Genomic DNA, 45,064 nt, shown 5'->3' with positions numbered 1-45,064 from the left:
AAAATCATCCCATTGAGCTCGGGCCAAAACCTTGCTGATCTGCTGCTGGATCACGAGGCCACTGAAACGGAAGCCGCTATCATTAATGATGCATTCCGAGATGTTTTCGGCTTTACGGAAATCGAGGATGGTCAACGGCTGCGGATCGCGTATGCACCGGATCCGGAAAACCTGGAGCGGATGCGTCCGGAACGGATCAGTCTTTACACCGATACCGAACACCAGGCGACTGTGGCCCGCTCCGACAGCGGATCCTACATCGAAGCCAAAGAACCCGACACGTTTTTGGCGAATGCGTTTGAAGAAGCTGACCGTATTTCCTACGGCGGTCCGACTCCCGCAATTTACGACAGCCTTTACCAGACGGCCCTTGAGCAGGACATGCCGGAAGCAATCATCGACGATCTCATCCGGATGTTCTCCTTTGATGTCGATTTCAATGCCCGCGTCCAGCCTGGTGACGCACTTGAGCTGTTCTTTACCGAAAGCGAAGCCGGCGGTCCTCCGAAAATCCTTTATGCGTCTTTGAAAACCGGAAATACCAGCCGCGAGTTTTACCGCTACCGGACGCCGGATGACAATGTCATCGACTTTTATGACGACTCTGGCCAGAGCGCGAAGAAGTTCCTGATCCGGAAACCGTTGAACGGCGGCAAATTCAGGTCTGGCTTCGGCATGCGCCGCCACCCAATTCACAGATATACCAAGATGCACCGTGGTGTGGACTGGGCAGCGCCACGTGGCACCCCGATTTTTGCGGCTGGCAATGGGACAATCAAGAAAGCCGGTTGGAGTTCCGGATACGGGCGGCGTATCGAGCTGCAGCATACGAACGGCTATGTAACCACCTACAGTCACTTGACCGGGTTCGCCAAAGGGATCCGAGAGGGTGCCAGGGTCAACCAAGGCACCGTTATCGGTTATGTCGGCTCCACCGGCCTGTCGACTGGTCCGCATCTGCACTACGAAGTACTCGTCAACGGCCGCTTTATGGACCCAATGCGGATCAAATTGCCTAAGGGGCGAACCTTGGACGGCGAACTGCGCACAGCCTTTGAGACAGAGCGCTACCGGATCGACACCTTGCTCGACAGAGCCCGTAAGCCTTCCCGGATCGCATCATTGAATTAAGCCGACCTGCATAAAGAGCAGAGGTCGGAGAAAGTGAAAAGCCCGCGGAGCAACTGCTCCGCGGGCTTTATCTTACCTTAAGCTACGCTTCGGTTATGCGGCCTGACTGTCAGCGCCTGCCACCTGAAACAGCAGGCGGTCCGCGCCGGCGGACACATTTACTGTTTGCCCATCCAGGACATCACCGGCGAGCAGTTTCTCCGCCAACGGATCCTGGACATCTTTTTGGATCACCCGCTTCAGCGGGCGCGCACCATAAGCGGGATCGTACCCTTTTTGAGCCAACCAGCCGAGGGCCCCATCGTCCAGATTGAGCGTAATCTTCCTGTCAGTCAAAAGACCGCGCAAGCGCTCAAGCTGAATTTTGACGATCGCCGACATCTGAGACCGCTGCAGGCGATGGAAGAGAACAATCTCATCAAGCCGGTTCAGGAACTCCGGACGGAAATGCCCGCGGACCACAGACATCACCTCAGTGCGTACCGCGTCACTGTCTTCGCCTTCAGGCTGGTTGACCAGGAACTCTGATCCGAGGTTCGAGGTCATGATGATCAGCGTGTTCCTGAAGTCCACAGTCCGGCCCTGACCATCCGTCAAGCGGCCATCGTCGAGCACCTGCAGCAGCACGTTAAAGACATCGGAGTGCGCTTTTTCGATTTCATCAAAGAGCACGACCTGATACGGACGCCGACGAACCGCTTCGGTGAGAGCACCACCTTCCTCGTATCCGACGTAGCCGGGAGGGGCGCCGATCAACCGGGCAACAGAGTGTTTCTCCATGTATTCCGACATATCGATGCGCACCATTGCGCTGTCATCGTCGAACAGAAAGCTGGCCAAAGCCTTGGTGAGTTCGGTTTTACCAACCCCCGTAGGTCCAAGGAACATGAACGACCCGATCGGCCGGTTCGGATCCTGAAGCCCGGCGCGCGCCCGCCGCACGGCGGTCGACACCGCATGGATCGCTTCGCTCTGACCAATCACTCGGCCAGCCAGAACATCTTCCATCCGGAGCAGCTTTTCACGCTCGCCTTCCAGCATTTTATCGACCGGGATGCCCGTCCATTTGGATACGACCTGGGCGATATGCGACGGAGTGACCGCCTCATCGACCATTGCATCACTGTCCTCGGACGCTTCTGCATCAGCCAGTTTGCGTTCAAGATCGGGAACAACCCCGTACGCCAGCTCCCCAGCCTTCGCCAAATCGCCTTGACGCTGTGCGATCTCCAGATCAATCCTGGCTTGCTCCAACTGCTCCTTGATCTTTTGCTCAAGGTTCAGTTTTTCCTTTTCGCCAAGCCAGCGGCTGGTCAACGTTTGGGATTGCTCTTCCAGATCCGTCAGTTCTCTTTCGAGTTTCCCTAGACGGTCTTGGGCCGCTTCGTCGCTTTCTGTTTTGAGGGCTTCCCGTTCGATCTTGAGCTGGATAATCCGACGGTCCAATTCGTCGAGTTCCTCCGGTTTTGAATCCACCTGCATGCGCAAGCGGCTTGCCGCCTCATCGACAAGATCAATTGCTTTATCCGGCAAGAACCGATCCGTGATGTAACGGTTTGACAGAGATGCCGCCGAAACAATTGCCGAGTCGGTGATGCGTACACCGTGGTGCAATTCATACTTCTCCTTGATCCCGCGCAGGATCGAAACCGTGTCCTCCACTGTCGGTTCGGTTACGAAAACCGGCTGGAAACGGCGAGCAAGCGCTGCATCCTTTTCAACGTGTTTGCGGTACTCATCGAGCGTCGTGGCCCCGACACAGTGCAGTTCTCCGCGTGCGAGCGCAGGTTTCAGAAGGTTCGATGCATCCATAGCACCATCCGCCTTCCCGGCACCCACAAGCGTGTGCATTTCGTCGATGAAGAGAACAATCCCACCCGCTGCGGCCTCAACCTCAGACAAGACGGACTTCAAACGCTCCTCAAACTCGCCGCGGTACTTCGCACCGGCGATCAGGGCCCCCATGTCGAGTGCCAGCAACTGTTTGTCCTTCAAGGACTCAGGAACATCGCCGTTGACAATCCGGAGCGCCAAACCTTCCGCAATCGCGGTTTTGCCTACGCCCGGCTCACCGATCAAAACGGGGTTGTTTTTCGTCCGCCGTGACAAGACCTGGATCGTGCGGCGGATTTCCTCGTCGCGGCCAATTACCGGATCAAGTTTTCCGTCCCGTGCCACCTCGGTCAGGTCCCGGGCATATTTTTTCAAAGCTTCATACTGGTTTTCAGCCGTCGCACTGTCAGCCGTGCGGCCTTGGCGCAACTGATTGACAGCTTCATTCAAGGCATTCGGCGTGATGGCGTGACGCTTGAACAACTTGCCAGCTTCGCTATCTGCATCCATGGCCAGAGCCAGCAACAGACGCTCAACAGTCACGAAACTGTCGCCGGCCTTATCAGCTATCTTTTCTGCCTGATCAAACAGCCGCGCGGTTGCCTGGTGCATGTAAAGCTGACCAGAGCCACCGGAGACTTTCGGCATTTTGTCGAGAATGCCTTCAAGATCACCCTTAAGCGCTTTTGCATCTCCGCCAGCCCGGCTGATCAAGCCGCTCGCCATACCTTCCGGATCATCCAGAAGGACCTTCAGAACATGTTCCGGAGTAAACTGCTGGTGGCCACGGCCCAATGCAAATGTCTGGGCAGATTGAACGAACCCACGGGCCCGTTCGGTATATTTTTCAAAGTTCATGTGCAATCCCCTTACCGTCCGCACCACCCGAAGCGTGGGGAACGTTTTTGAGTTTCAGACCCCTTGGCGGGCATCTGCGCAGCCTTGTAAAGCACTGCCTACCCAATATAGTGTTGCATTTTCACCACAAAAGGCCCCTGCACCAAATTACCGCCCGATTGTCGGCCAAAATAAAAACGGCGTCCATATGGACGCCGTTTTCTTATCATTCAGAGCTTGTTTGACGCTGGCGTCATTCACCAGCCGCAGCCGTTTCGGAAGGAGTATCTTCCGTTGCTTTGGTACGGCGTGTCCGGGTTGTCCGGCGCCGCGGTTTTGGTTGCTCTTCGCCTTCATCCGCAGCTTCAGGAGCGCCGGCACCAGCTTGCGCTTCATTTTCGGACCCAGCCTCTGATGCAGCTTTGCGCGGGGTACGGGTCCGTGGCGTCCGAGTCCGGCGGCGCGGCTTCTCTTCAGCTTCGCCGGCTTCATCAGACGCCTGAGCTGCCCCGTTCACCTGACCTTCTTGGTCAATCACCGGCATGTTGTCGATAAACGGCTGTGGAGCATCTCCATCAACAACGGTATTGTCTGCGGATGGCTTGGACGACTGGTCACTGCCTTGGGATCCGCCAGAGCCGTTTACGGCTGCCTGATCCTGGTTGTCGTCCGCCTCATGACGCGCAGTGTGCTGCGTGTTCTGCTGCGGCGGCTGTGCAGCCGCTACAATACGGAGATAGTGCTCAGCATGCTGATTGTAATTCTCGGACATCACCCGGTCGCCCGATGCCTGTGCATCGCGGGCAAGCTGCTGATACTTCTCCGCAATATGCATCGCTGTGCCGCGGATTTTCACATCAGGACCGTTGGATTCATAAGTCCGGGTTAGCGGATTAGGTCCCTTGCGGCCCCGTCCGCGCATACGCTTATTGCTTTGATTTCCTGGTCTCATCCTGCCGTTTTCTCTTAAGGAACGGCGGTCAGCCCATGGCCGACCAAACATCGGAATATCTTTAAACCGATACGAAATACGCGCCGAAACCAACCCGTGATGGCCTGCAGCTGCCAATGAAAAGTCAGACGCTGGAAGCCCGGCTGAAAGCCAGTGCCCATGTCTTTTTCTCCGACAGTCCAAAAACCGGTTAGCCCGATTGACAACTACATTCACTGCGCAAGTCAGCACATTTTGTGAAGTTGCCGGATGCGTATGCCCCGCTTAAACGCTTATCACATCTCCGGTCTCGGCAAGCCGAACGTACCCCGTTCCGCTACGATTTCCAAGTGCTTTTTCGCAGCAAGATTAAATCATGATCATTAAACCCGGCGAGCTGTTGCAACCCGGTCACGCCCACCAAGATCCTGAATGATATCAATTGCCTCAAAGCCATGATGACGCAGCTGGTTTTTTAACTCTTCGCCCTGGTCATAGCCGATTTCCAAAGCTATTCGCCCACCCGGCACCAAAATGGAAGCCGCCTGCGAAACGATCTGCCGATAGGCTTGCAGACCGTCTGCGCCGCCATCCAAGGCAAGAATCGGATCGTGCTGCAGCACGTCCTTGGAAAGTTCACTCAAGATCGGCGTACGGATATAGGGGGGATTGCTGATTACCCAGTCAAATCCATGCTGCAGCGCGGCTGCATAGTCACCACGAACGGGAAGAAAGCGGTCACCAACCTCATGATTATCGGCATTACTCACTGCACAGCCCAGCGCATCTTCTGAGATGTCGACCGCAACCATGATCGCTTCCTGCAACTCGGCAAGCAAGGTCACGGCGATGGCCCCGCTTCCCGTCCCAATGTCACACATTGTCAGAGGCCGGACCGGATCACAGTCCTTCAGGACAGTTTCAATCAGGGTTTCCGTGTCCGGACGCGGCTCAAGGGTCGCATGATTTAGCCGAAAGGTCCGGCCGTAGAACTCACGTTCTCCAAGTATCCGGCCAACCGGTTTTCCGTCTATCCGCTGCGTTGCGTATTCCAACGCGATACCAGCTGCTGCATCCGGGACTTCCTCGCTTTCGCTGAGCATCAATTCTGAGACAGAAACCCGCAAAGCGGCGCTGACCAAGAGTTTCGCATCCAGTTCCGGTGTTTCCAGTTTGCCGCCACGGAACTGATCGCGGATCTGGCGATAAAGCGCCCCGGTTTTCATGAGCTGCCTTCTTGAATCAGGCTTCTTCCGACGCCAAAAGGTTTGCCTGGTAGTCCAGGATCAAGGCTTCGATCACCTCATCAAGGCTTTCTCCGGCGATGATCTGATCAAGCTTGTAGAGCGTCAATCCGATCCGGTGATCGGTGACCCGGCCTTGCGGGAAGTTGTAGGTGCGGATGCGCTCTGACCGATCCCCGGACCCAACTTGCAAACGGCGTGCCTCGGTGCGCTCGCTCGCAGCCCGCTCACGCTCTTCGTCATAGATCCGGGCACGCAGAAGCTGCATCGCCCGCGCCTTGTTTTTGTGCTGCGAACGTTCGTCCTGAACCGCGACAACGATCCCGGTCGGGATGTGCGTTATCCGGACTGCAGAGTCGGTCGTGTTGACGTGCTGGCCGCCCGCACCGGAGGCGCGGAAGGTATCGATCCTTAAATCGCTATCCTGAACGTCGATGTCAACGTTTTCCGCTTGAGGAAGAACCGCAACCGTCGCAGCGGAGGTGTGGATCCGCCCACCGGATTCGGTCGCAGGCACCCGTTGAACGCGGTGAACTCCAGATTCGAATTTCAGCCGGGCAAATACATTCTCGCCGGAAACGGAAGCAATGACTTCCTTGAAGCCACCGACTTCGCCTTCGCTGGCGGAGAGAATTTCGACTTTCCATCCGCGCAATTCGGCGTAGCGCTGATACATCCGGAACAGATCACCGGCAAAAAGCGCGGCCTCATCACCACCGGTACCGGCACGGACTTCCAAAATCGCATCGTTGGTGTCGGCTTCATCCTTGGGAAGCAAACCGATGCGCACATCCTGTGTCAAACGCTCAAGGTTCTCTGAGAGTTCGTCGCGCTCAAGTTCCGCCAGCTCCCGCATCTCAGGGTCGGTGGCCGGATCTTCAATCAAATCCTCAGCGCCCTTTAGGTCTTCCTCTGCCTTGACCAAAGCCCGGATTTTTAAGACCAACGGCTCAAGCCCGGCATATTCACGGGACAGTTTCACATAAGATGCCGGGTCCGGATTGGCGGACATCATGTGTTCAAGTTCGGCAAACCGATCGAGCAGGTTATCGAGTTTATGACGCGCCAGCATACGCGCTGTGTCTCCTGAAATCCCAAAATGGGGTGGCTAGGTTTGGCAAGCTGCTAAAGCGCAACATCCATTTCTTCGGCAAAGCGGGTCAAAAATGCCCGTATATCGCTATCGCGATGCCCAGGCTCCATTCTTGACAGCAGCCGCGCGCTCAATCTGCCGGCATCCAGGGTCCGAAGCATGGCTTTGACAGGCCCCAGGGATGCGGGCGACATCGACAAGTTTCGATATCCGAGCCCGATCAGTGCCATGGCCGCCAACGGATTACCAGCCATTTCGCCGCACAGTGTCACCGGTACGTGTGCTTTATCTGCCGCATCCACAATTTGTTTCAAGGCCCTCAGGAATGGAGGGCTCAAGGGATCAAAACGGTCTGCAACGCGAGTGTTGCCCCGGTCTACCGCGCAAAAGAACTGGAACAGATCGTTGGAGCCGACAGATATGAAGTCCACATGGCCCAGCAATTCTTCAAGCTGGAACAGAAGGGATGGCACTTCTACCATTACGCCAAGACGGATGGTTTCCGGCACCGGGTGTCCGTGGCGGCGCAGGTGCTTCAGTTCTTTCTCGACCAAACCGCGGGCCTGAAGGAATTCATCGACTTCCACGACCATTGGAAACATCAGTTTCAGATCACGCCCAGCCGCCGCGTGCAGCAGGGCCCGGATCTGCGTGCGCAGCAGGCCAGGCCGGTCGAGGCCGAGCCGCAGGGCGCGCCAGCCCATGGCCGGGTTTTCCTCCAAGATGGACCGGAGATACGGGAGAACCTTGTCGCCGCCAATATCGAGCGATCGGAACGTGACCGGTTTGCCGCCGGATGCATCCAGAATTTGCGTATATTGAGCTTGCTGATCCCGCATCCTGGGAAACGACGAGGCCACCATGAACTGGAGTTCTGTTCGGAACAGCCCAATCCCGGCAGCACCGGCCTCTTCCAGATGCGGCAGATCCACTAGGAGGCCCGCATTCATTTGAAGGGCGACTTCAACGCCGTCTTTGGTGACCGAGGGTTTGTTGCGCAGCCGCCGGTATTGAGCCTGACGCCGCGCGCGGAAGCGGACTTTTTCTGCATACGCATTTTCAAGATCCGCAGCCGGGCGCAGATGAACCTCGCCCGTGTCCCCATCAACGATAATTGCATCACCGCCATCGGCGAGGCTGACAATATCTTCGACCAAACCGACAGCTGGGATGCCGAGCGCTCTTGCGACAATTGTCACGTGGCTGGTTGGACCACCCTCTTCAAGAACGAGTCCCCGAATCCGGTCGCGGCCATAATCCAATAGCTCGGCAGCGCCCATATTCCGGCCGATGATGATGGCATCCTGCGGCAGCTCGTCAATCCCGGGGCCATGCTCACGGCCCATCAATTCACGGATCAGCCGATGCGCAAGATCATCTAGATCATGTAGACGCTCGCGCAGGTACGGGTCTGTCTGCCGCAACATCCGGGCGCGCGTGTCGCTCTGCACCTTTTCAACGGCGGCTTCCGCCGTCAGACCGTTTTTGATCGCTTCTTCAATCTTCCGGATCCAGCCGCGGTCGTAGGCAAACATGCGATAGGCTTCCAGCACTTCGCGATGCTCGCCGGTCGCAGCGATTTCACCGCTGGCCAAAAGGTCGTCAATCGATAGCCTCAGACGATTGATTGCACCGTCAAGCCGTTGCTTTTCCTTGTCTGCATCTTCTGAGATAAGATTGGTGACAACGACTCTCGGCTCATGAAGAACCACGTGCCCCAACCCGACACCTTCGGCCAAACCAACGCCTGACGAGGCGATCGGCCGGGACATATCCAACCCGGTTGCCTTCTGTGAAATCGCCTCAAGCTCTCCGGCCGCAACCATCTCCGCGATGACCATGGCTGTGGTCTGAAGGGCTTCGACCTCGTCTTCGAGATAGGTGCGGTGAGACTGGTTCTGGACAACGAGAACCCCAAGCGTCCGCCCTGCCCGCAAGATCGGCACGCCGAGGAAGGAATTGTAAGCTTCTTCCCCAGTTTCCGGCAAATAGGCGAAGCCGGGATGCGCACTTGCATTTGGGAGATTGAGGGGACGGGCCTCTGCCGCAATCAGACCAACCAGGCCTTCCCCAACGCGCAATGAAGCATTGTGAACAGCTTCGCGCTTCAGGCCCTCGGTGGCGTAAAGTTCAAGAACCCCATCGGCACGCAGAATATAAACGGAACACACTTCGGCAACGACGTTCGACGCGATCAAAACAACGATCTTGTCGAGACGCTCCTGCGCCTTGATGGGCTCCGCCATGACTTCCCGGAGCCGGCGGAGCAATAGGCGCGGTCCTGCTAGGTTGCTGCGCATTCCGCCCCCGAGTAATCCCGCTAAGCAAAAACCCGGTCTCGACTACGCCGAAACCAGACTCACGGATTCTTATCCGTCCAAACCGTATAGCGAATGGAGAGTCCGGACTGCAAGTTCCGCATAGGCAGAATCGATAAGAACGGAAATCTTGATTTCCGAGGTCGTGATCGCGCGGATGTTGATGCCCTTGCTCGCCAAACCGCTAAAGCACTGGGCTGCGACGCCGGCATGAGACCGCATTCCAATGCCGATTACGGACACTTTAACCACATCAGCTGCGCCCTCGAGGTTTTGGAAGCCGATCTCATCGCGATTGTCTTCCAGAACTTTTTTCGCCCGGGCGAAATCCGCTTCAGGAACCGTGAACGTGATGTCAGTCGTCTTGCCATCGGGAGAGATGTTCTGAACGATCATGTCCACATTGATGCTGGCATCCGCCAATGGGCCGAAAACGGATTGAGCGACCCCCGGCTTGTCCGCCACGTCACGGATAGAGATCTGAGCTTCGTCCTTGGCATATGCAATGCCGGTGACAACCTGCTGTTCCACGAGTTCATCCTCGTCGCAAATAAGAGTACCTACCGGAAGGCCGTCCTGGCCAGTCTGCGGTGCATCCGGGTCATCAAAGCTTGACCGCACAAATGTGCGAACGCCGTGCACCATGGCCATTTCAACCGACCGCACCTGAAGAACCTTCGCGCCAAGAGACGCCATTTCGAGCATTTCTTCAAACGAGACGCGGTCAAGGCGTTGTGCCTGCGGGACGATCCGCGGGTCGGTCGTGTAGACCCCGTCAACATCTGTGTAGATATCACACCGGTCAGCCTTGATGGCCGCTGCGATCGCAACCGCACTGGTGTCAGAGCCGCCCCGGCCAAGCGTCGAAATCCGGTTGTCCGGCGAAATGCCCTGAAAGCCAGCGAGAACAGCCACCTGTCCTTGCTCAAGCCGCTCGGTCAAAAACGCACCATCGATCTCACGGATGCGCGCGGCACCGTGATTTTCGTCCGTCTTGATCGGAACCTGCCACCCCTGCCAAGAGCGTGCATTGACGCCCATGTCCTGCAGGACAATGGCCAGGAGGCCAGAAGTCACCTGTTCGCCTGAAGCAACGACCGCGTCATACTCGCGGGCATCATGCAGCGGTGAAGCGTCACGGCAGAACTGAACCAGCTTGTTGGTCTGCCCGGACATTGCTGAAACAACAACAGCGACCTGGTGACCTGCGTCCACTTCCCGTTTGACGTGGCGTGCGACATTGCGGATGCGATCGAGGTCAGCAACCGATGTCCCGCCAAATTTTAAAACCAGTCGGGCCATACCACTCGTATTCTAGTTATGACTTCCCGGGGCGCCGGTCGCGCCTGTTGGATCGGCGGACATGCATACAGGGTGCGTCGCGATGCTGCAACAGGTTGGCTTGACAAATAGGCTGCGACCTTGGAACGACAGAGAACACTTTTGAAATATACGGAGTGGCGCTCCCCGCCACTCCGATGAAGGGTCTTCAGATGACAAGTACGGCACAAAAAACCAACGGAACGATCGACAGTGATGAAGTTGCCCGGTTTTCAGCGTTGGCCGATCAATGGTGGGATCCGACCGGCAAGTTCAAACCACTGCACAAATTCAACCCGGTACGGCTGTCCTACATCAAACAGGAGGTCTGCCGTCAATTCGACCGAGATCCAAACTCTCCGGACGCGTTTAAGGGCCTAAGGTTTCTGGACATCGGATGTGGCGGAGGCCTCTTGAGCGAACCGATGGCCCGGCTCGGAGCCGATGTCGTCGGCGCAGATGCCTCTGAAACCAACATTGAGGTTGCCAAACTCCACATGCAATCCTCGGGCTTGGACATCGATTACCGCGCTGAAACAGCGGAAGCGTTGGCCAAGGCCGGCGAGACATTCGACGTCGTTCTGAACATGGAAGTCGTTGAACACGTCGCCGATGTCCCGCTTTTCCTCAATGCGACGAGCCAGATGGTCCGCCCAGGTGGCCTCATGTTCGTTGCGACAATCAACCGGACTTTAAAGGCTTATGCTTTGGCAATTGTGGGTGCGGAGTACGTTTTACGTTGGTTGCCGAAGGGCACGCACTCCTACGAAAAATTGGTCAAACCGTCCGAAATCGAATCTCCCCTCAACGCAGCAGGCCTGACCATCATCGACCGGTCCGGTGTGAGTTTTAACCCCATCACCGACACCTGGGCCCGTTCGCGCGACATGGACGTCAACTACATGCTGCTCGCAGAACGGCCCAAGGCTTCCTGATGAGCGATCCGATTCTGTTTGTCCCGGGTCTTCTGTGCACCGAAGCCCTGTACGCACCACAAATTGTTGCGTTTGCTGACCGTCCGATCATGATTGCCAATCACCGCGAGTATGACAGGATTGAAGCGATCGCGGCCGACATCTTGAGACAAGCGCCAGAGCGGTTCTCTCTGATTGGCCTGTCCATGGGCGGTTATATCGCCATGGAAATCATGCGCGAGGCACCGGAGCGGGTTAGCAAGCTCGCGCTACTGGATACGAATGCGCGTGCTGACACTCCGGAACAAACAGAGCGGCGCGAGTTCCTGATCAGACTGGCCAGGGAACGGAGCTTTGAAAAGGTTCCTGAACTGCTCTTTCCCGGATTTGTCCACGAGAGACGGCAAGACGACCAAGATCTCAAACAAATCGTTGTCGAGATGGCATCGGACACTGGTCCAGAAGCCTTTATTCGCCAACAGACAGCGCTGATCCATCGACCCGATGCACGGCCACGGCTTCATGAGATAGCCTGCCCTTCGCTCGTTCTGGTCGGAGATGGCGATACCCTGACGCCTCCTGAGCTAGCGCAAGAGATACACTCGCTCATTCCGAATAGCGGTCTGGCCATTATCGAAGGTAGCGGACATCTTTCCACGTTGGAAAAACCGGATGAAGTGACCGGCACACTGCGCAACTTCTTGAACGATGCCTGAGAAGCGGTTCTAGCCTTTGCTTAGGCCGTGTGGACGAATTGGAGATGCATTTCGCCGGGATTTGCATCGTTCAAGATCAAGGAAATCCGGTGAAGGTGATGCTTGCGCATCATCAAGACGGAGTTCCGCTGGAATTGAGCAATGCAAACACGGCCCAGAGGGTGAGACAAGTGCCGGCGATCTGGCACCGCCGGTCCCTTGACCGTATATCGATACGCTCTGCAGGGCCGTCGCCGCCATATCGTGGCACTTGTCTCACGAAATACGCCTCCAATTCGTCCACACGGCCTAGTGTTCAAAATGCCGCAGTGAAAAATTGACCTGCATCAAAGTTAGGCCGCATATCTGCCGTAAGGTCATAAAATGTTTTGGCGCTGCTCAGATTGCAGTGTCCACGAACCGGAACTGACGCCGGCTTAAAAATTCCCCCCGCCGGCGTTCGCGGAACAGCCATTTTCAAGCGGAGGGTCCAATGCAAACTAAACGTAATACGACAAGTTTCGATCTCACCGGCATGATGCCGGAATGGCCAATGCCCGCGTTTTCCAACTGGGCGTTTGCCGATCGCGAAGACCGTATGGAAGCTAAGGCCGTCGCCAGTTTCCAGAAAATGGGAGAAACCATGTGGACACATGCCGGAAAGGCATTCGAAGACCATATGGATTTTGTAAACCACCGGTTTCACGAAGATTTTGAGTGTGCGAAATCACTCAGCCAGTGCACGGCACCAGAGGAAACCTTTGCCACACTGCAGGCTTTCTATTCGAAAATGACCAGCGAGTATCAGGCGCACTTTGAGAAGCAAGCCGCTTTGATGCGCGAGAGCTTCACCGAGAACGCTGCAGCCGCAGAAGAATTGAACGAAACAGCGATGGAGACCGTGAGCGAACTCAGCAAAGCGGTCGAAGAAAGCATGCAGGAAGTCGAGAAACCGAAAGCACGCCGGAAGACAGCTGCAACGTCATAAACAGAATTCGGAGAGGTTCAGCGCGACAGCTGCCTCTCCACCTTTGACGGCCACAGTGTTTTGCGACCGGCAGCTTTGTCAATTCTTGTCGTCAGGCAACTCAGGCAGAGGAAGAACGGAAATTCCTTCGTCGATAAGGTCCATCGCTTCTTTCGGTGAGGTTTCACCGTAGATATTTCGTTCTTCCGCTTCGCCGTAGTGGATCTTGCGGGCCTCAGAGGCAAAAGAAGATCCAACATTTTCAGAATTTTCTGTCATTTTGGCACGCACCAGCCGCAATGCCTCTACAATCTCTTTCTGACGCACATCATTGGGCATGAGCGCAGAAGCTTGCGGTTTGACGTCACCGGCAGAAGCTGGAACCTGTGGGCTGGATGCTGGCGCGGCGGTAGGAGGAGGCGGCGCAGTTTCAGTGATATCAGGAACCACCATGGCGTCCTTCTTCCGCGACGTCGATACTGCAGGCGCCATCAAACCCTTCTTGACATTTGTGCTGTTGCAGACCGGGCATGTCACAAGGCCGCGGCCGCATTGCATTTCAAAGTCTTCCGAATTGCGGAACCAGCCTTCAAACCTGTGCGGTGCATCGCAAACAAGCGTGTATTTAATCACGCAGGTATCTCCTTCAGACCATGGGCAATACGAGACGCGAATGCCCGCTCGTTTGCGATGGCGGGAATGCGCGCCCTTGCCTTGGCAACATTCTCAGTCTCAACAGCCGCGGCGATGAAATCCGGCTCATCATGTTCCAGCTCGGCAATGACCTCTCCCCAGGGGTCGACCATCAGGCTGTGGCCGTAGGTCTCACGGCCGTCTTCATGGACACCGCCTTGGGCCGCGGAGATCATGTAGGCGCCGTTTTCGATTGCGCGGGCGCGCTGTAGCACATGCCAGTGCGCTTCACCAGTCTGCCGAGTGAAAGCTGCCGGTGCGGTAAGGATCTCCGCACCGCGCCGTGCTTGTTCACGAAAGACGGCTGGGAAACGAACATCGTAACACACAGCCATGCCAACGCGCCCAAAGGGCGCATCCGTCAATATCGTTTCCTGACCCGGGTCATAAGTTGCCGACTCGCGCCAGCTCTCGCCATTTGGCAGATCGACATCGAACATGTGTATCTTGTCATAGGACGCTTGAATTGCGCCATCTGTGCCAATGAAAAAAGCCCGGTTGGCGACTTTGCCGCTGTCTTTCATGACAGCCAACGAACCGAGATGAAGCGACACATTGAGCTCTGAGGCTACCCGTTGCGCCATCTTCAAGAATGGATCGGCAGTGCCAGACCCGATCCGTTCCATCAGCTCTTCGCGGCTGCGGACCAGAACATTCGACATCTCCGGTGTCTGGATATAGATCGCTCCAGCCTCGGCCGCTTGCCGGATCAACTGTTCCGCAACACTTGCATTTTGCTCAATGGATTTACCGCTGCGCAGTTGAATACATGCCGCTTTGAAGGTGGCCATTTCTTCATCCTCAAAAGGAAATCGTTTTGAGCTCCCTTAGAATTACGAAGCGAGCAACTGATCCAGTTTGCCTGCACGGTCAAGGTCATGCAAATCATCGCACCCACCAACGTGTTTTGATCCGATGAAAATCTGCGGGAATGTGGACCGGCCATTGGCCTTTTGCACCATCTCTTGGCGCAGTTTTGGGTCAAAGGTCGCGTCATGCTCGGTGAACGAAACACCCTTCTTTTCCAGAAGGCGCTTTGCAGCCGTACAAAACCCGCAGAGTTGCCGTGTGTAGATCGTGACGTCAGACATTCCTGATTTCCTTTTCTCGCACAGTAGATCGTCTCCATAGTGCGCAATGGAAGTTGCTTGCAGCGGTATATGCGTTTGATAGCCCGAAAACTCAAGAATTTCGGGCGCCTTGCTTAATCAGGACGGTCAACGTCTTCGTGATTGGCAGGGTCTGCCAAGGCAAAAGTCAGGACGTCAACGGTGCCAGCACCAGCAGATTTCAGCACTTTGGTGCACGCGCTCACTGTGGACCCTGTCGTATAAACATCGTCGACAAGAACCAAGCGACGCCCAGCGAGCTTTTGCAGTTGATTGTCCGGCACTTGAAAGGCCCGCCGCACGTTGCGCTTGCGCGCCTTTGCAGGCAGCCCGACTTGTTGCTGCGTCCGTCTCGTACGCTTTAATATGAACGGGGCATAGTCTGCGTCTGAGACGTTCGCAACAACACGTGCAAGATCCGCGGCCTGATTGAACCGGCGCTGCCAAAGACGCGTCCAATGGAGCGGCACAGGGATGACCAGGCTATCACCCAGAAATTCAGCACCTGAACGCGCCATCCATGTGCCCATGGCCTCTGCCAATTCTCTGCGCCGTGCAAACTTTAGCGCCAAAACCAAATCCTTTGCCGGCCCTGTGTAGAAGGCGACAGCTCTCAAACGATCAAATTCAGGCGGGTCGGCGATGGCTCGCGGGCTCAGTGCATTTTCGCCGACATCGTGGGTGAACGGTGTTCCCATTCTCTGACACCAAGGCCGTTCTAAAAATCGGACTTGTTGCCAGCAGCTGCCACACAAGCCGAGACCGCTGGCAACACCGCACTCACAACAGGGGCAGCGCCTCGGCAATAAGGCATCAAGAAGGTAACCCACGGCTGTCATCGCTGGCAAAGTCACAAAGGATTTGAACGTCATACGCACCTCGCACACCCAAAGAGTGTGCACAAGGCCCACAGCAACACAAGATGCAATCAGACTACTGAGACTGGCAGATGGTTTTGACGCATCTTTGCAATTGACTTATGTCGACCGCAAGAAAGTACAGGAAGGCAAAATCCGTGACCGCGCAACCCGAATTGTTTGACCGTGAATTGCTGCGGATCAGGCGCAGAACCGCTCTGGTGAATGCAAAACCCGGTTCCGACTTTTTGTTGAAGGCAGTCGCAGAAGATCTCGAAGAGCGGCTATCTACGATCACCAGGACTTTCGATAAGGCGATTGATCTGGGCGGCCACTGCGGGAATGTCGAGTCATTGCTTAGAGCGACTGGCAAAGTCGGAACTCTTTACAGAGCGGATCTATGGCAACCAGACCCGCACCTGACCGCTCCGGCCTTTGTCGCAGATGATGCGGTGCTGCCTCTAAAAGATCAGTCCACCGATCTCATCGTGTCTGCGCTTTCGCTTCAGTTCGTCAATGATCTGCCCGGCACCCTCATTCAAATCCGAAGAGCATTGCGGCCAGATGGATTGTTTCTGGCAACGCTCGCCGGTGCGGGCACGCTGACGGAATTGCGAGATTGCCTGACCCGAGCAGAACTGGAGCTTAGGGGCGGCGCTGCAGCGCGTGTGCTGCCTTTCGCAGATACCAGAGATTTGGGCGGACTTATGCAGCGTGCCGGTTTTGCCTTGCCAGTCACTGACATGGATCCTCTAACCGTCCGCTACAATTCCATGTTTGATTTGATGGCTGACTTGAAGGCGATGGGCGCGACGAACATCCTGAGGGAACGCAGTAGAACACCTCTACCAAAGACGGTGTTTTTAAGGGCTGCTGAGTTGTATTCCCAGGACTATGCAGATCCAGATGGGCGGGTCCGCGCAACCTTCAACATGGTCACCTTGCTCGGGTGGGCACCACATTCGAGCCAGCAAAAACCGCTCAAACCAGGGTCAGCCAAAACCCGGCTGGCCGATGCTTTGGGAACAGAAGAAGTTGGATTGAAACGGGGTTGAATATCTAGAATTCACCGGTTTTAGTTTTGCGCAGCTTCGTTTGCGCCCGTCAGCATGACATTGGAGATAACTTGAAAAATATCATCCCGGACCGTTCCTCCAATGCTACCAACAGTCAAAAGGATTGCGATACTAAGGGTTGCAACAAGCAGACCATACTCAACCATGGTGGCACCGCTACGATCATGAACAAGGCGCTGAAGGCGTTGGAATAGGAACTGCTTAGTCACGGAATACATTTCGCTCATCCCAACATTAATCTGTTTTAGACCGCATCCATTATGTGCGGAATCAGTGGTTCATCCGCAGCTGGCATCGGATAATCCCGGAGCCTCAGGGTACGGACCCACTTGAGTGCCTGATTTTCCCGGCCGCGGGGAGTGCCTTCCCATCTTCGGCAAATGTAAAGTGGCATGAGAAGATGAAAGTCCTCATAAGCATGGCTCGCGAAAGTCAAAGGGGCAAGACACGCTTCGTTAACCTCGATCCCGAGTTCTTCGCCGAGCTCACGGATCAAAGTCTCCTCTGGGCGCTCACCAGTTTCGACCTTTCCGCCCGGAAACTCCCACAAACCCGCCATCGATTTACCTTCAGGACGCTGCGCAAGCAGGATACGTCCGTCAACATCGACAAGCGCACAAGCAGCAACAAGTACGATCTTGGTCATTGTTCTTTGTCCGATTTTGAAACAGTTTGCGCGGGGTATGATAAATCCGTCGCAGTTTAATTAATCGACGATCAACTTCTATAGTCGCCGTTTATTTCTACATATTGCTTCGTCAGATCACATGTCCAAACAACTGCTTCACCTGCTCCGATCCCGAGATCTACCCGGATCGGAATCGTTTCTTCTTTCATTACGGCGGAGGCAGCCTCTTCGCTGTAATCCGGATCGCGCTCCCCCTCTATAGCGACACGAACATCGCCAAACCAAATCGCCAGCCGGTCGCGATCGGCCGGTTCCCCTGCTTTGCCAACAGCCATAACTACCCGCCCCCAATTGGCGTCTTCACCAGCAACGGCGGTTTTCACGAGTGGGGAATTGGCAATCGAAAGGGCAATTCGCTTTGCCGACTGGTCGCTCTCCGCGCCTTCAACAGAAATTTGAACAAACTTGCGCGCGCCTTCACCGTCTTTGACGATTTGGTGCGCCAGATCCGTCATCACGTCTGCGAGTGCTGCCCGGATCACTTCGGTCCTGGGATCATCGATCTCGGAAACAGCCTCCACGCCACGTTTTTCCGCAGCACCGGTCGCAAAGAACAGCACGGTGTCAGAGGTCGATGTGTCACTGTCGACAGTGATGGCATTGAACGAAGTCTCGGTGTTTTGCCCGAGAATTGTCTGAAGGACACCAGGCGCTATGGGCGCATCAGTGAAAATAAATGACAGCATCGTCGCCATATCCGGTGCGATCATGCCCGCCCCCTTGGCGATGCCGTTGATCGTCACCGTCTCGCCATCGAGCTCTACGGTAGCTGTCGCAAGTTTCGGATAGGTATCCGTTGTCATTATGGCCTTGGCAGCATCCAACCAGCTTGCCTGCCCCTGCGCTGCCACCAAGTCATCCGCAACCCCTTCAAACTTCTCAGCTGGAAGCGGTTCCCCGATCACCCCGGTCGACGCCAGATATATCTCATTCTCAGGACAGGACATCGCGCTGGAAACAATCTCAGCAGATTTGGCAACCGCGGCCTTACCCTTTTTCCCGGTGAACGCATTGGCATTTCCTGAATTGACCAAAAGCGCCCGGGCGTGCCCTTCACTCAGGATCTCTTTGCACCAGTCAACGGGTGCAGACGAACATTTAGACTTTGTGAAAACGCCTGCAACTGCGGTCCCTTCAGACAGCGACGCGAGCAAAACGTCCGTCCGGCCGGAATACTTGATCCCAGCGCCGGCTGTCGCAAAAGTAACACCCTCGATGTCCGGCATATCCGGGAAGGATTTGGGCGCAAGAGGTGAAACGGTTGTCGACATTGGATCGGCTCCAGACTGCGTAAAAGAACTGTCGTTGTCCCTAGCCAGAGGCAAGCGGGTCTGCAAGCCTTTTCAAGAACACGACCTCGCAGGCAAACAAAAACCCGGCGGCCTCGTGGCCACCGGGTATTCCTCACTCACAGCGCTGTTTACTCAGCTGCGGGCTTCTCGCCCTCTGCATTGGCGAGTTGTTCATCCAAGATCTCGACAGCAAATTCGTCCTTCAGTTCAATCATACGCGCCTCGTAAAGCTCTCGCGCAAGCTGCTGACGCAGGTTTGCTTCAACGGTTTCCAAAGCAGGCTTTTCCTGCCTGCGCTTGTCCTCCACTTTGATGACGTGCCATCCAAACTGGGTTTCAACCGGCTCTTTGGTGTAAGTACCTGGCTCCAATGCAAAGGCTGCCTCCTCAAATGGCGGCACCATTTGGCCTTTTGCAAAAAAGCCAAGATCACCACCGTTCGGCCCCGAAGGTCCTGTGGATTTTTCCTTGGCGAGCTCAGCGAAGTCGGCACCGCCATCCAGTTCGGTTATCAGAGCCTCGGCTGCTGCCTTGTCCTCGACCAGAATATGACGGGCATTGATCTCTTCAGGACCTTCGAAATCCGCGAATTCCTTATCGTAAGCGGCCTTCACGTCGTCATCAGAGATAGAACCGTTAATCTTCTGGCCGAGATAAGCGTTGCGCAGGGCGCGCAGCTCAAGAAACTCAAGCTGTTTCTTGAAATCCGGATCCTGATCGAGGCCATCATTCTTCGCAGCCAGAGCCAGCAACTCCATGTCGATCATGACGTCGAGCAACAGCTGGCGCCATTGTTCTGGCGGGAAACGTTGAAGCTCTTGACCCAAGTCCTGGGCAGCAAACGCAATATCGGCTTCCGTGATGACCGCATCGCCAACCTTGGCAACGACATCTTCCGGTTCGGCCGCCGACAAAGAAGCCGATCCGAGCGTCAGCGCCATGAAGGAAACGGCAAGAGCCTTGACTGGCCTGCGCATCGAATTTCGGAGCATGAGAAAACCTTTACCTATGGGAACATATCTCTTTTATCCCTCGGAACACGAGGGCTCGGGTACATTGCCTATTCCAGCAGCGTTGACAAGCATTCACCCCCCTCTTATCTCTCGGGCGGCCCTGCTGCGAGGCTGGGATGGCATCTTTTCGGCCACATGAGTTGGCCAGCGCGCTGCGCTACGTGTGCAACGTGTACAACAAATTGAGACGATTTCATGGGCAGGTGTCAGATTGCCAGTGACACCGACCGTAAAGGAAGGACCGCCACATGGCTGGCCTCGGCGCAATAGCACGTAAGTTATTCGGATCTTCAAATGACCGGAAAGTGAAGTCATTCCGGGCGAGAGTTGAGCAAATCAACGCTCTGGAAACTGAGATCCAGGCTTTGTCGGACGAGGACCTTCGCGCCCAGACGGAGAATTTCCGCGAACAACTGAAAAACGGAGCGTCTTTGGACGACATCCTTGCTCCGGCTTTCGCAACGGTGCGCGAAGCGGCCAAACGGGCGCTCGGTCAGCGTCATTATGATGTCCAGCTGATCGGCGGCATGGTGCTGAACTCCGGTCAAATCGCGGAAATGCGAACGGGTGAAGGTAAGACCCTTGTGGCGACGGCACCTGTCTACCTGAACGCCTTGTTGGGGGAAGGTGTGCACGTCGTCACTGTGAACGACTACCTGGCCCAGCGCGACAGCGAGTGGATGGGACAGGTTTACAAGTTCCTGGGACTATCTGTTGGCTGCATCACACATGGCCTGTCGGATGAAGAGCGCCGTGCAGCCTATGCCGCTGACGTTACATACGGAACGAACAACGAATTCGGCTTCGATTATCTTCGCGACAACATGAAACATGACCGCGCCTCAATGGTGCAACGTGGACATGCCTTTGCAATCGTCGACGAGGTCGACTCAATTCTGATCGATGAAGCCCGGACACCATTGATCATCTCCGGTCCCCTGGAAGACCGCTCCGAGTTTTACAACACCGTTGACGCCTTCATTCCGAACCTCACGGAGGAGGATTACGAGCTCGATGAAAAGGCGCGGTCAGCGACATTCACCGAGGCTGGCAACGAGAAGCTCGAGGGCCTGCTCGCTGAAGCAGATCTTCTGAAGGGCGATTCGCTGTACGACGTGGAGAACGTCTCAATCGTTCACCATCTCCAACAAGCTCTGAAAGCTCACAAACTCTTCCAGCGGGACAAAGACTACATTGTCCGCAATGGCGAAGTGGTCATCATCGATGAGTTTACCGGCCGCATGATGCCGGGCCGCCGGTTTTCCGAAGGCCTCCATCAGGCCCTGGAAGCACGCGAGAAGGTTCGCATTCAACCTGAAAACCAGACACTCGCATCGATCACGTTCCAGAACTATTTCCGCATGTACGGCAAGCTTGCAGGGATGACCGGTACAGCTTCGACGGAAGCGGACGAATTTGCCGACATCTATAAACTTGAAGTCGTTGAAATTCCGACAAACGTTTCGGTTCAGCGGATCGATGACGATGATGAGGTTTACCGGACCTTCCAGGAAAAATTCAACGCGATCGTCAAGTTGATTGATGAGTGCAAGGAACGCCGGCAGCCGATCCTGGTGGGCACGACCTCCATCGAGAAGTCGGAAATCCTGGCCGAGCTTTTGAAGCAACATGGCTACAAGCAGATCGATTTGAGCGATCCGGCCGCCTTTGCCGCCGCGCAGAAGAAGGACGGCGGCAAGTCCAAGGTCTTTGCCGTTTTGAACGCGCGCTATCACGAGCAGGAAGCGTTTATTGTTGCTCAGGCTGGTTTGCCAGGCGCTGTCACGATCGCAACCAACATGGCCGGCCGTGGTACGGATATTCAGCTCGGCGGCAACGCCGATATGCAGATCGAAATGGCCCTTGGCGAGATGCCGGAAGGGGAAGAACGAGCCGCGAAGGAAGCTGCCATCCGGGCCGAAGTGGAGGAGCTCAAACAAGAAGCACTCAAAGCCGGCGGTCTTTACGTGATCGGCACCGAACGGCATGAAAGCCGCCGTATCGATAACCAGCTGCGTGGTCGTTCCGGCCGTCAGGGCGATCCGGGCCACTCCAAGTTCTTCCTATCACTTGACGATGATCTGATGAGGATTTTCGGCTCCGAGCGCATGGACTCAATGCTGCAGAAGCTGGGCCTGGAAGAAGGCGAAGCAATAATCCATCCGTGGATCAACAAAGCTCTTGAGAAGGCGCAGCAGAAGGTCGAGGCGCGAAACTTCGATATCCGTAAAAACCTCTTGAAGTTCGACGACGTGATGAACGACCAGCGTAAGGTCGTCTTCGATCAACGTATCGACCTGATGGACAGCGACGCGATCCAGGATGCTGTGACGGATATGCGGCACGACGTGATCGATGATCTGGTCGCAAGTCACATTCCAGAGCGCGCTTATCCAGAACAATGGGATACCGAAGGACTTCAGGAAGAAGTCCGCAAGTACCTAAACCTTGACTTGCCGATCAAGGATTGGGCGGCTGAAGAAGGTATCGCGGATGAAGAGGTCAAGGAACGGCTGACACGGACGGCTGACGAGGCCATGGCCCAAAAAGTCGCCAAGTACACGCCCGAAGTCATGCGCCGGGTCGAAAAGGCAATTCTGCTTCAAACGCTTGATAATCTGTGGCGGGAGCACCTGGCCAACCTTGACCATCTGCGCTCCGTGGTCGGGTTCCGCGGATACGGTCAACGCGATCCTTTGCAGGAATACAAGACCGAATCCTTCACCCTGTTTGAATCGATGCTGGCACAACTGCGCCAAATCACGACAGCTCAGCTGCTTCGCGTTGAGCTGGTAACCGAACAGCCACCGGAAATGCCGCAGATGCCGGAGATGCATGAGCATCACATCAACCCGATGACCGGTGAAGACGAAATGGCGCAGCCGAACGTTCAACCGCAAGCAACCCGGGAGCGCGATCCAAACAATCCTGCGACTTGGGGAAAAGTTGGCCGTAACGAAGCTTGCCCGTGCGGGTCCGGCAAAAAATACAAGCACTGTCACGGAGCGCTCGTCTAACCGCACGCAGTTCTAACGAATAGCAAAAGCCGGCGCTCAAAATGAGCGCCGGCTTTTTTTGCTCTGAACCACCAAAGCAAATGCTAAAGCACTATTTTGCTTCCGTAGTTTTCTAAAGGCTGGCGTTTCACGGTCTTTTCCGGCAGGTTGCCGCGAAGATCCAAACAGCCACCGTATCAATGCAGCAAAAACAAGCCCCAAAAATCTACGTATCCCGCCGGAAAGAACTCCGAACGGAAAGTCCTATGATCAGCGTCATAGTGCCGGTCTACAACGAAGAAGACGTTATCGGTCACTTTCTGGAGGAGACCAAACGCGTTCTTGAGGAAACAGGGCTGCAATACGAATACGTTTTCATCGATGATGGTAGCAGCGATGCAACGGCTGACATACTGACGGATAGGCTTGCCAACGGCTTACCCGGACGGCTGCTCGGCCTCTCTCGGAACTTCGGCAAGGAGGCGGCCCTTTCTGCCGGTTTGGAGGCCGCCAAAGGCGACATCGGCGTCATCATTGATGCAGATCTTCAAGACCCACCCGAATTGATCCACCAAATGATTGATGGCTGGCGGGCCGGCTATGATGTGGTTTATGGCCTGCGGGTGGATCGAACATCAGACACACTGATGAAGCGATCGACTGCAGGCATGTTCTACAAGGTCTTCAATAAGCTTTCGAACATTGACATGCCTCCGAACGCCGGTGATTTCCGCCTGATCGACAGGGCGGTAATTGATGCGCTGCTTCAGTTGCCGGAACGAAACCGATTTATGAAAGGTCTGTTTGCCTGGGTGGGTTTTCCCGCCATGGCTGTTCCTTATGAACGCCCCCCGCGAAAGGCAGGCGACGGCAAGTTCAACTACTGGAAACTCTGGAACTTCGCGCTCGACGGCATCACGGGCTTTACAACGATGCCCCTGAGGATGTGGTTTTACGGCGGCGCTCTGGTGTCAATCCTAGCCTTCGCCTATGCCATCTATCTCACGATCAGGGGAATCATTTTCGGCATCGACGTTCCGGGTTACACCTCCATCATGGTTGCAGTGCTGCTCTTCTCAGGAATCCAGCTGCTCTCAATCGGAATGATCGGTGAGTACGTGACCCGGCTATTTAATGAATCGAAGCAACGGCCGGTTTACCTACTGCAGGATGTCATTGAGAGCACCCCTCAGCAAACCCATCAGCAAGATGAACATGATCACTGACCGCAAACGTCAAACACTGAAAACGGAAGCCAATGCTGCCGGAAAATTTGCGGTGGTCGGCGTTGTTGCAACGCTCATCCATGCCACTGTGGCCGGCTTTCTCCTGGAAAGCGGACTGCTTCCGCCAATGCTGGCAAATTTCGCCGGCTTTCTGGTTGCGTTTGGCGTTTCCTTTTCAGGCCACTTTTACTGGAGTTTCTCGCACCTCCGCCAAGAAAAGACCGCATTGAAGGCAATGCTGAGATTCTTATTGATCGCGGCATCAGGCTTCACGCTCAACTCAAGCGTATTGGCTCTTTGGCTGAACCTTACGCCCTGGCCGGATCTGCTCGGTTTGATGGTTTCGATCGCAATTGTTCCATCCCTTACGTTTATTGCCACCCGCTTCTGGGCTTTTTCGCACCCCGAAGTTGATCCGTGATTGGACTGGAGTAATTGATGAACGCCAGCCGTGCTGCGCTTCTGTATGGAGGGCTTCTATGCCTTCTCTATGCACTGGTTCCGACCTTGAGCTTCCCCAATCCGCCACTGGATGTCGTTGAAGGATTTGCGTGGGGCAGAGATATTCAACTCGGCTATACCAAACACCCGCCTATGCAGGCTTGGCTCCTTGAACTGAGCTATCACCTGACTGGTGGACACGCCTATGGAGCCTATTGGCTAAGCGCAATAAGCATTGGCATCGGATACTGGTTCGTCTGGTTGATAGGAAAAGAGCTTGGCTTCTCAGGACAACAACGGTTCTGGGCAATCGTGCTTACCAGCGTAACGTTTTATTTCACCCTCCCCGTACCCGAGTTCAACCCGAATATCCTCCAGATCCCGGTCTGGGCAGGAATGGTTTTTTTCTTCTTGCGCGCGCTGAACTCAGGCGCAGTCCGATACTGGGTCCTGTTGGGGGCACTCGCCGCAATTGGCTTCTACACCAAATACTTTGTCTTCCTGTTGATCGGCACAATTGGACTGTACGCCCTTGTTTACGCTGACGGTCGCAGGTATCTCGCAACCTCCGGGCCATGGATTTGCTCAATTTCGTTCCTTCTTCTGGTAGGCCCCCATTTATATTGGCTTTATGAAACTGACTTTCTGACCTTCCGTTATGCCATCGGCCGAAGCAATGCAGCAGGTTCATTGTTCGACCACGTCTATAATCCGATAAACTTCCTTTTGGCACAGCTGGCCAATCACGCCGGATTGTTTCTGGTCGCTCTCTTGGGGGTCAGCTGGCAAACACTTAAGTCGGCAAAAGCATCGTGGTCCGCGAGCAAAAACGCTGATCTGACTGCACAAGCCGACAGATTTCTTGTCTGGTTCGCTTTTGTGCCGCTTGCCGTAGTTTTACTGGCATCTGCTATAACAGGCAGTGAATTCAAACATATGTGGGGCACGCCACTCTTTGTCCTGTCCGGGTTGGTGGCAGTTCGATATTTTCATCTTCCGGCTTTTTGGTCTGCGCCCAAACGCGCATTTACAGGCGCTCTCGTCATCCAGGCCATTTTTCTGGGCGTCCTCTTTGGGCAAGCTGTTCTGGAGCCTCTCTGGAAGACCAAACAATCCCGCATTCATTATCCAGGCAAGGCAGCCGCGGAGTTTCTCTCTGATGTCTGGGAAAAGGAAACAGGTACGGAACTGGCGTATGTCGCCGGAGATGAGTGGACGACAGCCAATGTAACCCTTCACGCCGCATCGAGACCTTCAATGTTCTTGGAGCACAACACAACATTGAGCCCGTGGATCGACTTAGATGATGTCCAGAAAAAGGGCGTGATGATCCTTTGGCGCGGCGAGAACTCAGGACCTGCTGGCCGGATTATGGAACTCTATCCAAACGCCAGCCGCCGGGGCCAACACACGCTGCCGTTCCATTCTTATGGCACTTTTCCGGACCTCACGATCAATTGGATCATTGTACCGCCGGGAAGCGTCGCCACATCTGTAGACGATGAACGCACCGATTAGAAAGCCTGATGGTACAATCAAGAAAAGGGTCTAACCTCCCCGCATGATCGACATGATGGAAATCGATGGCATCGAGGACTGGCTGATCGGCGAGGCCCTCGGCGACCCCGAGATGACGCCTCTTTTTGCCGAGTTATGCGAGCGCCTGCGCCAATGCCACGTTCCAGTCGATCGCGCAATTCTTGTCTGGTCGACGCTTCACCCCATGATTGAAGCGGAAATCGCCTTTTGGGAAAACGGCGGCGAGGTCTACCATGAAAAGATCGAGCACTCCGAAGAAGATACGGAAGACTGGCTGCAAAGCCCCATTCGAGCCGTTTTGATCAATGAAGAGCCGATGCTTCGCCGGCGATTGACCAATGCCAATGCACAAACCGAATTTCCGCTTCTGAACCGTCTGGCCTCGGAGGGTTACACGGATTACCTGGTTATACCGACCCACATGGAGATACCTGCGATCAAAGGTGAGTATCCAAACACCGGGATCATCCTAAGCTGGGCAACTCGGGAAGAAGACGGGTTTTCTGAAGATGCCCTCAACGCGATACACTATATCCAGAAACGGCTCGCCCTCGCCGCAAGGGCCGTGCTTCAAGGCCACATCACAAAAATCATCGCCGAAACATACCTCGGCAGCATCGCAGGAACCAAAGTACTGAATGGACAAATCCGCCACGGAGATGGCGAGACCATCGACGCGGTGATCTATTACAGTGACATGCGCAATTCCACGGCTATTGCAGATGCCCTGGGTCCCGAAGATTATCTCAAATGGCTGAATACATATTTTGAAGCAACTGCTGGCGCGGTCCTTCAGCAAGGCGGCGAAGTCCTAGACTTTATTGGCGATGCGGTTCTGGGTGTCTTCCCAACACAAAAGGGATCACTCTCAGAAGCGGTCCAAAGGGCCATTGCGGCGGCGGATGAGACCCGGCGGAGGCTCCATGACATCAACAAAACCGTCTCCAGCGATCTCACAATGAACGCAGGTATCGCTCTTTCGACCGGCCGTGTCATGTTCGGTAACATCGGCGTTGCAAACCGGCTGACCTTCTCGGTTATTGGTCAAACGGTTCACGCCGCTGCGCGGATCGAACATTTGACCAAGCGGATCAAGTCCGACGTTCTCATGACTGGTGAAATCGCTGAATTTGCGGGCGATCGCGCACAAAATGCGGGAGCCTACGAACTGGACGGCTTTACCGACCGCCAACCGCTTTTTTCACTTGAACCTCTGCCCGTTCCCGGCGCACCACACTCCTAATCTCAATTTCTTGATACCAAACGGATACCCATGACAGACCTTCGCCCAAATCCCCGCACGACCCTGCCCTTTCGCGAACAAGTCTGCGAGACCGGAGATGACGGCGCGCCTGTCATCTTGCTGCACGGCTTTGGCGGAGACCGCCAAACCTGGGTGAACATTCAAACTGGTCTTGCCAGCCGCAAACGCTCTCTGGCGTTTGATCTGCCCGGTCACGGCGAAGCACTGGATTGGCCCAAGGTTGGTCACGCTGGGATTTCGGCAAAAGCTGTCACACAATCCCTTGAAGCGCTGGAATTGAAACGCGTGCATCTGGTTGGCCATTCCATGGGTGGCGCTGTTGCCGCATTGGTTGCCCTGCGTGCACCGGAGCTGGTTGCCAGTCTTACGCTTTTGGCGCCCGGTGGATTTGGGCCGGAAATCAATCATCGGCTTTTGCGGCGCTATGCGGTTGCCTCTGAGACAGCGGAAATGGAAGTTCTTCTCGAGCAGTTCTTCGGCTGGGAATTCAAGCTTCCCAAATTCCTCGCAAAAACCGCTGCAGAAAGCCGGGCCCGGCCAGGAGGAGCGGCAACTCTGTCGGCGATCGCCGACGAAATCATCGACGGCTCCGTGCAAAAGACTTTGCCGCGGGACGACATGGCAGCGCTTCCAATGCCGATCAAGGTGCTTTGGGGAACTCAGGACCGTGTTCTACCGACACGGCAGGCGCACAAGCTGCCTGGCATTGTTGCCACGCACATCTTTGAGCGCGTTGGTCACATGGTGCATCTGGAAATACCAAAAGAAACCACCCGCCTCATTCTTCAAAACGCGACTGCAGAATAAGGCGCTCGGCCAGCCGACATGCTGAGGGGTCTTGCAGGAGCGTTATCGGTTTTCAACGCTAACGCTCCTGTATTCAATAGCTGATCGTCTATGCGTCCGGGAGCAGGTCGTCCCGCCAGATCTCGCCGATCACCCGCCGCGCCATCATGTGCGAGCGCGGTGAATTGATGCTGTCGACCGCAATAAGTGCATTTTCTTTCAGATACGCAACGTAGAACTTTTTAGCGGCTGGGTCGCCGACGACGATTGTCTTGTCATACCCTTCCGACAGGCCCGCGATCTGCAGCTTGATTTCATACTGATCCGACCAGAACCACGGCAAGGGATCATAATCGACGTCCTGCCCCAGCAACGCCTGGGCCGCGATTTTGGCCTGATCAATCGCATTCTGGACGCTTTCCATCCGCACAGAGCGTGAATACCGCCCAGAATAAAACCGGGTGCAATCGCCAACGGCGTATATGTCCGGATCGCTTGTCTGAGCTGCACCATCAACAAGAACACCGTTATCTGTATCTAGCCCCGCATCTGCGGCCAGTTGATCATTTGGCTCGGCGCCAACGGCGACAAGCACAAGGTCGGCCGGGACACTGTCTCCATTGTTCAGCTTGATGGATTCGACCGCCTCTCCACCCTCAAGCGCTTCAATGCCCGTGTTCAAACGCAGTTGAACGCCATTGTCGGAATGCAGTTTCGCGAAAAATTCCGACACAGTTTCACTCACGACCCGCTTCATCGGCCGGTCCTGAGCTTCAATCACGCAAACGTCCTTACCGAGCGCGCGGGCCACTGCAGCGACCTCCAGACCGATGTAACCGGCACCGATGATGACGAGGTTCTGGCTCTTCGACAAACGGTCACGGATCGCATCAACATCGCCAATGGAGCGCAATGTGACCACGCCGTCTTTATCAGAGCCCTTGATTGGAAGGAGACGCGCTTTGGTTCCCGTCGCAAGGACCAGTTTTCCGTAAGATATGGTGTCGCCGTTTTCGAGCAAAACACGTTTTGCCGACCGATCGATTCCGACGACACTTGTGTTTGGGATGTGGTCGATGGTGTTGGTCGTGTAGAACGCCGGCGGCCGGAGCCAAAGCCCCTCGGCGCCAATTTCACCAGCCAGAAATTTTTTGGACAGTGGCGGGCGTTGATAAGGTGGATGAGCTTCGTCGCCAATAAGCCGCAACGCGCCTTCAAAACCACCTTGACGAAGCGATTGAGCGACCTGGGCACCAGCTTGACCAGCCCCGACTATGACGATCTCTTCCTGCATCCCGTTTCACCTTCTTCGTGCAATCAGACTCGTCCCTAGCACGAAGAAAAGCCGCCCGCCAGCGGGGCATTAAGTCCCGGTTGGCAAAGCGGCTTTTGAAGCTTCTCGCCTATGCGTTAGGCGCTGCGAACACCTTGCAGGAATGTCGCGATTTCCTGACGGATCAGCCCGCCCTGCTGAGACAGGGATTGCGCCAGTTTATCGACCTCAGCACCATTGGTTCGGGCGAGTTCTGCAGCGGATCCAACGCTCGTCATACGATCGGCTGCTTCATCAGACCGCTGAGACGCACTGGAAACGTTGTCGGAAATCTCTCGGACCGCCTGATCCTGATGCTGAACGGAATCTGCAACCGACGATGCCAGGTTTTCCATGTCGGAGATAATCTTACTTACATCCTCAATGGCCTGCACAGCGTGACCGGACGATCCCTGGATGGCTTCAATCTGGATCGCGATCTCTTCCGTCGCTTTCGACGTCTGATCAGCCAATTGCTTGACCTCGGCTGCAACAACCGCAAAGCCCTTACCGGCTTCACCTGCACGCGCGGCTTCGATGGTTGCGTTCAGAGCGAGCAGATTGGTTTGACTTGCAATGTCCCGGATCAGGCTCATGACTTCGCCGATCCGTTCTGCCGCGCTGGAGAGCTCCTGCATGGTCGAAACCGTTGTGGAGGCACTTAAAACGGCTTGCTGAGCAACTTCCGTAGACCGGGTTGCCTGATTTGAGATCTCGGCAATCGAGGCAGCCAATTCGTCCGCAGACTGGGCTGCCGATGTGACATTTTCCGCAGCTGTTCTCACTGCACCCGTTGCACCAGACGATTGGTCCGCCACATCGTCGGCCGCCTGTTCCATTGATTGGGAAGTCTGGCGCAATTCGTCATTGGCCCGGTCCAAACTGCCGAGCGCGTCAGTTACCGTGCCTTCAAACCGGCCGATAATGTCTTCCAGACGGGCGACACGTTCTTCACGGGCCTTGTTTTCCTGTTCCTGGGCTGCTGCAAGCTGCGATCTCTCGAGAGCATTGTCCCGGAAGACCAAAACCGTTCGGGCAATGGCAGCAAGTTCAGTTTTACCCTTTGCTTCCGGCAAGGCGATGTCTGTCTGACCACCCGCCAGAGCTTCCATGGCTTTCTGGAGATGCGCCAACGGTCCGGCTACCGATTGACCAACCAAAAATGCGATTGCAGGCAACAAGATCAGCAAACCAAGAATGGTCCCACCAATTGCATATGTTGCGATCGACCGGGCTGTCTCGAGTTGAGTGGCAGCCTGCGCCTGCAGGTCTTTTGCAGCGGCATTCAGGGCGTCGATGTGTGGTGGCACCAGTTGAAAAAGGTTTTCCAGGAGGGCGGTGCTGCTCGTCTCTTGCTCAACCGCTGCCGTATACTGGGCAAACGTCTCCTGATACGCCGTCATGTTATCGGCGAGCTCTTTCTTGATCGCATCTTGAATGTAGACCCTCTTGAGCAGTTTCTCGAACGCCGCAAACTGCTCATCGAAGACGCCGATTGCTTCGGGCGTGCTGTTGAGGGTGAATTCTTTTTCCGCGAGCTGCACAGCGAGGATAGCGCGCGCCAGCTTTTCAAAGTCCGGGCCGCCGCCAAACTTCATTTCTTCAAACAAACGATCTTTCACTGCACCAGTGAGCGAATCGAGGCGTGCCAGCTGCCCATCCTGGTTCGTATAACCGATTTGCTGCCGGACACTGTCCAGCATCTCGAACGCGCCGCTTGTGCCCTCTAGCGTATCTTTCACATCGGCAACCTGGGCGGCGTAGCTCGCCGCGGCAGGATTGTTTTCCAGCTTGGCAACCAAATTCGTCGCAACAATCATTTCGGTGGTAAATCTTTGAAACGCTTCGGCAGAGGGCGCTGCAAAGTATTGATTTTCAATGATCTGCAGCCGTGCTGCCGTCTCAGAGAGCGCTGCCACTTCTTCGGCAAGATCGGCGCTTTGGTTCATCCTGCTAAAAGCCGAATTCAGCTCGCCCTGGCTCCAGAAATAGACCCCGCCGATAATGACGAGGCCAACGACTGTCACGAGGCTGAGCGCCATAACCCGCACTTTGACCGAGAGTTTGGACAAAACTCCAAAAGTTGATTGCGCACCGATTGCCACTGGCTTATGTCCCCTGAGAGAAATAGTGTTTCCTCAGAGTTAGCTAAAATTGCCAATTTCCGGTTAATCTGAAAATCATTCTTTTTCATTTCCCCTCATCGACCACTTTGCTGGTTTGGCGAACCACCCCCGGAGATTGACTTGGCATATCTGGCCAAAATTGCCCCTGCGCTTTTTGTTCTTCTATGGTCGACCGGTTTTATCGGTTCAAAGCTGGGCGCGCCGTACATCGAACCAATGGCTTTCCTGACGGTCCGGTTCGCTGCGGTCTTGCCCATTTTGTTCCTTCTCGGTCTGTTTTGGGTGAAATCCTGGCCGAATGACAAAAAGGCAATTGGCCACTGCATCGTGACCGGCATGCTCGTCCACGGCATCTACCTGGGTGGTGTTTTCTGGGCCATCAAGCAAGGGATGCCTGCTGGAGCTTCAGCCATTATCGTCGGACTGCAGCCGGTTCTGACCGCGATTTTTGCAGTTGGTATGATCGGAGAAGTGATCAGCCGCAAACACTGGATCAGCATGGCGATTGGCCTCAGCGGCCTCGGTCTCGTTCTTGGACCCAGGTTTGATCTTGCCGGGTCTGGCATCACCCTCGTTACGATCAGTGTTGTCTTTTTTTCCGTCATCGCGATCAGTGTTGGCACGGTTTATCAAAAGCGCTTCGTGCCCAACACGGATCTTTTGGCGGCAACCTTCTGGCAATATGTCGGTGCCCTTTTGGTCACAACACCGCTGAGCCTCTTCGAGACTTGGCAAATTACCTGGTCGGGCGAGTTGATCGTAGCGCTTGCCTGGCTTGTTTTGGTGCTGTCGATCGGCGCGATCATGTTGTTGATGCTGCTCATCCGCCAAGGGGCGGTCTCGCAGGTGGCCAGCCTGTTTTACCTCGTGCCGGTCGCAACGGCCATTGAGAGTTATTTCCTTTTCGGAGAAACCCTCTCAATGATCCAGATCGCCGGCATGGCTTTGGTGGTCGGCGCGGTCTTGATGATCCGCGCGGCTCCTAAACGGACCTAAGCCTGCTGCTGCCGACCCAATTGACGATCGCGGAAGGCACGTTGCCGCGCGATCGCCGCATTGAGCTCGCCGCCCAAGATGAAGGCGAGCGAGCAGATATATAGGAAAATCAGCGCGGTCATGATCCCCGCCAGGCCGCCATATGTTGAGACATAATTGGCAAACCGGGCGAGATACGCCCCGAAGGCACTGCCTGAAACGATCCACAAGAGCAGGGTGGCAATCACGCCCGGCCAGATGTCTGAAAACGACCGCTTTCCAGAGGGCAGCAACCAGTGCGTCATGAAAAGCCCGACAATCAACAATGACCCGGCCAGCGTGTAGCGGGCAATGTTGATCGACAACAGAAATGTTTCGACCTGAGGCACAAATCCTCTGAGAGCCTCGATCCCAAGCGGCGCAAGAACGACAAGAAACGTATAGGCCAGCAGGATCACCGCGCCCAGGATCACAAGAGCCAGCGATTGAATGCGCAACAGGATAAAGGACCGCTTTTCAACCTGCCGGTAGGCCCGGTTCAGCGCCGTTCTAAGCGCCTCGACCCCATTGGATGCAAACCACAATGCGGCCACCGCACCAAAGGTGAGTAAGTCACTGCGGGGTACCGTCAGTACATTTTCGATTTCACGGACCACAGGCGCCGCAACAGTTTTCGGCCAGGCGTCGAAGACAAGTTCAGACACCGTGTCTGCCGCACCGACCATTCCAAAAAAACCCGCAAGAGACGCAATGAAGATCAGCAAAGGGAAAATCGCGAGCAGGCCGGACAGGGCCACGTGACTGGCCATTGCAAAGCCGTCATCACGTGAAAAATGACCGATTGCATCTTTCAGCACAGCAAAAGACGCCTTGGCAAAAAGGTAAAGACTCATAGGTTTCATGTTGCTTGGCCGGGAGCTGTCGTCAAGTCTGTGCCCTCGTTATGACAGCCCCCTTCGAAAGACCAACAAGTTTTGGCTCGACAAAGCCCGGTGTGCGACGCAACATAGCTTCAAGAAAACGCGCGCGCGCGCAACAAATGAAAACGGAGATGCCGATGTCCACCGCAGCCATGAAGGCCGCAGAAATGCAGCCGACTCTATCCGAGCGAACCAACGCCATCGTCCATAAATTGGACGGTCTCCTTGATCTCGCAGCGCAGCGTGTGCGCGAGCGCGTTACGGTGGACGGGCGGATTTCTTCCAGCCGGATGGAAGAAGAACAACGTGCAACACACGGGCTGGCATGGCTTGCAACATATGTCGAAGCGCTCCGCCAGCTTGATGCCTATGCACAGCGGTTGACCGAGAGTGGCCGCTACGGCGATCTGGAGGACAAGATCGTTCAACTCGGCTTTGCGGAATACGTGGCGCAGATCTTCGGCGGCATCCCGATGAACCAGGGGGAATTCGTCCGCCTTGCCGATCTTGGCATTTCCGATGACGAGGCCCGCTCATTTCGGACCGCAGACATGGATGCCGTCATTGCAACAGGCAACACCATTGAAGTTCGCGAAGGTCTCACAGAGCTGATCCGCGCTCAGGCAGGGCAGTCGACTTTCGGCGATGGCGGTCTTGATGAAACCATGGAGCAGATCCGCAACGAAATGCGGAAGTTTGCTGAAGACACCGTCGTGCCCAATGCCCATGAGTGGCATTTGAAAAACGAATACATTCCGCTCGAAGTTGTCAGTCAGATGTCGGAACTCGGCGTTTTCGGTCTGACCATCCCTGAAGAATACGGCGGGCTCGGTCTTGGCAAAGAGGCAATGTGTGTTGTCTCTGAGGAGCTCTCCCGCGCCTATATCGGTGTCGGCTCGCTTGGCACCCGGTCGGAGATCGCCGCTGAACTCATCCTGTGTGGTGGCACTCAGGAGCAAAAGGAGCATTGGCTTCCGAAAATCGCTTCCGGTGAAATCCTGCCGACCGCCGTATTTACCGAACCGAATACCGGCTCCGACCTTGCCTCGCTCAAGACACGTGCGGTGAAGGATGGCGACACCTGGAAGATATCGGGCAACAAGACCTGGATCACCCATCCGGTGCGCGCAGACATCATGACCCTCTTGGCCCGGACCAATCCAGCTGAACCCGGATACAAGGGCTTGTCGATGTTTATTGCCGAAAAGCCGCGCGGAACGGACGAAGATCCGTTCCCGGCAGACGGCATGACTGGTGGCGAGATCGAGGTTCTTGGCTATCGCGGCATGAAGGAATACGAGATCGCCTTCGATGATTTCGAAGTAAAGTCGGAAAACCTGCTGGGTCAGGTTGAAGGCGAAGGTTTCAAACAGCTGATGCAGACATTTGAGGGCGCCCGAATTCAGACCGCAGCCCGCGCCATAGGTGTTGCGCAATCCGCACTGGATATCGGACTGCGCTACGCAGAGGATCGTGTTCAGTTTGGCAAGGCGTTGATTAGTTTCCCACGCGTTTCCGACAAGCTCGCACTCATGGCGACCGAGACCATGATTGCCCGTCAGCTGACATATTTCTCAGCTTGGCAGAAGGACTCCGGCAAGCGCTGCGACCTGGAAGCCGGCATGGCCAAACTGCTTGGCGCCCGTGTCGCGTGGGCCGCTGCGGACAACGCACTGCAGATCCATGGCGGTAATGGCTTCGCTCTTGAATACGCCATCTCCCGTGTGCTGTGCGATGCAAGGATCCTGAATATCTTTGAAGGTGCAGCCGAGATCCAGGCACAAGTTATCGCCCGCCGATTGCTGGAAACCCGCGGCAACGCATGATCAAACAACAGGGCGCCAATCGGCGCCCTGAGCTTGTTGACAAACCTTATTCCTCTCAGTAGTCATCCTCGGCCTTGTGCCGAGGATCCATATTTTTCAATATGTTATGGATGTTCGGAACAAGTCCGAACATGACGCCGGAGAAAAAATCGGGCTTTGTCAGCAGTCTGAGAGCGCCAATCGGCGCCCTTTTTCTATTCAACCGTGATCGTGATCCGCTCGGACATTACTGGCGGATTGTGTGGGATATGGCTCCAGTCGCCCAAAACCAGCTGCAGCGTGTGTTCACCGGGCGCCAACTCAACTGTGGTTTCGGTCTGCCCGCCGCCAAAGTGTTTGTGATTGTCATCGGCCGGGATGGCTTCGTTGAGTTCTTCGCCTTCGATCTCTTCATCGATAATCAAATGGTGATGGCCGGTTTTTTCTTTTTCAACACCGGCCGACGCCACACCCATTCCGGTCAAGCCGAACTGGATAAAGACCGGGCCTTTGACACTGTCACCGTCCTTCAAATTGATGAAATAGACCTTCGCACCGTCCGGGGATGGGGTTTCACCGGCATTGGCCGAAACCGCTAATGGCAAGACGAGGCACAAAGCCATCGCAGAAGATTGAAAATATGATCTCATAACGATCCTCCCGTTAAAGAAACGCCCCTCAGCCCAAGCATTACGCTTCTCATCACTGATGAAAGTGACGATAATCACACAAAGGTGCCAGGAACGCTTGGTAAACTTTATTTGTAATTCTGGCTCACATGCCCATATCCATCATATGCCGCGAACAGGAATTACGTTGAAATGACCTCCTCATCCCCATTTGAAGATCTGGGATTTGACCCGGAAATTCTCGGACCGGAAGAGGAACAAAATGAAACGGTCCGTCAGAAACTGTTAAAAACAGCCCGGAAGGCGGCGCGCCAAGTTCCGTTTATGGAAGATGTGGTCGCCGGGTATTACTGCGCGCTTGATCCTGCCACGCCGACAAAGGTGCGCGGGACCTTGCTTGCTGCTTTAGCCTATTTTGTTTTGCCGCTCGATGTGGTGCCGGATTTCATCCTGGGCGTCGGGTTTGGAGATGATGCAACGGTGCTAATGGCAGCAATTTCGATGATCCGGGCCCATATCCGACCAGACCACTACCAGGCCGCCAGAGATGCTTTAGAGGACGGAGAACTATAAGTCTTCGTCCGCTGCTTTCTCGTCATGCGGTAGACCTTTAATCTGCGGGTGCCAGCTCCCGGCGGTCCGTCCAGCAATAATCCAGTAAACAGCCCCGGACACGAAGCCCGCTGCCAGCACAACCGGACTACCGGGCCTTAAACCAGCATCCGCTGTCCCATCAAGTGTCCAGAGCAGAAAAGCGATGGCACCGGCGCTTGCAAGATGAAAAACGATCCCTGACAACCGCGCTATTTCGGAAACCAAGATGACACAAGCTGCAGGGACGAATGCAATAGCACCCAGGACACTCGCAGTGACAAACGCCGTTCCGATCATGGCCGCAAACGCAGCCGGATCGGCCTCCGGAGATCGAGGCTGAAACAGCCCCCAGGACAAAAACAATCCGCTGGCGATAACGGCTATAACAAAGCCCACGATGATTTTGATGAGCTGCCAGATGAACAACGTTCCGTTCAATCGGATCTCCTGCTTCGGCAATGGAGGATCAAATTGACGCCCGGACCATCCAATTGCAAGACGCCACTGATTTCCAGCGTCGAACAAGATTGATAATGTAACAAGGTCGCGCGCCGCTCAAAAAAATCTGTCTAAGGCCCAAGATCGGTGTTTTTGGTTGACTTTTTGGGCGTTTGGCACGAGCTTGGGGCTTGGCGTTCGAGAAGACGCGGCGAGACCCTTGGAGCGAACGCTCCGGGGCCGTTTGCGTATAAACACCGGCTTGAAAGCCAATTAAACTGAAACCGCAGAGGAGTTTGCGACCATTCGCCGTCCGTTCCGCGCCCCGCCTCCCACAAAGGAAGGCCCGCGCACAAACCAAGAAATTCGCGTTCGCGAAGTCCAGCTTATTGACCACGAAGGCGCCAACCGCGGCGTTATATCGACCGAAGAGGCGATGGATATCGCCATGGATGCCGGTCTGGATCTTGTAGAAATCCAGCCGAATGCCAATCCGCCGGTCTGCAAAATTCTGGACTACGGCCGATACAAATATCAGGCACAGAAGAAAGCTGCAGAAGCCCGCAAAAAGCAGAAGACCGTCGAGATCAAAGAGATCAAGATGCGTCCGAACATCGACACCCATGATTATGAGGTGAAGATGAAAAACATGCTGCGCTTCTTCAACGACGGCGACAAGGTGAAGGTCACGCTCCGTTTCAGGGGCCGCGAAATGGCGCACCAGGATCTCGGCATGAAGCTTTTGCACAAGGTTCGTGATGAGACCTCGGAAATTGCCAAGGTGGAATCCCATCCGAAACTGGAAGGCCGCCAAATGGTTATGGTGTTGGCCCCGATTAAGTAAGCAACCTGTCAGAAACGTTACAAGGCCCCGCCAATCGGCGGGGTTTTTTGTTGCCCATCATGGCGGGCAAAGTGTTTGCGAAAGGCGTTTGGAGTGAGCCCCGTCAGTTTTGTGAAGAGCCGACTGAACGACGGCGGATCCTGATAACCGACGGCAAAGCAGATTTCCGATACAGTCCGGCCCGTTTCGATTAGCAAACCCCTTGCCCGCTCTATACGCAACTCTTGCAAGTATCCATTGGGTGTCATCCCTGTCGCAGCCTTGAACCGGCGCAAAAACGTGCGATCCGGCAGCCCGGAAGCGCTGGCAATTTCCTTAACGCTCAGGACATCTGCATATCGCGCGTCGATCAGGTGTTGTGATTTTAAAACAGCCGCATCGCCATGCCGCAGATGCGGTGAGAACCGCCTGAACCGGCGCTGGTCCCGGCGGCGCATGTCGACGATGAAATAGCCAGCCGTGCGCGCCGCCACGCCGTACCCGAGAAATCGTTCGATGACCACCAGACCAAGATCAACCCAGGCCATCAAACCACCGGCCGTGATGAGGTCGCTGTATTCGATCAACAATTGATCGGTATTGAAGGACATGTCGGGGTAGCGCTTGGACAGCCTCTGTTTCAGCCCCCAATGCGTGGTGACGGGCCGTCGGCCAGCAATGCCCGCTTCTGCGACAAAGGTAATCCCGGTGCAGGCGGAACAGACAACCGTACCCTCCCCGTGCTGGTAAGCCGTGTATCCAGCCAATTCCGGCACATCGGCGGCACGCACTTCCGCCGCAGAGGGCGGCAGGATCAGTCCGTCGAACGAACGGCCCCCCGGCTCAAAGGTCGAGATCGTTTCAACGGCAACCGAATGCTCCGACATATTTGCGGCATACCCAAGCACATCCTGAAGCCCCAGGACGGCCGATTAAAGACATCCCGGATAAGCCAAAATCGCCAAACTGTAGGAGCGTGCCACCATCTGGCGTATCTAGCACAAGATTTGTCATTTGCGCCAATCGTACCCATCGGGGCCTGCTCTACATTCAAGTGCAATGGAAATTCATGGAGCACTCATGTCTATTGCTAGCACCACAAGCCCTCTGAACGTCGGCGACATCGCCATCACGCCACTTACAGATGGCCACCTCGATATTCCTGCCGCCTATTTCTCCAATGCAAGCGATGAAGAGATCCAGGCGGTCAGTCCGACCACCCGATTTGGCGCAACATGCTGGCTGATCCAAGCCGGACCCAAAAAAGTACTCGTGGATGCCGGGTCCGGAACTTGGCTAAAAGCGCGTTTTCCCGAGACCGGGTTCATCACGGAATCGGGGTCTTCCCTAAAAAACGCGGCCAACGACATCACAGACATCATTCTGACTCACATGCACGCCGACCACATCGGCGGCCTGGTTGCGGACGGTCAAAGCCTGTTTCCCAATGCAACTGTCCACCTGCAGAACAGCGAGTGGGCGTTCTGGACCGACGAAACCCTGGCGGAGGCCGTGCCGGACGACAAAAAACCCATCGTCCAACTGATCCAATTCTTAGCGCGCCCAATCGCCTCCCAAATCAAGCTTCATGACGGGAATGCGGACCTGGAAAATGGAATTCATGTCACGAGTGCCCCCGGACACACGCCCGGCCATCAGGTCGTCAGGATCTCAAGTGGCGGCAAACAGGTGATGCTGCTGGGGGATGCCTTGGTGTCCGGCGTTCTGCAGTTTGCTAATCCTGACGTCCACTATGCCTTGGACAGCGCGCCTGAGACAGCGGCAGAAACCCGGAAAACCCTGTTTGCAGAACTCGCCGCCGAACAAATCCCTTTTGCAGCAACCCATCTTGAAACTCCGAGTTTCGGTATGCTGACGGCAACCGGCAGCGGCGGATATCACTTCGAGCCTTTGGCTTAGGTGCTCTAGCTGAGAGACACCCAACCACCGTCCTTAGCGGATTGAAACAACGCATCCAGAACAGCCATGTTCTGGATTGCGTCCTCGACTCCATAAGGAAGGGGTACTTCACCAAGAATGGCACGGCCAAAGACATCTGCCATTTCGGCATACTGATCACAGGGCGCGATGGTTTCGCTCACCGCGGACCCATCTCCGAGCTTTGACCCGTCATCGAGCCTCAATTCAGTAACGCCACCTTGCGGCGCGTTGACGGGAATAAGTAGTTCGAGCCGCTTCTTCGTTCCAACAAGCTGGAAACGCTGGTGCGGCGTCAATTGGGTGGACACGGTGAAACTCAAATGACGGCCCTGCCCGAAGTCCAGCATGGCACTCGTTGTCCGGTCGGTTCCGAATTCCGGATCCCGGTCGATCAGCGCAACAACACGGTGCGGCTTAGCGTCAAAGAAATACCGGCCGGCCAGCATCGTGTAACACCCTATATCGAGCAGCGCGCCGCCACCTATGTCGGCATTGTTTCGGATGTTCGCCGGATCCGCATTGAAGTAACTGAAGAATCCCTGGATTGCTTTCAACTCGCCCAATTCTCCGGACCGGACCAGATCACGAGCTCTGATCCATTGCGGATGGGCCCGCACCATAAAGGCTTCGGCAATCAACCGGCCTTCCTGCGCACGCAAAAGCTGACGTGCCTCGTCCGCGTTGAGGGCAATCGGCTTCTCGCACAGGACATGTTTTCCGGCAGCTGCCGCCTGCAGGGTCAAAGGCACATGCAAATGGTTTGGAAGCGGATTGTAGATCGCATCGATATCCGGATCGGCCAGAAGGTCCTCGTAGCTCCCATAGGCTTTGGGAATTTCAAGCTGATCGGCCGCGTCTTGGGCACGCTTGAGGCCACGGGAAGCAATAGCAGCAACATGTCCGGTCTGGGACGATTTTATCCCAGGAATGACCTTCTCCCGGCCAATTTTTGCCGTTGACAGAACGCCCCACCGGATTTGCTTCGTGCCGCTCATGTTTGTCTCCTGCACCTCAAACAAAAATCCCGGCCAATGGCCGGGATTGCCAATTTCTTCTACCAAAACAATCAGTATTTATCAGGCACGTAAAGGTGTTCCGGCAGAACTTTGCGCTCGTAGTCCGGGTTAAACCGGCGTTCCGGCAGGGTAATTGGATCATGCGGCACGTCTTCGTACGGCAACATCGACAAGAGATGGCTGATGCAGTTGAGGCGGGCCTGCTTCTTGTCGTTCCCTTCCACGATGAACCACGGCGCTTCGGGAATGTTGGTCCGCTCGAACGTCTCTTCCTTGGCCTTGGTATAGTCTTCCCAACGCACGCGGGATTCCAGATCCATAGGGGACAGCTTCCACTGCTTCAACGGATCATGAATGCGCATCAGAAAGCGCAGCTGCTGCTCTTCATCGGTGATGGAGAACCAGTATTTGATCAGCCGGATGCCGGATCGGACCAGCATGCGCTCAAATTCCGGAACGTCGTTGAAAAATTCCTCGACCTGATCTTCTGACGCAAACCCCATCACGCGTTCAACGCCGGACCGGTTGTACCAGGAGCGATCGAACAGCACCATCTCACCAGCCGCCGGCAGATGCGGCACATAACGCTGGAAATACCACTGGCTCTTTTCGCGGTCTGACGGCGCCGGCAAGGCAACAACACGGGCCACCCGCGGGTTAAGGCGCTGCATGATCCGCTTGATCACACCGCCTTTGCCTGCAGCATCCCGGCCTTCGAATATCACAACGATCTTTTCGCCGGTATGCTGAACCCAGTCCTGCAGCTTGACCAGCTCGGCCTGGAGCATCAACAGCTCATGGAAATAGGTTTTCCGGTCGAGGGGGGACTTGTGCTTCTTGCCAGCAATGTATTGAAGATCCTTGGCGATCAGGAAATCATCGATTTCCATCTCGAGCTCTTCATCCATGCTGTCGGCCCACTCGTTTTCCACCCAGGTCTTGGCGTCCTCACTCATCCGACTGTTCCTTATGCATAATTTAAACGCGTCTCACCTGCACTGAGAGCCCGAAATCCATGACAGGAGTTTGACAGTAGCGTCAGTCGATGGACCGTCGCAATGCGCTCCGTCAAAGTCCATACCTCGGAATCCGCTTGCTAAATGAATGAACGTTCATTAATATGATGAAAGTGGAGGAGACGTAATGGCGCTTTCAGCACGCCCGCAGCCGCGGCAACGCGGCCAGGAAACTGCAGAAAAGGTTCGAAAAGCGGCCCTACGGCTCTTTGCGGCGTCAGGATACGCGGCTGTATCCATGCGGGACATCGCAACCCAGGTCGGCGTTCAGCCGGGTGCACTCTACAATCACTTCCCCACCAAGCAGCACATCTTGAAAGACTTGATGCTGAGCCACATGGCCGACTTGCTGGCGGCTTGGGACACTGCAGATTTCCCGGATGAAACCGACCCGATCGAACGCTTTGTACGATTTCACATCCGGTATCACCTGGAACGCGCAGATGAAGTCTTCATCGCCTATATGGAATTGCGTAGCCTTGATGCCGAGAACTTCGCGATCGTCGAGGCCGAGCGCCGGCGCTATGAAACCATTCTTACGGATATCCTGACCGAAGGCGCAGCAAGCGGCCGCTATTACATCGACAACGCCAAAGTGACGACACGTGCGATCATCGCCATGCTGACCGGCATTCCGGCCTGGTACCGGCCCGGCGGCGATCTGTCGAAAGAAGAGATCGAAACGCTTTACCTGAACATGGTGCGCAAAAGCATCGCCCCAGAAACGAACGATAATCCTGGCAATCCAGACACCGGAGACCGGATGGCATGAGCATTCTCAAATCGAGCCTATCGCCCAAGAGCGCCGAGTTCACCGCCAACAAGGCCGCGCATGAAGACGCCATGGCGCAAATCAAGGCCGCTGCACAAACAGCGCTGGACGGCGGCGGCGAAACCGCCCGTGAGCGCCATGTCTCCCGCGGCAAAATCCTGCCGCGCGAACGTGTCTCCCGCCTGCTCGATCCGGGCTCGCCGTTTCTGGAAGTCGGCATGCTGGCCGCCCACGACATGTATGATGGCGCAGCACCGTCGGCCGGTATGATTGCGGGTATTGGCCGGGTCGAAGGACAGGACGTCATGATCCTTGCCAATGACGCGACGGTCAAAGGCGGTACCTACTATCCATTGTCCGTGAAAAAGCACCTGCGCGCCCAGGAAATCGCCGAGCAGAACAACTTGCCATGCGTCTATCTGGTCGACAGCGGCGGTGCCAACCTGCCCAACCAGGACGAGGTGTTCCCGGACCGTGACCACTTTGGCCGGATCTTCTTCAACCAGGCCAACATGTCTGCGAAAGGCATTGCCCAGATCGCGGTCGTGATGGGCTCCTGCACGGCTGGCGGGGCCTATGTTCCGGCCATGTCGGACGAAACCATCATCGTCAAGAACCAGGGCACTATTTTCCTTGCCGGTCCGCCTCTGGTGAAAGCGGCAACCGGCGAGGAAGTTTCCGCAGAAGACCTTGGCGGCGGTGACGTCCATACCCGACTGTCTGGCGTCGCCGATCACCTTGCGCGTGATGATGCCCATGCGCTTGCTATCGCACGCCGGTCCATCGCAAGCCTCAACCGAACCAAAGCCTCGCAGCTCGCACTGCAGACACCGGAAGATCCGCTCTACGATCCGGAGGAAATCCACGGCGTCGTCCCGGCGGACCTGAAGACCCCTTATGATATCCGCGAGGTCATTGCCCGCACTGTTGACGGCTCAAGATTCGACGAGTTTAAGGCCCGTTATGGCACCACGCTGGTCTGCGGCTTTGCCCATATTCACGGCATGCCGGTCGGCATCATCGCGAACAACGGCGTTCTCTTCTCCGAAAGCGCGGTCAAGGGCGCGCATTTCGTCGAACTCTGCTCCCAGCGCAAGGTGCCTCTGGTATTCCTGCAGAACATCACTGGCTTTATGGTCGGCCAGAAATACGAAAGCGGCGGGATCGCGAAGGATGGCGCCAAGCTGGTGACCGCCGTTGCCACGACGAAGGTTCCGAAAATCACCATGCTGGTCGGCGGATCTTTTGGTGCTGGCAACTACGGCATGTGCGGCCGGGCCTATTCGCCGCGGTTCCTGTGGACGTGGCCGAACTCACGCATCTCCGTCATGGGCGGGGAACAGGCCGCCGGCGTTCTGGCAACCGTTCGCCGCGACGGCATCGAGCGCAAGGGCGGCAGCTGGTCCAAGGAAGACGAAGCCGAATTCAAGCAGCCGATCATCAACCAATTCGAGGAACAAGGGCACCCGCTCTATGCCTCAGCCCGGCTTTGGGACGATGGCATCATAGACCCACGCAAAACCCGTGACATTCTGGGTCTTTCATTGTCGGCGGCGCTCAATGCCCCGATCGAAGACACCAAGTTTGGCCTGTTCCGGATGTGATGTGATGACCTTGGAAGAACTCAAAAAGAAATATCCGGGGGCAGAAACCTTCAAGTTCGGCGACGGACCCGAACTCAGCAGTTTTCTGATCAGCTTGGTCCGCTCCGGCAAAAAGACCGCGACCTGTGGTGCTCTGCGCGACTTTGCAGACGGCGGCGAAGCCATGCCCGAGGTCGGACGCACGGACATCGTTCTCAACTGGGACGGGTCTCCGGCGCTTGTCGTTGAAACGCTCGAACTGACCCAAACCCGTTTTTGCGATGTGTCGGCGGACTTTGCACTTGCAGAAGGGGAAAACGACACACTCGAAGGCTGGCGACAAGATCACCAAAGCTATTTCGAGCGCAATGGCGGCTTTGATCCGGAAATGATGCTTGTGTGCGAACGTTTCAAAGTGATTGAAGACCTTAAGACGGAAGGCATCTGACAATGTTCAAGAAAATCCTCATTGCCAACCGTGGCGAAATCGCCTGCCGGGTCATGGAAACAGCCCGCAACCTCGGCGTTAAAACCGTGGCTGTCTATTCCGACGCCGATGCAAACGCCAAACACGTTGCGATGGCCGACGAAGCGTACCGCATCGGCCCGGCTCCTGTCTCCGAGAGCTATCTGCAGATCGCCAAGATCATCGAGGTCTGCAAGCAAAGCGGCGCAGAGGCGGTCCACCCGGGATACGGCTTCCTGTCGGAAAACCCTGACTTCGTTGACGCGCTGGACGCGGCCGGGATCACCTTCATCGGCCCGAGCGCAAATGCCATCCGCGCCATGGGCCTGAAAGACGCCGCCAAGGCACTGATGGAAAAGGCTGGCGTTCCGGTCGTGCCGGGCTA

At 55.6% G+C, this 45,064-nt stretch carries 42 protein-coding genes and 1 pseudogene (2 of these 43 running past the window's edge); 20 read left to right on the top strand and 23 right to left on the bottom strand.

What is annotated here, in order from left to right:
• Positions 1-1,131 carry the 3' portion of a peptidoglycan DD-metalloendopeptidase family protein gene (locus AC0J4F_RS07700; protein WP_473025893.1) on the top strand. Its footprint begins 846 nt before the window's first position, so only the last 1,131 of its 1,977 coding nucleotides appear in the window; its start codon lies beyond the left edge, outside the window; it ends in the stop codon at positions 1,129-1,131.
• Between the two features lie 93 nt (positions 1,132-1,224).
• Here AC0J4F_RS07700 and clpB read toward each other — a convergent pair whose 3' ends face one another.
• The 6 genes from clpB to AC0J4F_RS07670 form a co-directional block, all read right to left on the bottom strand.
• On the bottom strand, positions 1,225-3,822 hold the full coding sequence (gene clpB / locus AC0J4F_RS07695) for an ATP-dependent chaperone ClpB (RefSeq protein ID WP_473025892.1): 2,598 nt from the start codon (positions 3,820-3,822) through the stop codon (positions 1,225-1,227).
• Between the two features lie 232 nt (positions 3,823-4,054).
• Entirely contained in the window at positions 4,055-4,753 is a 699-nt protein-coding gene (locus AC0J4F_RS07690; protein ID WP_473025891.1) for a DUF4167 domain-containing protein, read from the bottom strand.
• A 362-nt stretch (positions 4,754-5,115) separates the two neighbouring features.
• On the bottom strand, positions 5,116-5,958 hold the full coding sequence (gene prmC, locus AC0J4F_RS07685) for a peptide chain release factor N(5)-glutamine methyltransferase (protein WP_473025890.1): 843 nt from the start codon (positions 5,956-5,958) through the stop codon (positions 5,116-5,118).
• A gap of 16 nt (positions 5,959-5,974) precedes the next feature.
• On the bottom strand, positions 5,975-7,048 hold the full coding sequence (prfA, locus tag AC0J4F_RS07680; protein ID WP_209176091.1) for a peptide chain release factor 1: 1,074 nt from the start codon (positions 7,046-7,048) through the stop codon (positions 5,975-5,977).
• Between the two features lie 53 nt (positions 7,049-7,101).
• On the bottom strand, positions 7,102-9,369 hold the full coding sequence (ptsP, locus tag AC0J4F_RS07675; RefSeq protein ID WP_473025888.1) for a phosphoenolpyruvate--protein phosphotransferase: 2,268 nt from the start codon (positions 9,367-9,369) through the stop codon (positions 7,102-7,104).
• 69 nt (positions 9,370-9,438) lie between these two features.
• Positions 9,439-10,689 carry an aspartate kinase gene (locus tag AC0J4F_RS07670; protein ID WP_008196107.1) on the bottom strand — a complete coding sequence of 417 codons (1,251 nt, stop codon included), beginning with the start codon at positions 10,687-10,689 and terminating at the stop codon, positions 9,439-9,441.
• Between the two features lie 191 nt (positions 10,690-10,880).
• Here AC0J4F_RS07670 and ubiG point away from each other — a divergent pair, with 191 nt between their 5' ends.
• From ubiG to AC0J4F_RS07655, 3 genes are all read left to right on the top strand, one after another.
• Entirely contained in the window at positions 10,881-11,642 is a 762-nt protein-coding gene (ubiG, locus tag AC0J4F_RS07665; RefSeq protein ID WP_473025887.1) for a bifunctional 2-polyprenyl-6-hydroxyphenol methylase/3-demethylubiquinol 3-O-methyltransferase UbiG, read from the top strand.
• Positions 11,642-12,337, top strand: coding sequence for an alpha/beta fold hydrolase (locus AC0J4F_RS07660; protein ID WP_473025885.1), 696 nt, complete (start codon positions 11,642-11,644; stop codon positions 12,335-12,337). The genes ubiG and AC0J4F_RS07660 overlap by 1 nt, the downstream gene beginning before the upstream one ends.
• A 472-nt stretch (positions 12,338-12,809) precedes the next feature.
• The gene (locus tag AC0J4F_RS07655; RefSeq protein ID WP_473025884.1) at positions 12,810-13,304 is read left to right on the top strand and encodes a hypothetical protein; all 495 of its coding nucleotides are present in this window, start codon (positions 12,810-12,812) and stop codon (positions 13,302-13,304) included.
• 78 nt (positions 13,305-13,382) lie between these two features.
• On the opposite strand, the gene AC0J4F_RS07650 is transcribed toward AC0J4F_RS07655, so the two are convergent.
• The 5 genes and pseudogenes from AC0J4F_RS07650 to AC0J4F_RS07630 all read right to left on the bottom strand — a co-directional run.
• Positions 13,383-13,916 carry a DUF1178 family protein gene (locus AC0J4F_RS07650; RefSeq protein ID WP_420339664.1) on the bottom strand — a complete coding sequence of 178 codons (534 nt, stop codon included), beginning with the start codon at positions 13,914-13,916 and terminating at the stop codon, positions 13,383-13,385.
• Positions 13,913-14,767 carry a carbon-nitrogen hydrolase family protein gene (locus tag AC0J4F_RS07645; protein ID WP_473025883.1) on the bottom strand — a complete coding sequence of 285 codons (855 nt, stop codon included), beginning with the start codon at positions 14,765-14,767 and terminating at the stop codon, positions 13,913-13,915. The genes AC0J4F_RS07650 and AC0J4F_RS07645 overlap by 4 nt, the downstream gene beginning before the upstream one ends.
• Before the next feature lie 42 nt (positions 14,768-14,809).
• Entirely contained in the window at positions 14,810-15,067 is a 258-nt protein-coding gene (gene grxC, locus AC0J4F_RS07640) for a glutaredoxin 3 (RefSeq protein ID WP_209176097.1), read from the bottom strand.
• 113 nt (positions 15,068-15,180) lie between these two features.
• Positions 15,181-15,783 carry a ComF family protein gene (locus AC0J4F_RS07635; RefSeq protein ID WP_473026413.1) on the bottom strand — a complete coding sequence of 201 codons (603 nt, stop codon included), beginning with the start codon at positions 15,781-15,783 and terminating at the stop codon, positions 15,181-15,183.
• 36 nt (positions 15,784-15,819) lie between these two features.
• Positions 15,820-15,924: pseudogene (locus tag AC0J4F_RS07630) on the bottom strand (double zinc ribbon domain-containing protein); the annotation flags it as partial.
• A 176-nt stretch (positions 15,925-16,100) separates the two neighbouring features.
• Here AC0J4F_RS07630 and AC0J4F_RS07625 point away from each other — a divergent pair.
• A complete protein-coding gene (locus tag AC0J4F_RS07625) occupies positions 16,101-16,997 on the top strand; it encodes a class I SAM-dependent methyltransferase (RefSeq protein WP_473025882.1) in 897 nt (298 codons plus the stop codon).
• A gap of 20 nt (positions 16,998-17,017) precedes the next feature.
• Here the strand turns inward: AC0J4F_RS07625 and AC0J4F_RS07620 are convergent, their stop codons facing one another.
• The 4 genes from AC0J4F_RS07620 to AC0J4F_RS07605 form a co-directional block, all read right to left on the bottom strand.
• Positions 17,018-17,236, bottom strand: coding sequence for a Flp family type IVb pilin (locus AC0J4F_RS07620; protein ID WP_473025881.1), 219 nt, complete (start codon positions 17,234-17,236; stop codon positions 17,018-17,020).
• A gap of 26 nt (positions 17,237-17,262) precedes the next feature.
• Positions 17,263-17,664: a (deoxy)nucleoside triphosphate pyrophosphohydrolase gene (locus tag AC0J4F_RS07615; RefSeq protein ID WP_473025880.1), complete on the bottom strand. Its 402-nt coding sequence runs from the start codon at positions 17,662-17,664 to the stop codon at positions 17,263-17,265.
• A gap of 71 nt (positions 17,665-17,735) precedes the next feature.
• A complete protein-coding gene (gene argJ, locus AC0J4F_RS07610) occupies positions 17,736-18,977 on the bottom strand; it encodes a bifunctional glutamate N-acetyltransferase/amino-acid acetyltransferase ArgJ (protein ID WP_133952153.1) in 1,242 nt (413 codons plus the stop codon).
• Positions 18,978-19,126: 149 nt separating this feature from the next.
• Positions 19,127-19,990, bottom strand: a complete 864-nt coding sequence (locus AC0J4F_RS07605) for a peptidylprolyl isomerase (RefSeq protein ID WP_473025879.1) — start codon at positions 19,988-19,990, stop codon at positions 19,127-19,129.
• A gap of 269 nt (positions 19,991-20,259) precedes the next feature.
• Between AC0J4F_RS07605 and secA the strand changes: the two genes are divergently transcribed.
• The 6 genes from secA (at position 20,260) to AC0J4F_RS07575 (ending at position 28,284) form a co-directional block, all read left to right on the top strand.
• Positions 20,260-23,028: a preprotein translocase subunit SecA gene (gene secA / locus AC0J4F_RS07600; RefSeq protein ID WP_133952155.1), complete on the top strand. Its 2,769-nt coding sequence runs from the start codon at positions 20,260-20,262 to the stop codon at positions 23,026-23,028.
• A 245-nt stretch (positions 23,029-23,273) separates the two neighbouring features.
• Positions 23,274-24,233, top strand: coding sequence for a glycosyltransferase family 2 protein (locus AC0J4F_RS07595; protein WP_208326779.1), 960 nt, complete (start codon positions 23,274-23,276; stop codon positions 24,231-24,233).
• Positions 24,223-24,654 (top strand): GtrA family protein, encoded by a 432-nt coding sequence (locus AC0J4F_RS07590; RefSeq protein WP_209176105.1) that lies wholly within the window; start codon positions 24,223-24,225, stop codon positions 24,652-24,654. Before AC0J4F_RS07595 ends, AC0J4F_RS07590 begins: the two co-directional genes overlap by 11 nt.
• A 17-nt stretch (positions 24,655-24,671) precedes the next feature.
• Positions 24,672-26,192 carry a glycosyltransferase family 39 protein gene (locus AC0J4F_RS07585; protein ID WP_473025878.1) on the top strand — a complete coding sequence of 507 codons (1,521 nt, stop codon included), beginning with the start codon at positions 24,672-24,674 and terminating at the stop codon, positions 26,190-26,192.
• Positions 26,193-26,235: 43 nt separating this feature from the next.
• A complete protein-coding gene (locus AC0J4F_RS07580; protein ID WP_473025877.1) occupies positions 26,236-27,456 on the top strand; it encodes an adenylate/guanylate cyclase domain-containing protein in 1,221 nt (406 codons plus the stop codon).
• Between the two features lie 30 nt (positions 27,457-27,486).
• Positions 27,487-28,284, top strand: a complete 798-nt coding sequence (locus tag AC0J4F_RS07575) for an alpha/beta fold hydrolase (protein WP_473025876.1) — start codon at positions 27,487-27,489, stop codon at positions 28,282-28,284.
• A gap of 88 nt (positions 28,285-28,372) precedes the next feature.
• On the opposite strand, the gene AC0J4F_RS07570 is transcribed toward AC0J4F_RS07575, so the two are convergent.
• Positions 28,373-29,557: an NAD(P)/FAD-dependent oxidoreductase gene (locus AC0J4F_RS07570; protein WP_473025875.1), complete on the bottom strand. Its 1,185-nt coding sequence runs from the start codon at positions 29,555-29,557 to the stop codon at positions 28,373-28,375.
• Between the two features lie 116 nt (positions 29,558-29,673).
• Entirely contained in the window at positions 29,674-31,680 is a 2,007-nt protein-coding gene (locus AC0J4F_RS07565) for a methyl-accepting chemotaxis protein (protein WP_473025874.1), read from the bottom strand.
• Between the two features lie 141 nt (positions 31,681-31,821).
• Here AC0J4F_RS07565 and AC0J4F_RS07560 point away from each other — a divergent pair, with 141 nt between their 5' ends.
• Positions 31,822-32,697 carry a DMT family transporter gene (locus AC0J4F_RS07560; RefSeq protein ID WP_473025873.1) on the top strand — a complete coding sequence of 292 codons (876 nt, stop codon included), beginning with the start codon at positions 31,822-31,824 and terminating at the stop codon, positions 32,695-32,697.
• Here AC0J4F_RS07560 and AC0J4F_RS07555 read toward each other — a convergent pair.
• The gene (locus AC0J4F_RS07555; protein ID WP_209176111.1) at positions 32,694-33,578 is read right to left on the bottom strand and encodes a YihY/virulence factor BrkB family protein; all 885 of its coding nucleotides are present in this window, start codon (positions 33,576-33,578) and stop codon (positions 32,694-32,696) included. The two genes, AC0J4F_RS07560 and AC0J4F_RS07555, sit on opposite strands and share 4 nt — an antisense overlap.
• A 170-nt stretch (positions 33,579-33,748) precedes the next feature.
• Between AC0J4F_RS07555 and AC0J4F_RS07550 the strand changes: the two genes are divergently transcribed.
• Positions 33,749-35,422, top strand: coding sequence for an acyl-CoA dehydrogenase family protein (locus AC0J4F_RS07550; protein ID WP_133952629.1), 1,674 nt, complete (start codon positions 33,749-33,751; stop codon positions 35,420-35,422).
• Between the two features lie 194 nt (positions 35,423-35,616).
• Here AC0J4F_RS07550 and AC0J4F_RS07545 read toward each other — a convergent pair whose 3' ends face one another.
• Positions 35,617-36,024, bottom strand: a complete 408-nt coding sequence (locus AC0J4F_RS07545) for a DUF4399 domain-containing protein (RefSeq protein ID WP_473026412.1) — start codon at positions 36,022-36,024, stop codon at positions 35,617-35,619.
• Positions 36,025-36,222: 198 nt separating this feature from the next.
• On the opposite strand from AC0J4F_RS07545, the gene AC0J4F_RS07540 reads away from it, so the two are divergent.
• Entirely contained in the window at positions 36,223-36,603 is a 381-nt protein-coding gene (locus AC0J4F_RS07540; RefSeq protein WP_428522356.1) for a YkvA family protein, read from the top strand.
• On the opposite strand, the gene AC0J4F_RS07535 is transcribed toward AC0J4F_RS07540, so the two are convergent.
• Positions 36,598-37,062 carry a translation initiation factor IF-3 gene (locus AC0J4F_RS07535; protein ID WP_473025872.1) on the bottom strand — a complete coding sequence of 155 codons (465 nt, stop codon included), beginning with the start codon at positions 37,060-37,062 and terminating at the stop codon, positions 36,598-36,600. The two genes, AC0J4F_RS07540 and AC0J4F_RS07535, sit on opposite strands and share 6 nt — an antisense overlap.
• 304 nt (positions 37,063-37,366) lie before the next feature.
• Here AC0J4F_RS07535 and infC point away from each other — a divergent pair, with 304 nt between their 5' ends.
• Complete coding sequence (gene infC / locus AC0J4F_RS07530; RefSeq protein ID WP_133952177.1) at positions 37,367-37,906, top strand: translation initiation factor IF-3; 540 nt, start codon at positions 37,367-37,369, stop codon at positions 37,904-37,906.
• 17 nt (positions 37,907-37,923) lie between these two features.
• On the opposite strand, the gene AC0J4F_RS07525 is transcribed toward infC, so the two are convergent.
• Positions 37,924-38,772: a GlxA family transcriptional regulator gene (locus tag AC0J4F_RS07525; protein WP_473025871.1), complete on the bottom strand. Its 849-nt coding sequence runs from the start codon at positions 38,770-38,772 to the stop codon at positions 37,924-37,926.
• 193 nt (positions 38,773-38,965) lie between these two features.
• Between AC0J4F_RS07525 and AC0J4F_RS07520 the strand changes: the two genes are divergently transcribed.
• Positions 38,966-39,805 (top strand): MBL fold metallo-hydrolase, encoded by an 840-nt coding sequence (locus tag AC0J4F_RS07520; RefSeq protein WP_473025870.1) that lies wholly within the window; start codon positions 38,966-38,968, stop codon positions 39,803-39,805.
• Between the two features lie 5 nt (positions 39,806-39,810).
• On the opposite strand, the gene AC0J4F_RS07515 is transcribed toward AC0J4F_RS07520, so the two are convergent.
• Together AC0J4F_RS07515 and ppk2 are read right to left on the bottom strand one after the other, a co-directional pair.
• A complete protein-coding gene (locus AC0J4F_RS07515) occupies positions 39,811-40,821 on the bottom strand; it encodes a Gfo/Idh/MocA family protein (RefSeq protein WP_473025868.1) in 1,011 nt (336 codons plus the stop codon).
• 71 nt (positions 40,822-40,892) lie between these two features.
• Positions 40,893-41,798: a polyphosphate kinase 2 gene (gene ppk2 / locus AC0J4F_RS07510; RefSeq protein WP_473025866.1), complete on the bottom strand. Its 906-nt coding sequence runs from the start codon at positions 41,796-41,798 to the stop codon at positions 40,893-40,895.
• A gap of 187 nt (positions 41,799-41,985) precedes the next feature.
• On the opposite strand from ppk2, the gene AC0J4F_RS07505 reads away from it, so the two are divergent.
• The 4 genes in view from AC0J4F_RS07505 to AC0J4F_RS07490 are tightly spaced (at most 4 nt apart) and all read left to right on the top strand, a layout consistent with a single transcriptional unit that may run on beyond the window.
• Positions 41,986-42,630, top strand: coding sequence for a TetR/AcrR family transcriptional regulator (locus tag AC0J4F_RS07505; protein ID WP_473025865.1), 645 nt, complete (start codon positions 41,986-41,988; stop codon positions 42,628-42,630).
• Positions 42,627-44,234: a carboxyl transferase domain-containing protein gene (locus AC0J4F_RS07500; RefSeq protein ID WP_473025864.1), complete on the top strand. Its 1,608-nt coding sequence runs from the start codon at positions 42,627-42,629 to the stop codon at positions 44,232-44,234. The genes AC0J4F_RS07505 and AC0J4F_RS07500 overlap by 4 nt, the downstream gene beginning before the upstream one ends.
• Before the next feature lie 4 nt (positions 44,235-44,238).
• Positions 44,239-44,661: an ASCH domain-containing protein gene (locus AC0J4F_RS07495; RefSeq protein WP_473025863.1), complete on the top strand. Its 423-nt coding sequence runs from the start codon at positions 44,239-44,241 to the stop codon at positions 44,659-44,661.
• Between the two features lie 2 nt (positions 44,662-44,663).
• Positions 44,664-45,064, top strand: the 5' end (the start) of a protein-coding gene (locus AC0J4F_RS07490) for an acetyl/propionyl/methylcrotonyl-CoA carboxylase subunit alpha (protein WP_473025861.1). Its footprint extends 1,594 nt past the window's final position; only the first 401 of its 1,995 coding nucleotides appear in the window; it begins with the start codon at positions 44,664-44,666; its stop codon lies off the right edge, out of view.

Source organism: Roseibium sp. R5 (genome assembly GCF_055755305.1).
This window is presented reverse-complemented; position numbering and strand designations above follow the sequence as displayed.

What these genes read in the sequence shown, in the direction of transcription:
- clpB (WP_473025892.1), bottom strand. Translation starts at nt 3,822, where the DNA reads ATGAACTTTGAAAAATATACCGAACGGGCCCGTGGGTTCGTTCAATCT.
- AC0J4F_RS07690 (WP_473025891.1), bottom strand. Translation starts at nt 4,753, where the DNA reads ATGAGACCAGGAAATCAAAGCAATAAGCGTATGCGCGGACGGGGCCGC.
- prmC (WP_473025890.1), bottom strand. Translation starts at nt 5,958, where the DNA reads ATGAAAACCGGGGCGCTTTATCGCCAGATCCGCGATCAGTTCCGTGGC.
- prfA (WP_209176091.1), bottom strand. Translation starts at nt 7,048, where the DNA reads ATGCTGGCGCGTCATAAACTCGATAACCTGCTCGATCGGTTTGCCGAA.
- ptsP (WP_473025888.1), bottom strand. Translation starts at nt 9,369, where the DNA reads ATGCGCAGCAACCTAGCAGGACCGCGCCTATTGCTCCGCCGGCTCCGG.
- AC0J4F_RS07670 (WP_008196107.1), bottom strand. Translation starts at nt 10,689, where the DNA reads ATGGCCCGACTGGTTTTAAAATTTGGCGGGACATCGGTTGCTGACCTC.
- ubiG (WP_473025887.1), top strand. Translation starts at nt 10,881, where the DNA reads ATGACAAGTACGGCACAAAAAACCAACGGAACGATCGACAGTGATGAA.
- AC0J4F_RS07660 (WP_473025885.1), top strand. Translation starts at nt 11,642, where the DNA reads ATGAGCGATCCGATTCTGTTTGTCCCGGGTCTTCTGTGCACCGAAGCC.
- AC0J4F_RS07655 (WP_473025884.1), top strand. Translation starts at nt 12,810, where the DNA reads ATGCAAACTAAACGTAATACGACAAGTTTCGATCTCACCGGCATGATG.
- AC0J4F_RS07645 (WP_473025883.1), bottom strand. Translation starts at nt 14,767, where the DNA reads ATGGCCACCTTCAAAGCGGCATGTATTCAACTGCGCAGCGGTAAATCC.
- grxC (WP_209176097.1), bottom strand. Translation starts at nt 15,067, where the DNA reads ATGTCTGACGTCACGATCTACACACGGCAACTCTGCGGGTTTTGTACG.
- AC0J4F_RS07635 (WP_473026413.1), bottom strand. Translation starts at nt 15,783, where the DNA reads ATGGGAACACCGTTCACCCACGATGTCGGCGAAAATGCACTGAGCCCG.
- AC0J4F_RS07620 (WP_473025881.1), bottom strand. Translation starts at nt 17,236, where the DNA reads ATGTATTCCGTGACTAAGCAGTTCCTATTCCAACGCCTTCAGCGCCTT.
- AC0J4F_RS07615 (WP_473025880.1), bottom strand. Translation starts at nt 17,664, where the DNA reads ATGACCAAGATCGTACTTGTTGCTGCTTGTGCGCTTGTCGATGTTGAC.
- argJ (WP_133952153.1), bottom strand. Translation starts at nt 18,977, where the DNA reads ATGTCGACAACCGTTTCACCTCTTGCGCCCAAATCCTTCCCGGATATG.
- AC0J4F_RS07605 (WP_473025879.1), bottom strand. Translation starts at nt 19,990, where the DNA reads ATGCTCCGAAATTCGATGCGCAGGCCAGTCAAGGCTCTTGCCGTTTCC.
- secA (WP_133952155.1), top strand. Translation starts at nt 20,260, where the DNA reads ATGGCTGGCCTCGGCGCAATAGCACGTAAGTTATTCGGATCTTCAAAT.
- AC0J4F_RS07595 (WP_208326779.1), top strand. Translation starts at nt 23,274, where the DNA reads ATGATCAGCGTCATAGTGCCGGTCTACAACGAAGAAGACGTTATCGGT.
- AC0J4F_RS07590 (WP_209176105.1), top strand. Translation starts at nt 24,223, where the DNA reads ATGATCACTGACCGCAAACGTCAAACACTGAAAACGGAAGCCAATGCT.
- AC0J4F_RS07585 (WP_473025878.1), top strand. Translation starts at nt 24,672, where the DNA reads ATGAACGCCAGCCGTGCTGCGCTTCTGTATGGAGGGCTTCTATGCCTT.
- AC0J4F_RS07580 (WP_473025877.1), top strand. Translation starts at nt 26,236, where the DNA reads ATGATCGACATGATGGAAATCGATGGCATCGAGGACTGGCTGATCGGC.
- AC0J4F_RS07575 (WP_473025876.1), top strand. Translation starts at nt 27,487, where the DNA reads ATGACAGACCTTCGCCCAAATCCCCGCACGACCCTGCCCTTTCGCGAA.
- AC0J4F_RS07570 (WP_473025875.1), bottom strand. Translation starts at nt 29,557, where the DNA reads ATGCAGGAAGAGATCGTCATAGTCGGGGCTGGTCAAGCTGGTGCCCAG.
- AC0J4F_RS07555 (WP_209176111.1), bottom strand. Translation starts at nt 33,578, where the DNA reads ATGAAACCTATGAGTCTTTACCTTTTTGCCAAGGCGTCTTTTGCTGTG.
- AC0J4F_RS07550 (WP_133952629.1), top strand. Translation starts at nt 33,749, where the DNA reads ATGAAGGCCGCAGAAATGCAGCCGACTCTATCCGAGCGAACCAACGCC.
- AC0J4F_RS07545 (WP_473026412.1), bottom strand. Translation starts at nt 36,024, where the DNA reads ATGGCTTTGTGCCTCGTCTTGCCATTAGCGGTTTCGGCCAATGCCGGT.
- AC0J4F_RS07540 (WP_428522356.1), top strand. Translation starts at nt 36,223, where the DNA reads ATGACCTCCTCATCCCCATTTGAAGATCTGGGATTTGACCCGGAAATT.
- AC0J4F_RS07525 (WP_473025871.1), bottom strand. Translation starts at nt 38,772, where the DNA reads ATGTCGGAGCATTCGGTTGCCGTTGAAACGATCTCGACCTTTGAGCCG.
- AC0J4F_RS07520 (WP_473025870.1), top strand. Translation starts at nt 38,966, where the DNA reads ATGTCTATTGCTAGCACCACAAGCCCTCTGAACGTCGGCGACATCGCC.
- AC0J4F_RS07515 (WP_473025868.1), bottom strand. Translation starts at nt 40,821, where the DNA reads ATGAGCGGCACGAAGCAAATCCGGTGGGGCGTTCTGTCAACGGCAAAA.
- ppk2 (WP_473025866.1), bottom strand. Translation starts at nt 41,798, where the DNA reads ATGAGTGAGGACGCCAAGACCTGGGTGGAAAACGAGTGGGCCGACAGC.
- AC0J4F_RS07505 (WP_473025865.1), top strand. Translation starts at nt 41,986, where the DNA reads ATGGCGCTTTCAGCACGCCCGCAGCCGCGGCAACGCGGCCAGGAAACT.
- AC0J4F_RS07500 (WP_473025864.1), top strand. Translation starts at nt 42,627, where the DNA reads ATGAGCATTCTCAAATCGAGCCTATCGCCCAAGAGCGCCGAGTTCACC.
- AC0J4F_RS07495 (WP_473025863.1), top strand. Translation starts at nt 44,239, where the DNA reads ATGACCTTGGAAGAACTCAAAAAGAAATATCCGGGGGCAGAAACCTTC.